The sequence below is a fragment of the Spirillospora sp. CA-108201 genome (assembly GCF_050936235.1).
In the GTDB taxonomy this organism is placed as follows: Bacteria; Actinomycetota; Actinomycetes; order Streptosporangiales; family Streptosporangiaceae; genus Spirillospora.
Window position 1 is genome coordinate 6,220,079 of the sequence record NZ_JBNJNE010000001.1, and the last position, 56,328, is coordinate 6,276,406.

General features: G+C 66.3%; 53 protein-coding genes, 1 tRNA gene and 1 pseudogene (2 of these 55 only partly in view). 30 read left to right on the forward strand and 25 right to left on the reverse strand.

All coding sequences use genetic code 11. The annotated features are described in order from the left end of the window. Both ACQEU6_RS30025 and ACQEU6_RS30030 read left to right on the forward strand, forming a co-directional pair. Positions 1–50: the final stretch of an alpha/beta hydrolase gene (locus ACQEU6_RS30025; protein ID WP_499336399.1), read on the forward strand. The gene continues 901 nt to the left of window position 1, outside the view; only the last 50 of its 951 coding nucleotides appear in the window; the start codon falls outside the window, past its left edge; its stop codon occupies positions 48–50. A gap of 16 nt (positions 51–66) precedes the next feature. Then, positions 67–822 carry an SDR family oxidoreductase gene (locus tag ACQEU6_RS30030; RefSeq protein ID WP_499336400.1) on the forward strand — a complete coding sequence of 252 codons (756 nt, stop codon included), beginning with the start codon at positions 67–69 and terminating at the stop codon, positions 820–822. Between the two features lie 313 nt (positions 823–1,135). On the opposite strand, the gene ACQEU6_RS30035 is transcribed toward ACQEU6_RS30030, so the two are convergent. Continuing rightward, a complete protein-coding gene (locus tag ACQEU6_RS30035; protein WP_499336401.1) occupies positions 1,136–2,017 on the reverse strand; it encodes a phosphorothioated DNA-binding restriction endonuclease in 882 nt (293 codons plus the stop codon). Between the two features lie 285 nt (positions 2,018–2,302). Between ACQEU6_RS30035 and ACQEU6_RS30040 the strand changes: the two genes are divergently transcribed. From ACQEU6_RS30040 to ACQEU6_RS30050, 3 genes are all read left to right on the forward strand, one after another. Continuing rightward, the gene (locus ACQEU6_RS30040) at positions 2,303–2,659 is read left to right on the forward strand and encodes a PLAT/LH2 domain-containing protein (RefSeq protein ID WP_499336402.1); all 357 of its coding nucleotides are present in this window, start codon (positions 2,303–2,305) and stop codon (positions 2,657–2,659) included. 438 nt (positions 2,660–3,097) lie between these two features. After that, positions 3,098–4,441 (forward strand): tyrosine-type recombinase/integrase, encoded by a 1,344-nt coding sequence (locus ACQEU6_RS30045; protein ID WP_499336403.1) that lies wholly within the window; start codon positions 3,098–3,100, stop codon positions 4,439–4,441. A gap of 509 nt (positions 4,442–4,950) precedes the next feature. Continuing rightward, positions 4,951–6,021, forward strand: coding sequence for a hypothetical protein (locus ACQEU6_RS30050; protein ID WP_499336404.1), 1,071 nt, complete (start codon positions 4,951–4,953; stop codon positions 6,019–6,021). A gap of 207 nt (positions 6,022–6,228) precedes the next feature. Here ACQEU6_RS30050 and ACQEU6_RS30055 read toward each other — a convergent pair whose 3' ends face one another. From ACQEU6_RS30055 to ACQEU6_RS30065, 3 genes are all read right to left on the reverse strand, one after another. Further along, complete coding sequence (locus ACQEU6_RS30055) at positions 6,229–6,414, reverse strand: hypothetical protein (protein ID WP_499336405.1); 186 nt, start codon at positions 6,412–6,414, stop codon at positions 6,229–6,231. A 460-nt stretch (positions 6,415–6,874) separates the two neighbouring features. Then, entirely contained in the window at positions 6,875–7,342 is a 468-nt protein-coding gene (locus tag ACQEU6_RS30060; RefSeq protein WP_499336406.1) for an NUDIX domain-containing protein, read from the reverse strand. 24 nt (positions 7,343–7,366) lie between these two features. Then, positions 7,367–8,593 carry a helix-turn-helix domain-containing protein gene (locus ACQEU6_RS30065; protein ID WP_499336407.1) on the reverse strand — a complete coding sequence of 409 codons (1,227 nt, stop codon included), beginning with the start codon at positions 8,591–8,593 and terminating at the stop codon, positions 7,367–7,369. Between the two features lie 114 nt (positions 8,594–8,707). Here ACQEU6_RS30065 and ACQEU6_RS30070 point away from each other — a divergent pair, with 114 nt between their 5' ends. The 5 genes from ACQEU6_RS30070 to ACQEU6_RS30090 all read left to right on the forward strand — a co-directional run bounded on the left by ACQEU6_RS30070 (position 8,708) and on the right by ACQEU6_RS30090 (position 11,928). Next, positions 8,708–9,841 (forward strand): radical SAM protein, encoded by a 1,134-nt coding sequence (locus tag ACQEU6_RS30070; protein WP_499336408.1) that lies wholly within the window; start codon positions 8,708–8,710, stop codon positions 9,839–9,841. After that, positions 9,838–9,969, forward strand: coding sequence for a hypothetical protein (locus ACQEU6_RS30075; RefSeq protein ID WP_268248267.1), 132 nt, complete (start codon positions 9,838–9,840; stop codon positions 9,967–9,969). Before ACQEU6_RS30070 ends, ACQEU6_RS30075 begins: the two co-directional genes overlap by 4 nt. 74 nt (positions 9,970–10,043) lie before the next feature. Next, complete coding sequence (locus ACQEU6_RS30080; protein WP_499336409.1) at positions 10,044–10,805, forward strand: hypothetical protein; 762 nt, start codon at positions 10,044–10,046, stop codon at positions 10,803–10,805. Between the two features lie 44 nt (positions 10,806–10,849). Next, positions 10,850–11,308 (forward strand): hypothetical protein, encoded by a 459-nt coding sequence (locus tag ACQEU6_RS30085; protein WP_499336410.1) that lies wholly within the window; start codon positions 10,850–10,852, stop codon positions 11,306–11,308. A 47-nt stretch (positions 11,309–11,355) separates the two neighbouring features. Then, positions 11,356–11,928 carry a DUF6879 family protein gene (locus ACQEU6_RS30090; RefSeq protein ID WP_499336411.1) on the forward strand — a complete coding sequence of 191 codons (573 nt, stop codon included), beginning with the start codon at positions 11,356–11,358 and terminating at the stop codon, positions 11,926–11,928. Between the two features lie 173 nt (positions 11,929–12,101). Here the strand turns inward: ACQEU6_RS30090 and ACQEU6_RS30095 are convergent, their stop codons facing one another. After that, positions 12,102–12,311 (reverse strand): DUF397 domain-containing protein, encoded by a 210-nt coding sequence (locus ACQEU6_RS30095; protein WP_499336412.1) that lies wholly within the window; start codon positions 12,309–12,311, stop codon positions 12,102–12,104. A gap of 13 nt (positions 12,312–12,324) precedes the next feature. Beyond that, positions 12,325–13,170 carry a helix-turn-helix domain-containing protein gene (locus ACQEU6_RS30100; RefSeq protein WP_499336413.1) on the reverse strand — a complete coding sequence of 282 codons (846 nt, stop codon included), beginning with the start codon at positions 13,168–13,170 and terminating at the stop codon, positions 12,325–12,327. Between the two features lie 437 nt (positions 13,171–13,607). On the opposite strand from ACQEU6_RS30100, the gene ACQEU6_RS30105 reads away from it, so the two are divergent. Beyond that, a complete protein-coding gene (locus ACQEU6_RS30105) occupies positions 13,608–13,979 on the forward strand; it encodes an ATP-binding protein (protein ID WP_499336414.1) in 372 nt (123 codons plus the stop codon). Between the two features lie 917 nt (positions 13,980–14,896). Here the strand turns inward: ACQEU6_RS30105 and ACQEU6_RS30110 are convergent. The 6 genes from ACQEU6_RS30110 to ACQEU6_RS30135 all read right to left on the reverse strand — a co-directional run bounded on the left by ACQEU6_RS30110 (position 14,897) and on the right by ACQEU6_RS30135 (position 23,688). Next, on the reverse strand, positions 14,897–16,192 hold the full coding sequence (locus ACQEU6_RS30110) for a DNA sulfur modification protein DndB (RefSeq protein ID WP_499336415.1): 1,296 nt from the start codon (positions 16,190–16,192) through the stop codon (positions 14,897–14,899). Between the two features lie 28 nt (positions 16,193–16,220). Beyond that, positions 16,221–16,829 carry a hypothetical protein gene (locus tag ACQEU6_RS30115; protein ID WP_499336416.1) on the reverse strand — a complete coding sequence of 203 codons (609 nt, stop codon included), beginning with the start codon at positions 16,827–16,829 and terminating at the stop codon, positions 16,221–16,223. Positions 16,830–16,970: 141 nt separating this feature from the next. Continuing rightward, positions 16,971–17,807: a phosphoadenosine phosphosulfate reductase family protein gene (locus ACQEU6_RS30120; RefSeq protein WP_499336417.1), complete on the reverse strand. Its 837-nt coding sequence runs from the start codon at positions 17,805–17,807 to the stop codon at positions 16,971–16,973. Beyond that, the gene (locus ACQEU6_RS30125; RefSeq protein WP_499336418.1) at positions 17,797–21,378 is read right to left on the reverse strand and encodes an ATP-binding protein; all 3,582 of its coding nucleotides are present in this window, start codon (positions 21,376–21,378) and stop codon (positions 17,797–17,799) included. The genes ACQEU6_RS30120 and ACQEU6_RS30125 overlap by 11 nt, the downstream gene beginning before the upstream one ends. After that, positions 21,375–22,472, reverse strand: coding sequence for a DUF4007 family protein (locus ACQEU6_RS30130; RefSeq protein WP_499336419.1), 1,098 nt, complete (start codon positions 22,470–22,472; stop codon positions 21,375–21,377). Before ACQEU6_RS30130 ends, ACQEU6_RS30125 begins: the two co-directional genes overlap by 4 nt. A gap of 46 nt (positions 22,473–22,518) precedes the next feature. Continuing rightward, entirely contained in the window at positions 22,519–23,688 is a 1,170-nt protein-coding gene (locus ACQEU6_RS30135) for a cysteine desulfurase family protein (RefSeq protein WP_499336420.1), read from the reverse strand. A gap of 866 nt (positions 23,689–24,554) precedes the next feature. On the opposite strand from ACQEU6_RS30135, the gene ACQEU6_RS30140 reads away from it, so the two are divergent. The 8 genes and pseudogenes from ACQEU6_RS30140 to ACQEU6_RS30175 all read left to right on the forward strand — a co-directional run. After that, on the forward strand, positions 24,555–26,111 hold the full coding sequence (locus tag ACQEU6_RS30140; protein WP_499336421.1) for a DEAD/DEAH box helicase: 1,557 nt from the start codon (positions 24,555–24,557) through the stop codon (positions 26,109–26,111). Further along, the gene (locus ACQEU6_RS30145) at positions 26,108–27,976 is read left to right on the forward strand and encodes an ATP-binding protein (RefSeq protein ID WP_499336422.1); all 1,869 of its coding nucleotides are present in this window, start codon (positions 26,108–26,110) and stop codon (positions 27,974–27,976) included. The genes ACQEU6_RS30140 and ACQEU6_RS30145 overlap by 4 nt, the downstream gene beginning before the upstream one ends. A 35-nt stretch (positions 27,977–28,011) precedes the next feature. Continuing rightward, on the forward strand, positions 28,012–28,887 hold the full coding sequence (locus ACQEU6_RS30150) for a phospholipase D family protein (RefSeq protein WP_499336423.1): 876 nt from the start codon (positions 28,012–28,014) through the stop codon (positions 28,885–28,887). Between the two features lie 1,192 nt (positions 28,888–30,079). Then, a complete protein-coding gene (locus ACQEU6_RS30155) occupies positions 30,080–30,682 on the forward strand; it encodes a MobC family plasmid mobilization relaxosome protein (RefSeq protein ID WP_499336424.1) in 603 nt (200 codons plus the stop codon). Further along, entirely contained in the window at positions 30,679–32,217 is a 1,539-nt protein-coding gene (locus tag ACQEU6_RS30160) for a relaxase/mobilization nuclease domain-containing protein (protein ID WP_499336425.1), read from the forward strand. The genes ACQEU6_RS30155 and ACQEU6_RS30160 overlap by 4 nt, the downstream gene beginning before the upstream one ends. A 156-nt stretch (positions 32,218–32,373) precedes the next feature. Next, the gene (locus ACQEU6_RS30165) at positions 32,374–32,940 is read left to right on the forward strand and encodes a hypothetical protein (protein ID WP_499336426.1); all 567 of its coding nucleotides are present in this window, start codon (positions 32,374–32,376) and stop codon (positions 32,938–32,940) included. 11 nt (positions 32,941–32,951) lie between these two features. Beyond that, the gene (locus tag ACQEU6_RS30170; protein WP_499336427.1) at positions 32,952–33,152 is read left to right on the forward strand and encodes a helix-turn-helix domain-containing protein; all 201 of its coding nucleotides are present in this window, start codon (positions 32,952–32,954) and stop codon (positions 33,150–33,152) included. A gap of 120 nt (positions 33,153–33,272) precedes the next feature. After that, a pseudogene (locus tag ACQEU6_RS30175) lies at positions 33,273–33,464 on the forward strand (hypothetical protein); the annotation flags it as partial. A gap of 52 nt (positions 33,465–33,516) precedes the next feature. Here the strand turns inward: ACQEU6_RS30175 and ACQEU6_RS30180 are convergent. From ACQEU6_RS30180 to ACQEU6_RS30195, 4 genes are all read right to left on the reverse strand, one after another. Beyond that, positions 33,517–35,214, reverse strand: a complete 1,698-nt coding sequence (locus ACQEU6_RS30180) for a Shedu anti-phage system protein SduA domain-containing protein (protein ID WP_499336428.1) — start codon at positions 35,212–35,214, stop codon at positions 33,517–33,519. A gap of 671 nt (positions 35,215–35,885) precedes the next feature. Continuing rightward, positions 35,886–35,959, reverse strand: a tRNA-Pro gene (locus tag ACQEU6_RS30185). 38 nt (positions 35,960–35,997) lie between these two features. Beyond that, positions 35,998–36,624 (reverse strand): class I SAM-dependent methyltransferase, encoded by a 627-nt coding sequence (locus ACQEU6_RS30190; protein WP_499336429.1) that lies wholly within the window; start codon positions 36,622–36,624, stop codon positions 35,998–36,000. Next, a complete protein-coding gene (locus ACQEU6_RS30195; protein ID WP_499336430.1) occupies positions 36,621–37,520 on the reverse strand; it encodes a metallophosphoesterase in 900 nt (299 codons plus the stop codon). Before ACQEU6_RS30195 ends, ACQEU6_RS30190 begins: the two co-directional genes overlap by 4 nt. A 94-nt stretch (positions 37,521–37,614) precedes the next feature. Between ACQEU6_RS30195 and ACQEU6_RS30200 the strand changes: the two genes are divergently transcribed. Further along, positions 37,615–38,067: a GatB/YqeY domain-containing protein gene (locus ACQEU6_RS30200; RefSeq protein ID WP_499336431.1), complete on the forward strand. Its 453-nt coding sequence runs from the start codon at positions 37,615–37,617 to the stop codon at positions 38,065–38,067. A gap of 34 nt (positions 38,068–38,101) precedes the next feature. Here the strand turns inward: ACQEU6_RS30200 and ACQEU6_RS30205 are convergent, their stop codons facing one another. Then, on the reverse strand, positions 38,102–40,399 hold the full coding sequence (locus ACQEU6_RS30205; RefSeq protein WP_499336432.1) for a penicillin-binding protein: 2,298 nt from the start codon (positions 40,397–40,399) through the stop codon (positions 38,102–38,104). A 327-nt stretch (positions 40,400–40,726) separates the two neighbouring features. Here ACQEU6_RS30205 and ACQEU6_RS30210 point away from each other — a divergent pair, with 327 nt between their 5' ends. Further along, entirely contained in the window at positions 40,727–41,056 is a 330-nt protein-coding gene (locus ACQEU6_RS30210; protein ID WP_499336433.1) for a WhiB family transcriptional regulator, read from the forward strand. Positions 41,057–41,497: 441 nt separating this feature from the next. Here ACQEU6_RS30210 and bagB read toward each other — a convergent pair whose 3' ends face one another. Both bagB and bagA read right to left on the reverse strand, forming a co-directional pair. Further along, a complete protein-coding gene (gene bagB / locus ACQEU6_RS30215) occupies positions 41,498–42,655 on the reverse strand; it encodes an ATPase BagB (protein ID WP_499336434.1) in 1,158 nt (385 codons plus the stop codon). 106 nt (positions 42,656–42,761) lie between these two features. Further along, positions 42,762–43,757, reverse strand: coding sequence for an ATPase BagA (bagA, locus tag ACQEU6_RS30220; RefSeq protein ID WP_499336435.1), 996 nt, complete (start codon positions 43,755–43,757; stop codon positions 42,762–42,764). Between the two features lie 236 nt (positions 43,758–43,993). On the opposite strand from bagA, the gene ACQEU6_RS30225 reads away from it, so the two are divergent. Continuing rightward, positions 43,994–45,022, forward strand: a complete 1,029-nt coding sequence (locus ACQEU6_RS30225) for a slipin family protein (RefSeq protein ID WP_499336436.1) — start codon at positions 43,994–43,996, stop codon at positions 45,020–45,022. A 25-nt stretch (positions 45,023–45,047) separates the two neighbouring features. On the opposite strand, the gene ACQEU6_RS30230 is transcribed toward ACQEU6_RS30225, so the two are convergent. Then, positions 45,048–46,286: an MFS transporter gene (locus tag ACQEU6_RS30230; protein WP_499336437.1), complete on the reverse strand. Its 1,239-nt coding sequence runs from the start codon at positions 46,284–46,286 to the stop codon at positions 45,048–45,050. Between the two features lie 81 nt (positions 46,287–46,367). Between ACQEU6_RS30230 and ACQEU6_RS30235 the strand changes: the two genes are divergently transcribed. Then, the gene (locus tag ACQEU6_RS30235; RefSeq protein WP_499336438.1) at positions 46,368–46,886 is read left to right on the forward strand and encodes a MarR family winged helix-turn-helix transcriptional regulator; all 519 of its coding nucleotides are present in this window, start codon (positions 46,368–46,370) and stop codon (positions 46,884–46,886) included. Positions 46,887–46,898: 12 nt separating this feature from the next. Here ACQEU6_RS30235 and ACQEU6_RS30240 read toward each other — a convergent pair whose 3' ends face one another. Beyond that, entirely contained in the window at positions 46,899–47,696 is a 798-nt protein-coding gene (locus ACQEU6_RS30240) for an NADP-dependent oxidoreductase (RefSeq protein WP_499336439.1), read from the reverse strand. A 123-nt stretch (positions 47,697–47,819) separates the two neighbouring features. Between ACQEU6_RS30240 and ACQEU6_RS30245 the strand changes: the two genes are divergently transcribed. The 5 genes from ACQEU6_RS30245 to ACQEU6_RS30265 are packed head-to-tail and all read left to right on the forward strand — an operon-like array spanning position 47,820 to position 50,573. After that, positions 47,820–48,059, forward strand: coding sequence for a winged helix-turn-helix transcriptional regulator (locus ACQEU6_RS30245; RefSeq protein WP_499336440.1), 240 nt, complete (start codon positions 47,820–47,822; stop codon positions 48,057–48,059). 5 nt (positions 48,060–48,064) lie between these two features. After that, on the forward strand, positions 48,065–48,220 hold the full coding sequence (gene sp36 / locus ACQEU6_RS30250) for a Sp36 family protein (protein ID WP_089310660.1): 156 nt from the start codon (positions 48,065–48,067) through the stop codon (positions 48,218–48,220). Positions 48,221–48,274: 54 nt separating this feature from the next. Then, the gene (locus tag ACQEU6_RS30255) at positions 48,275–48,736 is read left to right on the forward strand and encodes a RidA family protein (RefSeq protein ID WP_499336441.1); all 462 of its coding nucleotides are present in this window, start codon (positions 48,275–48,277) and stop codon (positions 48,734–48,736) included. Between the two features lie 30 nt (positions 48,737–48,766). Continuing rightward, a complete protein-coding gene (locus ACQEU6_RS30260) occupies positions 48,767–49,639 on the forward strand; it encodes an NUDIX hydrolase (RefSeq protein WP_499336442.1) in 873 nt (290 codons plus the stop codon). Between the two features lie 4 nt (positions 49,640–49,643). Next, on the forward strand, positions 49,644–50,573 hold the full coding sequence (locus ACQEU6_RS30265) for an MBL fold metallo-hydrolase (RefSeq protein ID WP_499336443.1): 930 nt from the start codon (positions 49,644–49,646) through the stop codon (positions 50,571–50,573). Positions 50,574–50,582: 9 nt separating this feature from the next. On the opposite strand, the gene ACQEU6_RS30270 is transcribed toward ACQEU6_RS30265, so the two are convergent. Next, positions 50,583–51,269, reverse strand: a complete 687-nt coding sequence (locus ACQEU6_RS30270) for a Crp/Fnr family transcriptional regulator (protein ID WP_067483689.1) — start codon at positions 51,267–51,269, stop codon at positions 50,583–50,585. A 231-nt stretch (positions 51,270–51,500) separates the two neighbouring features. Between ACQEU6_RS30270 and ACQEU6_RS30275 the strand changes: the two genes are divergently transcribed. Next, on the forward strand, positions 51,501–52,175 hold the full coding sequence (locus ACQEU6_RS30275; RefSeq protein WP_499336444.1) for a TetR/AcrR family transcriptional regulator: 675 nt from the start codon (positions 51,501–51,503) through the stop codon (positions 52,173–52,175). On the opposite strand, the gene ACQEU6_RS30280 is transcribed toward ACQEU6_RS30275, so the two are convergent. From ACQEU6_RS30280 to ACQEU6_RS30290, 3 genes are read right to left on the reverse strand one after another with little or no spacing between them, the layout of a single operon-like run. Continuing rightward, positions 52,162–53,514 carry an alpha/beta hydrolase gene (locus tag ACQEU6_RS30280; protein WP_499336445.1) on the reverse strand — a complete coding sequence of 451 codons (1,353 nt, stop codon included), beginning with the start codon at positions 53,512–53,514 and terminating at the stop codon, positions 52,162–52,164. The two genes, ACQEU6_RS30275 and ACQEU6_RS30280, sit on opposite strands and share 14 nt — an antisense overlap. 24 nt (positions 53,515–53,538) lie before the next feature. Next, on the reverse strand, positions 53,539–54,096 hold the full coding sequence (locus tag ACQEU6_RS30285) for a carboxymuconolactone decarboxylase family protein (RefSeq protein ID WP_499336446.1): 558 nt from the start codon (positions 54,094–54,096) through the stop codon (positions 53,539–53,541). Then, on the reverse strand, positions 54,093–54,974 hold the full coding sequence (locus tag ACQEU6_RS30290; protein ID WP_499336447.1) for an SDR family NAD(P)-dependent oxidoreductase: 882 nt from the start codon (positions 54,972–54,974) through the stop codon (positions 54,093–54,095). Before ACQEU6_RS30290 ends, ACQEU6_RS30285 begins: the two co-directional genes overlap by 4 nt. Positions 54,975–55,122: 148 nt before the next feature. Here ACQEU6_RS30290 and ACQEU6_RS30295 point away from each other — a divergent pair, with 148 nt between their 5' ends. Continuing rightward, positions 55,123–56,328 carry the 5' portion of an RNA polymerase sigma factor gene (locus ACQEU6_RS30295; protein WP_499336448.1) on the forward strand. Its footprint extends 12 nt past the window's final position, so 1,206 of the gene's 1,218 nt are visible here — the first part of the coding sequence; its start codon is at positions 55,123–55,125; the stop codon falls past the right edge of the window.

The window sequence follows — 56,328 nt, forward strand, 5'->3', positions numbered from 1 at the left end:
CCACCGCCCAAGCCGTCGCGGCCCTCAGAACCGCTCTGCACACCGTCTGACAGGAAAGGCAGTCCCATGAAGATCGTCGTCATCGGCGGCACCGGCCTGATCGGGTCGAAGCTGATCGCGAACCTCACCGCGCAGGGCCACGAGGCCGTCCCCGCGGCCCCGAACACCGGCGTCAACACCCTCACCGGCGAGGGCCTCGCCGACGTCCTCACCGGCGCCTCGGTCGTGATCGACGTGTCGAACTCCCCGTCCTTCGAGGACGACGCCGTCCTGCACTTCTTCGAGACCTCGACCGGCAACCTGCTCGCCGCCGAGGAGAGGGCCGGCGTCGGCCACCACGTCGCCCTGTCGATCGTGGGCGTCGAGCGCCCGCCGGAGCGCGGCTACTTCCGCGCGAAGATCGCCCAGGAGACCCTGATCGAGAAGTCGCCGATCCCCTACTCGATCGTCCACGCGACGCAGTTCTTCGAGTTCACGAAGGCCATCGCCGACGAGGGGACCACCGACGGCAAGGTCCACATGGCCCCCGTCTTCTACCAGCCCATCGCCGCCGACGACGTCGCGGACCAGGTCGCCCGCGTCGCGACCGCCTCCCCGCTGAACGGCCGGGTCGAGATCGCGGGCCCGGACCGCTACCGCATGGACGAGTTCTTCCGCGAGGCCCTGTCCATCCGGAACGACCCGCGCGAAGTCGTGGCCGACCCGGACGCCCACTACTACGGCGCTCCCCTGAAGGAAAACAGCCTCGTCCCCCTGGGCGAAGCTGTGTTGGGCAAGGTCCACTACAACACCTGGCCCGGCCGCACCCAAACCCCCAAGTAACCACTATTCAGGGCGTTGAACGCCGTCCCAGACAGCCGTTGCCCGGCCGCCCCGAACCTCGGGCGGCCGGGTCCACAACGGCCGTCGCCCCGGATCTCGCGCTCGCCGCCCAGCGGTGACTTCGAGCTCGACGAGACAGCCCTCCGCAACCTCCTGGGCGCCGTCGAGACCCTCGCAGACGTCACGAAAACCACCTCAAGGACTTCTGACAGCGGCGGGGGCTGCCTTTGGACAGCCCGAACGTGGATGGACGACGGGCGAGGCCCGAGTCACCGCGACGGCGGGAAACTGAAGACCGCCAAACCCCGAGATGTCATGCCGCCCGGGCGGGGGAGCGAAACACCTCACGGACATGCCAGGCGATGTGCTCGTCGTCCACGTCAGGGAAGGCCTTCTGCGGCGCAGTGACGGGACGTCCCGCCAGGTCGTGGACCTGAGCACGCGCGGCCACCCCGCGCCCGACATACCGCGCCGACACGATGACCCGCCGGTCGTCGGCTATGCCGAGTGCGCCCTTGTCGAAGAGCTTGTGATGCAGCGCGCACAGGCAGATGCCGTTGGTGACGTCGTCGGGACCGTCGAAAGCCCACCACCGGACGTGTGCGGCGTCCAGGCCGACCGCAGTCCCGTTCAACCAGCCGTCATAGCCGCAGAACGCGCACCGGTACTCGTAGGCGACCATGATCTGTTCACGAAAGGCGCGATCACGCCGCCGCGGGATCACCGCTCCGGCCGCCTCGACCGTCTCCAGATCGATCCCGGCGGCCGCACAGATGTCGTCGTGCAACGAGGGCTCGAAATTGACGTCCAGAATGGCACGGCACAACTGCGCCAACAGCCGCGGATCGCGACGAAGCGCGGCCGCCAACTCACCGCTCAGCCGACCACGTGCAGCCTGAGCGCGCAGGACACCGACATGAGGCCCAGGACTGGCACCGCCATCAACAGTCTGAACCTCCCACAACCCATCGCTGGTCAGGTAGTGAAAGGGATATGCGGGACTGGTCTTCCGCGGCGGCCCGAACTCCCGCAGCAGTTCGGCGAGGTGCGCCTCGACCTCGCTGTAGAACATCGGAGCATCGCCCCACCGCTGAAAATGCCCAAGCGCATACAGCAGCAGCAACGGCTTGTGCGGCGCCCGCTCCCCACCTCGCGACCACCGGCGGACCCCCGTAACCCGCTCAACCCAGTCCACCCCGGCACCCTACGGGACCTCCACCAGCAGCCACATGACCACGGTCTCCGCGAGCGCGGCACGGACCTGCGCCGGCCCGGCGGCCCTTCTAGCCGAAGAGGACGCAAGAAGCACCGGCTCACCGGGCATCAGCCGGGGACGACAACGACCCGATCGCGAGTCGTCAGTGTCCGTGCGGATACAAGAAGTCGCTCAGAGCTTCGTTTGTGATCGGTGAGTCGGAGGGCACATCGATTGCGCAGAGTATCCGCACGATCACAAACTCAAGATCTTAGGGAGCCCCCCATGGCCCGTTACGAGATCACGGTAGAGACCGGCAATGTGGAGAACGCCGGAACCGACGCCGACGTCCACATCACCCTCTACGGTTCAGTCGCCTCCGCCGGCCCCGTCAACCTCGACGACAGCAGGGACAACTTCGAGCAGGGCGCCCTCGACCACTTCACGCTGGATCTGACCGAGGTCGGACGGCTGGAGACCATCGTCATCGGCCATGACAATTCCGGGAACAAGCCCGGATGGTTCCTGAACCGGGTCACCGTCACCAAGGCCGGCGACACCGCGGAGTTCAGCGCCTACCGCTGGCTCGCCACCGACGAGAACGACGGCAGAACCGAGGTGCGCTTGACCCGCCAAAGATAACGGTCGGACCCGGTCACGCCCCGAAGCCCTGACCGTGATCCACAATCGCTCAGCCATGAGATAGCCGGCGGGAGAAGGGCCGCGCAATTCGGCCTCTTCTCCCGCCAGCATCATGACTGGTGCGAGAATCTAACAATGACCCTCCAACGCTTGCGATAGATGGCTGCGCCCCGGCAGTTCGCTTAGACGCCCTGGATCTCAACCCGCCAGAAGAATCGGATTCCGGAGAGATCTCTCGGCAGGTGAAATTTGAACCCACCGCATCTTCGTCCCGAACTCCAAATCATGGCCATTTGGGGGTCGTGCAGGTAAAGCGGATTCGCGTTAAAATCCCAGGTGGACGGCGGGTTCCGGTGTCAGGCGCTCACGGACGAGGATGACCGGTTCGCCACCGTCCACGGACAAATCACGGACGGATGATCATGGGGAGATCGCCTCGTGGGATACGCGAAGAAGCGCAAAGGCAACAATGGAAAGTACCGCTACACGGCCTGCTACGTCGACATCAAGGGCCGCCTACGGTCAGCCGGGACATACTCCAACAAAAGGGAAGCCGACAAGGCGTGGCAGCGAGCCGAGGTCGAGGTCTCCAGAGGCCGAACCGGCGATCCGGGCCGCGGAAAGCAGCGGTTCAAGGATTACGTCGAGCAAGTCTGGCTCCCGAACCACGAGGTCGAGGCCACCACCCGTGAGGGCTACACGTACGCGATCTACAAGCACATCATGCCGACGTTCGGCTCGATGCGGATGATCGACATCCTCCCCGAGCACGTCCGCGCGTGGATCACAGCCCTCAAGAACCAGGGCATGAAGCCCGTGACCATCCGCTACAACAAGATCATCCTGAGCGCCATCTTCACCACGGCGATGGACGACCAGGTCACCTTCCTCCACCCCTGCCGCGGCGTCCGCACACCCCCGGTCGTCCGCAAGCCCCTCGAGATCATCACCCCCGAGCAGTTCGACGACGTCTACAACGCCCTCCCCGAAGGCACCTTCCGCCTCCTGGCCGAAACCGAGATCGAAAGCGGCCTCCGCTGGGGCGAACTCAGCGAGCTGCGCGTGAAGGACATCAACCTCAGAACCCGCATCCTCACAGTCAGCCGCACGGTCGTCGAGCTGAACCCGAAGTTCCACCCGGAAGGCCGCCACTTCCTCGTCAAGGACTACCCGAAGGACAAGGAGTTCCGCCGCTTCAAGCTCAGCACCCAGATCGCCGAGAAGCTCGAAGAGCACATCAGGTCAGCGAACCTCGCACGAGAAGACCTGCTCTTCCAGATGCCGCCCCAGGACAAGCCACGAGCCCGCATCACCGAGATCCCAGACCCGGAGACACTCGGCCGCACGGAACCCAATGAGAAGGGCCGCACCTACAACCACGGAACCCTCAGCGGCTACACCGCCGGCCGCTGCCGCTGCGACTACTGCCGAGGCGCCTTCACCCTCTACCGAGCCGCCCGCCGCGCGAAAGGCAAGGACAACCCTCGCCCCCGCCGCGTCCGCGAAACCGACGGCCACATCCCCAACGACTGGTTCCGCCGCAGAATCTGGTACCCCGCCCTGGCCGCCGCCGGCCTCAACTTCAAGCCCACCATGCGCGACCTACGCCACGCCCATGCCTCTTGGCTCCTCAACGGCGGCGCCGACCTCCAGGTGGTCAAAGAACGCCTAGGCCACGCCTCCATAGCCACAACCGAGCGCTACCTACACACCCTCCCCGACGCCGACGAAACAGCCCTAGAAGCCCTCGCAAAGACTCGGAGTAGGTCAAGCACTCGATAGCCGCCACGGCTGTACGCCAGCGAAACTCGCGCTTTCAAAGCCACGGGTTATCGCTAGGCCTACGAGAAATGCCGCTCGCGTATGTTGATGACCCCTCAGGCCCGGTAATAGTGCGTCGCGTCGATCACGCACGCCGTGCATCAACGCACTGACATGCCGATGACCGTATGTCGATCTGAGCTACCTTTGAAAGTTGATGAGCGACCGCCGAGGAGTGTCTAGCCGACGCCTTGGCGGCGTTCGCATGGTGGGGAGGTCTAACTCGCTGTGTCTAGAATCCGGTCGGACATCTCCGCGGGAGTGCTGCCAGTGCGTTGTGCATCTTCAAAGAGTTCTCGTCCGAAGTCGACAATTAACCTTGCATGGGACCGCTTGCGCTTCATCTCCTTAGCACCAAGACACCCAATGCCACCGTCTTCGCGACGCCTTTGTGGTGCCCCAGGCGGTACCTACTCAGTGCCTTGACGTGTACCGAATGTGGCGGCGAGGATGGGAGACGGAGGGCGTAGATGACGGGGATCTGGCACGAGACTGAAAGCGGCCACCTGGTGGCGTTGGAGGCCGAGCCGTTCGAGCGAGAGCAAATCCTGCACGACAGCATCGAGCGGGGAGCGGCGATGCTTCCGCTTCCAGGCCAGCCGACATTGGTGATGCTCGGGCGGGAAGTACAGTTGGGCAATGGTTACGCCGATCTGATCGCGGTGGAGGCACAGACCGGGCGGCCAGTGGTGATCGAAGTGAAACTCGCCTCCAACGCCGACCGCAGGCAGGTCTTCACCCAGACGCTCGGCTATGCTTCCTACCTTTTCGGACTCTCCACCGAGGTGTTCGGTCAGCTCATGCAACCCCACCTGGCCAGACGCGGCTACGCTTCGATCGTCGAGGCGGTTGTTGCCGAGGTTGGTGACGGCTCGGTGGAAATCGAGTCTTTCAACGCCAATCTGGCGCAGGCGCTGGAGGAAGGGTGGTTCCGGTGTGTGGTGGTATTGGACACCGCCCCCGCCGACTTGATCGAACTCACCGGCTATCTACAGGCCGTCACCAACGACCGCCTAGACATCGACGTGGTGACCGTGACCGCCTACACCCTCCAAGGCAGCCGAGTTCTGGTGCCTCAACTCATCGAGCCCCAGCGCACAGCGGCGTCACCGGCCCCAGCGCCGAGCCGCCGTGAGGCCAGGCCGGCACCCGGGGCACAGGCTTTCACGGACAGCATCGACCAAGCTGATCCAGCGCATCATGAATTGCTGCGACGGTTGCTCGACTGGGCGCAGCACCTACAAGCCGAGGACTTGGCCACTCTCTACACCACCGTCGGAAAGGGGCGCTGGGTCCTCAATCCACGCCTCCCCGGCCAGAATCGAGGGCTGGTCACCATCTGGAACGACGGCGGCGCCTACCTCAGCCCGCAACGGTCGGTCTTCCAGGCTGAGGCTCCGCAGACACTGGCTCGTCTAGACCAACGCCTCCCGGGCGAGATTCGGCAGAACAACTATCTCACCAGCCCACTCGACCAGGGTGTTCTCGCGTTGCTCACCGACGCCTACCTCGAAGCCCGTAGAGAGGGAAGACAGACCTAACGACGCGTGGCAACATCCTCTTCTGCTGCTGGTCGTGCGCTGCTGATCGCGGTGCCCACACGGCGGGCGGCGTCAGGGTTCGGCCGGGATGTCGCTGAGGTCGAGCCGGTACCAGTCCGCGGACATGAGGATGCGCAGGTCGGGGCCGAGTCCGATGACGCGCGCGTCGCTGGGGAGTTCCTGCCTATCCGGGAGTACGCACCGGTATTACTCGGTGCCCCTCATCTGGTTGTCGGTCAGTTGGCCTGCGACCAGGCGGTCGTGGTCGACGCCGCCGGCGCCGTCCCAGCCGGTGAGTTCTCCATTGCGGATGATGGGGAAGCCCGTGTAGCAGCACGTCCAGGCCGTGTCGGCGTCGACGTTGAGCGCATAGCAGTCGCTGATCGCGCTCACGGGTTGTTCGCGTGGGAGGGGTAACGCCAGTCGACTTCCAGGTTCGGGGAGAAGCACGCGAGCCCGCAGGAGCCGTTCGGTGCCGGGGGGCGTCGGCTTCGCCCCAGTCGTAGTTGCCGTAGACGCCTTCGTCGAAGTAGCACACCCAGGCGTGGCCGGTGCTGGTGGTGAAGACGTGCTCGATGCCGTCCCCGAGCGTTTCGGCGGCTAGAGCAGTCCCGTCGGCAAAGTAGATGATCGCATTGAGAACCAAACCGTCCTGGTGATGAATGACCTGGTGAGGGGTGCGTCTTCGGCCTATCGACTGTGCCGTCCTGCCGTCGGGCCGTCGTGACCAACACGCTGCCGTCGCTGTGGACAGCAGCGTGGCAGCCGCGTGGATCAGACTTGCTTTCGGGCTCGACGCGACCTCATCTTGGACTCGGCCGCGCTGGTCACTATCGGGTCGGTCTTCTCTTGCTCAGATGCGTTCGCCGTGTTCGAGGTAGCGGGTGCTGCCGTCGCGGTGGGCGGTGTGGGCGTGGAGAAGACGGCGAGCGAGACGCGGGATGGTCAGGTCGTGGATCTGGGCGATGTCGTGGAAGTGGTAGCCGACCAGTTCGCTGGGTTCGAGGCGGATGGCATTGAGTTGGTCGGGGTTGAGGGTGCCGCCGTCGAAGAGGAAGAGGACCTTGTCGCCCTCGGCCGAGTTGGGGGCCCAGTCGGCGACCAGGAGGCGTCCGATCTCTGGGCGGATGCCTAGTTCTTCAGCGACTTCGCGCTTCGCGGCTTGGTAGGGGGTCTCGTCGCGCTCGACGTAGCCGCCAGGGATGTCGCGGTAGTCCTTGTAGGACGGGTCGACCAGCATGATGTGGTCTTGCGCGTTGAAGAACAGGACACCTGCCGCTGCTCGGGCGTGGGCGAAGGTTGCTGCCGGGTCATCGGTCACGGGTGTTGAGCGTAGGAGATCGGGCTAGATGATGCTCATTCGGCGAGCGAGATCAGCCAGGAGGCGGCTTCTCTTGCCGGTAGCAGTGCCGCGGAGCTGGTGGACGAGTTGGCGGCTCATGACGTGGGCGTGCACCTGTTCGGCAGCCCGGCGCTCAGCGGTGAGCAGTTCGCTGATGGCCTCATCGACCTTGTTACGGGCCCGGTAGGCGTTGACGACTTCAAGGCTGTGGCGGACCGAACGTTCGACAGGTAGGTGGGCGGTGATGATGCCTGGAATGAGGTCGAGCGCGGTGGGGACATCACCCAGCGCCATGGCTGCAGTGACGCGGTGGATCCGCACGTTTGTGGGGCCAAAAGCCGTCCACAGGTGGTTGGCGTCCGCGCCGAGCGCGTCGGCCATCTGCTCGGCACGTCTCAGGTAGTCCATGGCACCGGCGCGGTTGTGGGCCCGGGCAGCGGCGACGGCTCCGGGGAGTAGCAGGGTTCCGTGGATCGACAGCAGCGTAGGTGAGAGATCAGCATGTTGGTGCTGTAGGTATCGCGACGCGTGCTGGGCCATTGTCGCTGCCTCGTCGAAGCGGCCTTGGGAGTGCAGTGCGTGGATCACCGAGCGGAACAACGACCCAATGATCGTGGGGTCTGCGGTGCGTTCGGCCGCCGCCAGTCCGCGCTGAGCAGCGATCCAGGCGAGGTCGGCCTCACCGAGCTTGGTGAGCAGCATCGCGGCCGACTGGTTGGCAAGGGCGGCGAGCCGGTCGGCGCTCGGTCGCTGTTCCTCGCGGGCTTCCCGGGCGGCGAGGTGGGTCTGGGTGAGAAGTGTGGGCAGGCGGGCGAGCAGCTGTCCGTAGCGTGAATGCTGGTAAGCGGCCATCACTTCTGCCACATCGCGGCGAAGTACCTCCAGCCGGGGCGGTTCGGGCTCTGCTTCGATCGCTGCCAGCAGTGGGGACAGTTGCCGGTAGTCGGTGAGCGCAGAACGGACCGGGCTGACGTCCAAGTGGGACGGCTCACGACGCATCGACTCGGCAGGGTGTGGGTCGATGATGTCGAAGACGGAGATGCGCAGGGCATCGGCGAGTGCCCTGATGATCGAGAGTCTGTCCAAAGCTGCACGATCATTCTCGATCTTGCTGAGCCAGTCTTCCGTCCGTCCGACCAGGCCAGCCAAGACCTCTTGAGGCATGCCCCGCCGGACGCGGTGCCAGGCCACGCGCTGACCTGGCGATAGGTGCTGCAAGTGATCGGCCATCACAGCCCCCTGTCAGGCGACCCCGGAATTTCTTTCCGGGTCGCACCCCTCATGCGGTTTTAACGTCTTGGACGTCGCGCCGCAACGCGTCCGACGGGTTCGAGTCGAGGCGATATGTACGGGACGGGCCAGATGTATCAATTAATCGCAAGTCCATTCCTAGGCGGCTTCCTGGTGCTGAAGCCGGGGGAGACCCGAGGTATCAAGATTTCGCAGGCGGCCTACCGGTTACTGGCCGACGCCGAGGTGCTTCCTGATTGGCTAACGGCAGCCGCCCGAACCGCCTGGAGGATCGACCTTCGCGGGCAGCAGTCCGGCGATCACCTGCTCATCCGCTGCGAGTCGAACCACGGGTTCGGCAAGGCGACCTATGAGCTGAATCTTGGCTGCAACTACGACTGTGAGCACTGCTACCTCGGCCTCAAGACCTTCGATGGGCTGGGCTGGCCCGAGCGTGAGCGCATGCTGGAGGCAATCCGGGATGCCGGCGTCCTCTGGCTCCAGCTCACAGGTGGGGAGCCAATGGTGGATCGGCTGTTCGCCGCCGTCCACACCAAGGCCTACGAGCTGGGCATGATGGTGGAGATCTTGACCAACGGCTCCCGGCTGGCCAACCCCAAAATGCTCGACCTGCTGACGACCTACAGGCCGAGCAAGATGAGCCTGAGCGTCTATGGCGCTACAGCGCAGACCTACGACGGCCTCACCCGGAGGCCAGGCTCCTTCCGCAAGTTCATGCGCGGGCTGTCGGCGGCGCACGAGGCCGGCCTTCAACTGGATCTGAGCCTGATCATCACCAACCGCAATGCCCATGAACTCCACCTCATGCGCCAACTGGCCGAACGGTTCGGACTACGACATCGCGAGTACGCCAACATGTCCCCGACCATCCACGGCGGTGCTGAGAGCCTGCCCTCCCAGTCACCCCAGTTCCTGAGTAAGCGGGCACCCTTCACCGGCTGCGACGCCGGGTACACGTCGTTCCACGTCGACCCGTTCGGCCGGGCGAGCATCTGCAAGATCGGCCGTGACCCCAACATCGACCTGGTACGCGAGGGGCCACAAGGGCTCCAACGCCTGGGCGGCATCAGCGACAACCTGCTGCGCCGCCAGGGCGGATGCACAGGCTGCACGCTCCAGGGCACATGTGGGACGTGCATGCCGCTGGTGCAGCTCTACCGCAAAGCCAAAGCCCCGCTGGCCACCTACTGCCAGCACCAAGAGCCCCGAGAGGAGGTATCCCAGTGAGTATCACGATCGAGGTGCAGGACGGCCCCGCGACCGAGGAAGCCGTCGTCGAGATCGTCGAGGATGTCAATGACGCAGCCGAATACGCCATCGGCCTCGGCTGCGGCGACGACAACCCGTATCAATGACGACGCGTAGGGCACCGCAGCACGGCCCCTCGCCCATCCCCGCAGGCGAGGGGCCCCTCCAGTACGGTTCCGATGTGACCGAACGGCTCCCCTGGCACCAGACGCAGGCACTGATCGAGAAGCACACCGGGCTGGTGATCACTGCTCGCCCGGTCAGCGAGGGCTTCAACTCCGAGATCGCCGTGATCATCAACGACACCACGTTCGTCAAAGGGCTGCGCACCGATCACCCCCGCGCCTGGACCCAGGAACGTGAACGCCGGATCAACCCGCACATCCAGAACGTCTCGGCTCCGCTTCGATGGACGGAGATCACAGGTGGCTGGGACCTCAACGGGTTCGGCTTCATCGACGGCCGTCCCGCATCCTACGAGCCGTCCAGCCTCGACCTCGAACTCATCATCGCCATGATGGCTCACTGGCCACCCGCCCCTGACGGTGTCGAACTCAAGCGAGCTGAGCAACGCTGGTCGAGTTACAGCGACCACTCTGAGATGTTCGCCGGCGACTGGCTCTCGCACACCGACTGGTCACCCACCAACATCCTCATCGGCAGTGACAAGCGGGCATACATGCTCGATTGGGCCTGGCCCACCAGAGGGGCCCGCTGGATCGACCCTGCCTGCTGGATCGTCTGGCTCATCGCCTGCGGACACCATCCGGCGCAAGCACAGGCCTGGGCGTCCAAGATCCCGCTCTTCGTCGCCGCGCCCGTCGACGCGGTGACGGCATTCGCCAAAGCGCAGGCCGCGATGTGGGAAGACATCGGCGACCACGCACCCCACCCCGGGCTTGCCGCAGCAGCAACTCGCTGGGTCAAGCACCGAACCGCCTAACGCACCCCTCAACCCGGTGCGCCAAGAACGCTGGAAGGACACACATGGCCCTCCAGGTCCATCCCTCGACAACACTGATTCCTCCTCACCAGGAGGAAGCGGTCCTCATCGACAATGCCATGATCGACCTCGTCCGCGCCATCTGGGCGAGGCGCTGGCAAACCGCTGCCTGCTGCCAGGACACAGGTGAGGCGGTCGAAGCCGAACGCAACGCCGTAGAGCCTGTCGGCGAGCCGACGGGCAACGCTGGTTTCATCGAGTACTACCGCGGGTGGGCCTGGCTCAAGATGCCGCGCGGCGATGCGCTCGCCCTCCTCAGTGATCTGGCGACCGATGACCAGTTCCGCGAGTTCGTCACCACCCGATGGGCCCAGGGCTCCTGGCGACTCCACACGCCCGTCGTCTGGACAGGCGAGCGATTCACGACAGCCGCCTTCGTCCAGGTCTACTTCCCGTCAAATCAGATCATCGCGCTGACGAAGGCGCTCATCCCGGACGAATGATGCATCAACCGCCTGCGTGGGCGCTGGACGGCAGTGAGCGGCTCACCTTGGAGGGCTTCCTGGAGTCGCTCGGTGAAGCCTGGGCACGCACCGAGCAGCGCTTCCTCAAGTTGGAGTGCTGGCAGTCATACCTTGAGGCCGACGGCGTCCGATCGCAGGAGGCGTTCCAAGCGGGCGACGTCGCGCTGGCCCGCCACCTCCTGGAGGAGGAGGCAATGGAGGACGAGCCTCTTCGCGACGAGGTGAGGTCGCGGAACCTGAAGTTCACTCGGGTGCGGCTTCTCTCCTACCCTCTCACCGACTACCTGCACTACGAGATGATCAACTATGAGGTGCGGAGCCGGCTGGCAGAGCGCATCGAGTTCTTCGTGCCGCCGTCTCCCGTGTCCAGTTACTTCGACTTCCTCTGTTCGACTCCCACACCGCCCTCATCCACGACTACGGGCCCGGGCCCATCGGCTACCAGACCGGCGGCTGGCTCACCCACGCCCCAAAGACACTGCACGCCTTGGCGGAGATCGTCACCGACTTGCGCATCCACGGCGAGCAGGCGTGGCCGCTGGACGGAATCCCGGATCGACCCCGCGCTTAACTTGGCGGTGCCAAGCCAGACGGCATGAGGCTCCCGTCCCATGAGTCATGCGGTCTTCGCGGGCTCCGCGTCGCCGTCGAGCTCCCCGAGTCCCGGCTGATGCTGTAGCGAGGGCCCCATAAAGGACGGCCCCGATACCTTCGGCGGCCTCTCGCGATGCCTTCGATACGCGTCTCTTGGCGCGCAGCCAGCTGCTCAGCCTCAGAGGTTGTAATGACCTCGACGAATCTCCTCGACTAGCTGCGAGAAAGCCGAACGCGTCATCGTCAAGTTGTCGCCGGCAGGGCGCTTGGAGTCGCGCACGGCGACGAAGGCCGCCGTGGCGGCCAGTTCAACGCACTCGTTGCCCGTAGCGGTGCTCTTGGAAGCCTTGCGCCACTTGACAGTCGAAGGGCCTGTGGAGGGGGTCATGAGGTCAGGGTATCTACAGCTCTTCGGCGATCGCGGTGATGAACGCTGCGCTCTGGCCCTCGTTGAGAGAAGCGTCCCAGACGGCTTCGAAGGCGGCGTTGCATCGAACCACGTGGTCAGCACCTTCGATATAGACGTTGCCGTAGATGCCCTCGGAGTAGCCGATGTCGGGGTCCATCGGGTCGGAGTAGCCGAGGATGACGAAAGAACCTTCGACGCCAGCACGAGCACCGACCGCGTACGGCAGAGCGCGAAGGTCCACGTTCGGTCGCTGGGCTACACGGGTGAGCTCGATGAGCTGGTCACGCATCACCTTGGGGCCACCGATGAGTTGCCGGAGCGCCGATTCGGCGAGAACAGCCTTGAGCATGGGCGCGTCTGGTCGGCTGAGCAATGTCCTGCGCGCCATGCGAGCGTGGAGCCGCTTGTTCACCTCGTCCGGGGCGTTCGGAACGCCGGCGGAGATGATGGCCCGTGCGTAGTCCTCCGTCTGAAGCAGGCCAGGGACGAGCTGTACGTGGTAGGTGCGAATCTCTGATGCTTCATCCTCCAAACTGACGTATCCACCGGTGAACACCCCGGAGTAGGCAGTCCACCATCCGCGGCGTCCCGCGTCCCGCGCCAGCTGGACGAGGGCGGCGTGCACCCCGTCTTCGGCCCCATAGAGGTCGAGGATGCGCCCCACATCCGCCGCTGTGGCCCTGGTCTTTCCGGCCTCGATCCGGCCGATCTTGAACCGATTCCAGCCCAAGGCTGCCGCCGCTTGGTCGAGCGTCATCTCGGCGCGTTCGCGGTGGGCTCTGAGTTCGCGGGCCAGCCTGCGACCGCGAGCGGTCAGGCTGTGGGGTACCGGTGCCATGACTTCAGTGTGCCGGAAATCGGTCGCTCTGTGCACTGTTTTGACCACACAAAGCTAAAAAGATCATGCACAGTGCATTGACGGTCAGCTCAGAGCGTGGTCAGATGCTGGTAAGTGAGCAGCAAGAACGCGAACTCGAGCGGAACACCGCACGCAAAAGACAGCCGCGCGGCCAGCCTACGGATTGGAGCCCCTGGCCGGCCGCGCGGCCTTCATCCCCCGTGACGGGAGACCAGATGAGAATAGCCCCGAGCGGAATCACGCCCTCCTATCCCCAGAGCCGAACTGGCTCCTTGCATGCCGTCGGGACGCGTCCCGACGAGGCACCCACGATGGCCGACGCAGACACAGTCAGAGCCATACGCGACACCGCAGCTTCTCGGAGTAGCGCCCATGAGCTAAGCGGACGACGCACGCCACCACAAGGGATCGACCAGTTGTGGTGCATCGATGCCTCCGGCCGTGAAGAGGCCATTCCACTGGTACGCCGCTGGGTTCGTTTGCTGCTCGCCGACCAACCCGAACTGGCCGGGGCATTCGAGCTGATCGTCAGCGAGTACGGCACCAACGCGCTCTGGCACTCGGCCAGTGGCGTGCCCGGCGGCCGGATCAGGGTGGAACTCCTCATCAGCAGCCGACGAACCCTCCTCACGGTGGTGGACGACGGCCCCACCTCCGCCCGAAAGGACAAGGAAGTCGATCCTGCCGAGCACGGACGCGGCTTGCTTCTGGCTGACGCGTACGCCGACGAGACCGGCCAGGCTGACCGCGCCGACGGCCACGCCGCCTGGGCCCTGATCAACCACTGAGACCAGGACGCGCGCTTCACCCCCTGGTGCGCGTCCTTCGCCGACCGTCCTGGTCGGCAGTCGTGCGGCCGGTGGATTGTCCCCCCGGAATCCACCGGCCGCACGACACCCCATCCATGCGTCGCTGGCCACCCAGCACTTGACGAGCGCGCTCGTCGTGTTCGCCTTGGAGGTGACGTTGTGTCTTTCTCTGAGTCCGCCGCCGGTACTGGCAGCAGCCCTGGCCCGGCTGCCGCTCCGTGGGACCATGGCCCGGCACTAGAATTGGATCTTGACCAGGTGGTGGAAGCTCTGCGGCGCCGCTACCCCGGCCTGTGTATCTATTGGGGCGAGTACACCGGTTCCCTCTGGGCCTTACTACCTGATCACTTGGTCGAGACGAAGAGCGCCAGTAATCTCGCTCGACGCATCGACACGCTCCTGGAGCGCCCCACGCGCCGGAGCATAAGAAGCCCCCATATCCAGCGCGATGTACCATCCACTCGGGCACCCGACGGCATCTGGGACACGTCGGAGGCGAAGGCGCCCACCGCAGGAGGGCAAATCTGGGTTGCCAATCCGATGCCGCGCCGACTGCATAGCAGCCTCCTTCGCTGGCTCCATGTTTCTTGGCGCCGAATCTTGGCTCTTGCTAATGGAGAGAGTAGCCGCATGGGGCATCGACGTAGGCCGCGGCGCTGGTTGGCAGGACCAGCGCTCAAAACTCCGCGATACGAACCCTCTTATATCGATGGGCTAGAAGCCGGCGTCTGACCCGCGCGTCTCAATCGGCAGGCGCCCGACACTATGATCTGAACCCATTGCCATCGACGATTCACGCCAAGTTGATCGAATGTCTGCAATCGCACTAATTCGCGCTGCCGGTCTAACGCTGGAGATGCGCCTTGTCCAGTTCTTTCTGGAAAGGTACCTCAAGTCTAGAGAGTTTCAACAGGCACGAGTTTGCTTAGTTCATCCGCGCTGACCGGGTACTTTGTTTTCATAAGATCCGAATATGAGCGGAGCGCCCTGGCGATCTGAGCCTTGGATCGAGGGGCTAGATGCACCGTCAGGAGATCGTACAGCAGCTGGGTGTAGTCCTTTCCGCTCGCCATCTTTCCTTGTTGGCGACCTTCCGGAGTGTCTATCCACATCGCACAAAATGGCGCTTCTGACATCTTCCAGGTAAGGCTCGCCAGGCGCTTCATCAACTCCTCCCAGGTCATCGTCTCCTGTTCGAGGATGTGTCGTACCACTCGAGCCACCTGCACCTGCACCGCTGGACGCATGAACGGATGACCCGCCCCCTCCCGCCCCTTGGGGGCTCGTACGTCTTTGGGGGACTGCGCTGCCAAGTAGCGGCGCTGTAGATCCCCACAGGCCTCCAGCAGACTCTGAATTCGACCAGAGAGAACTTCGTAACTCTGGTCGAGGAGCTCATCATCAGCTCGCTGGTTCGACGCGTTCAACGTGCAGGGGAGGTCAAAGCCGATCTCCTTGACGATGTCATAAACGACACCGATAGCGCTCCAAGCTGGGCTGGATGAAGGGATTGACCGGCCTGCCAGGACAAGCTCACCTTCATCACCGACTTTGCTAAACACCAGTACCGTCTTGTCGCGGCTGATAAATTCGTGCTCATCGAGTAGCTGTCGGGTGAGGATAGCGAAGCTGTCATCCTCGTCGAGGGCGATGTTCTCCTGCAGATTGGTGCTCTTGGCGTTGCGATTTATGTTGGTGAACAGTCTCCGTGTGCGGCGCCGCCCTTGGGGAGTGTTGAAATGGGGCACTACGATGACGTTGATGTCTTCACTGCCCAGGTCGGGGTTTCGTTTGACGGCGTCCTTGATTGCCTTAAGGCGGTGCTGCCCATCCAACGCGAAGAACTGCTGGGTGCCATCAAAGGTGAGCACGCCGAAGTTGCGATCCAGGCCAGAGAGAATAGCTTCATTCTCTGCGTCCATTGCGACTTCGAGGTAGTTCGGGTTGCCGCCCCATACCGCGACAATGATGGCGCCGAGAAAGCGGTTTTCGTTTGTGAGTAGGTATTCAGTGATCTGAGCCGTGCGTGTACCGACGCCTCGTTGAATCATGGTTCCTAGGTCCTGATTTCCTCCCAATTCATGGGCGAAGCTGATCTCGCGAGCGACTTGCGCGTAGCTCATAAGGCAGGAAAAGTAGGTCCAGTTTCCAACCTGAGCCTTGAATGCGGGTACGAAAGTCTTGGAGGTCATCTAAAATCCTCTCGTGTAGCTGTTGCGATTAGCTGGCATCCCACAGCACGGGTTGGGGATTGGTCTTCAGTCGAGCACGCAATCTAGGGCGGCTATGACTATTTAGTGGTGGGTTGTAGAGAGTGATAAGTCTCTCTTCAAGGTTCCTAATCACGGAACGATCTTCGACCGTTGCAAACCAAAATTCGAGAGGTCGAAGAGCGAGGTAGTAAGTAAGACGATCGGACCTTGCGGTCGGCGGCCCCTCTGTCCAGAGGCGCTCGGGATTGCCGCGCAGGTGCTTCTTATAGTCCTTGAACCTGTTACGGAGCGTATTACCGCGCTGGCCTGCGCCGCCGGCCTGGCCGATGTATAGGACCTGATAAAAGCTCGTCTGCGACTCGTCGGCCATCCTCAATCGGATCGCCGGGCGCCACACGAACATGTAGAGCCCCGCCTCGTGAGGGAGGGAATCGGTGAGGCTCTCGACCGCCATGGCGCGTTCCCATGGGGAGGCAAGCTCGGTCAGGTCGTCCTGTAAGACCTTGTGTGCCGGGATATCAAGCATCATGGCTATGCCGAGCTGAAGGTTCAGAGCAGGGCTTGCCTCGGCACGATGTCGGATGACAGAGCGTTCGTGCGCGTTGGTTGATGCCATACCTCAGGGCACTCCGGCGACGGTGGCGGTAGTGGTGCCATCTTTACACGAAGTGCTGAGTCTTGATGCGAAAAGTCCACATTAGGCCTTGCTGGTGCTAGCTGATCACCAGCAAGGCCCGGCAACGGCGTGGAGCCGCGGTTAGAGATGGCAGACTGAGCAGCCGGCTTCGTCGTCGTCGGTATCGAGTGCTTCCGAGAGGACTTCCAAAAGCGGACGGTTCGGCTTGATCCGCTTGGCGGCGCGGGCCATGGCCGCCTCGTGCCTGGACTGGATCTCCTGACGGCGGTCGATCAGTTCATGCAACGACTCGCCCTGGGACCAGGTGTACTTGCGTCCCTGCATGGCGGTCTCCTGATAGCGGACCTTCTCTTCATAGGCCACTGCCCTGTCGAACAGCTCGGGGTGACGCTCCTTGAGGCCTACCCACTCGTGTTTGCGCTGGAAGAAGCAGAAGTAGCAGCCGGATCGGGTGCGCCATTCGTAGTAGGCGGGCAGCCCGACACCTGCCTCGTCGAGGATGCGCATGACACCGTCTTTGTCGATCCCGTCATCCCGGAACGGGAAGATGGCCTGGATGTTGGGCTTGGTGCTGACGTAGCCGAGCCGGTTCTCATCTGCACGGATAGCGACGTAGGAGATGACCTCGTCGTCGCCAACCCATTCTTCCAGGGGCTTGATCTTCAGGTTCTTGGTGCACCAGCGCATCTGGGGCGAGGGGAGCGTGCCTTGGTAGACCTCCATCCAGTGGTCGAAGTCACGGTCGGCGTTGAGCCGAACGATGGGCTTGCCCAGAGCCGCTTCCAGACGGTTGAGGTACTCGTAGGTCTCCGGCAGCTCCGCACCGGTATCACAGAAGAAGTACTCCATGTCAGGGGCTCGGTCGCGCATGTAGATGGCGAGTGCGGAGGAGTCCTTTCCACCAGAGATGCCCAACACGTGCCGGACCTGTCGTTTGGTGCCGGTGTTACCCGTCATGGTCACTGGCTCCTCTCTTGCCGCGAGGGGTTGTCGGCTCGGCTATCCGCTCGGTGAGGGCGGCGAGCAGGATGCGCGCGCCGTCCTCACCGAGTGAGCTTTCAGCTTCTCGCAAGACTCGGACAGTCAGGGCGTCTACATCCTTTCTGACTATCGCTGGAATGTAGAGGAGGGTGCGGCGCTCTTCGCCATCGCTGCTGGTCAGTGTCAGGAGGCGTGTCTCCAGCGCACCTTCTTGGGGTCCGACGGACGAGCGGTTCTGATGCAGGTGGCTCACGCGGTCGAGGGCAGAGGCCATCTCCTGGACACGCTGCGGAAACATGGCAACATCCTTGTCAGACCAGTCTCCCAGTGCAGAGTTGGCCAGCCGTACGAGCAGCGGGTCGAGCCAGTCCTCGTCCGGCAAAGTCTCGTTGAGTGCGATGGCCACGAAGCCCCGGAGTTCCGTGCCTAGGGCGACGTCTGTGAACCCGCGCAAGCGGGCGGCGAGACCCTCACGCAACTCCGGCAACGTTGCGGGGAGGCGGAACTCGGCAGCTAGGGTCTGAATGACCTCGTCGCGAAGTGCACGGTCGATGCCGGAGATCTCGTCGACCGCAGTGGCCAGCCTGTCGGCGTACCCCTTATTGCCCCTCGTGCTCCGTTTCGCGTCAGCGGCGATCGGTTCCAGACCGAGAGCTTCGGGAAGAGTGACGAAGAGCAAGTCGTCAGGGTCGCGGGCTTCCTGGAGGGCGGAGCGCACGGCAAGAGCGTCAGGACTGAGTCGCCGCGTCCGTCGTGCGTACGGCGAAAGTGTCATGACCCGTTCGAGCAAGTTCCGGACGACGGCGAGCAGGGCCGGATTACGCAAGGCCTGGGACGGCGGGGTTTCCACGCCGAGAACCAGGGACAGGTCCTTGAGGACTGTCCGCCGCAGGCCTTGCCCACCTGGAGTGAACTTCACAGCAAAACGATGCGGTGCCTTGATCATCCGCTCTACAACGTCGGAGGACAGGCGAGGGAGGTAAGAACCCTCTTCAAAGAGAGCAACGTCCTCGTTGCGCACGATGAGCGCTGTGACAACCAGGAGTGGGACCGTACCGGCCTTGACGCCGTAGGGCGGGATCATCACGGCGCGGAAAATCTGGTCCAGGCCTGTGCGGGCCCGGGCACCGGCGAGAGCATCCTCCAAAGCGTTCCACACAGGTTGGGCGTGTCGATGCTCAGCCCCTGGGCGGGAGAACCCGTACTCGAGGAGGGAGGTCGGTGACTCGCCCTGCGGAAGATCCCTTTTCTCCCGGTGCAGACCCATGTACGCCAGTGCCCCGCTGTACATGGCTCGCTCGGCGGGGTACTTCTGGATGTCCAGATGTTTATGACGTGATTTGAGTAGCATCGCCGTGAGTAGTTCCCGGCGCGCTTTTGCTGCCTGGCTCGTTAGCTCGTGGCGACCGAGCATTTCGTTACGGATATGCGGTGAAGCGTGGAAGACACGGTCACATGCGATCGAGGCAAGCCCGCTCAAACTACGACTTTCGATCACCTCGCCGTCTTCTTGAGAGACCGAGGCACCGGAATGCCAGAGATACCAGGTAGCGCGTTGGGTCTGAGGATAGAACGCCGTGTCGAGAAGTCCCATCAGTTCCGCTTTGGCCGCGGTGGCGCGTTCTCTGATCTCCTGCCGTGCCACAGGATCCAGGAGCTTGTCCAGCAGGAGCTCTTGGAGGGCGACGAAGTAGGACGCGACACGAAGTACCAGGTCGGGCTCCTGGGTAACGCCGAGGACCACGGGGAGAGTGGTCTCGACCGTTGGACGATTCTCAAGCATCCCGAGGTGGAAAATCAGGAGCCCGTCGGCGTGATCGCTGAGCTCGTCGGGGCCGATGAGCATTTCGGTGTCCGGGCCCGTGACACGAACGAATAGTGCGCGGAGCATACCCGTTACCTGACTGTGCCTTCCGGCGGCTACGGCAAGGGGCAGGTGCTCTCCCAGCTTACTGATTACTGCGGGTGCGTCGAGGTGGCTAGTGACCTCCTCGAGACGCGCGTCAATGTCGACATCGCTGCCCCGCCAGATCCGGAATTCTCCGTTGAAGCGCCGGTGCACCACAAGGCCTCGATCGACCAGGCTCTGCAGCTGAGTCTCGAGCTCACTGAAAGCATGGGCGTCAGGTTCTTCGCTAGGCTCGTGGAGGGCGAAGTGAACCAATCCGGCGGTCGCCCGCAGCGCACCGTCGGAGTCGATTAGGTTCAGTATGCCGATAGTGCGTAGGAGTTCCTGGTCGGCTGGAGACAGCCCGTTGGCTTCGTTGATACGGGAGTCGATCTCGATCCAACGGCTTGCGTTGGTGGAGGCGAGAAGGGACGTGCGGCCTGCGGCGATAAAGAAGTCGTACAGTTGCGCGATCTTGATGGTGGCCGCGCGGTCCGGCTTCTCATGCGAATGCATGGCCAGCGAACGGCGGACAGTGTGAGGCTCATCGCTGTTGAGGAAGTTGGTGAGACTGCGGTCGTGCTGGCCGATCTGGGCGGCGAGGTATGGAGCGGCGACAACTGTGAGGGGATGCAGAGGGTACAGGTCCTCAAAGTGGTTCGCGGTGAGGTCGACGATAGTGTTGAGACCCTGCTCTCGCCAAGCCGTTGCGGCCGCCCTAGCCTGGTTGCGGATCAGTGCGCTGTTGGGCTGAGAGACGTCGCCATGGCTGATTCGCTGTCGCATGAGCTCCACAGCGTCGCCGAGGTGGGGGACAAACGTGATGTCCTCGAACCGGCCCTGGATCTTCGCCCACTCGCGGGTCTGCAGCTCACTGGATCTCACTGCATAGTCCATGAAGGACATGTGCTGCAGAGTCATCATGAACAGTCGCAGGCCTCGCCGGCCCGCGCTCATCTCTGCCAGTTCCTGCAGTAGGAACAGATCGTCCCTGGCTGAGGCGAACTCGCTGTGCCCAGCTAGATGCTCAAGGGTCTTGCCGAATTCGTCAATCACCAGCAAGACGGGTTGCTGCTCACACAGGGTGTTGACCGCGTGCAGGATGTGCTTGGGCGTAGCGCCGGCCTCGGCGCACACAGCCAGAGCCTCATGGACGTCTTCGGGCACGTGCTGACCCCAGCGCCTTCGGGCAGCAGTGTGCAACGCCCGTGACAAGGTGGCAACGAGTGGCTCCCTACGTGCGGTCGCCACGGCCCCCAAGAAACCAGCCTCGCCTGCCAGCGCGTCCCGGTGAGACTTCAGACGCTGGGCGAGATTGTTGCTCGTCCCATCCAGAACCGTCTCAGCCTGGGCACGGCGGTGGACATCGCCGCCGAGAAGCGCATCGATAATGTTGGCGAGGGTGGACTTGCCCGAGCCGTAAGGACCCGTGAAGGACCACGACCGGGTACGGCCTAGGTCGCCTAGGGCACTTGTGAGTCGCTCTAGTGCGTCAATGGCGCGAGCCCCGATGTAAGGAGAGTGAAGTTCATCCTCAACGTCGCGCTCCAGATTGGTCGACCGCATCCGGGACCCGACGAGCGCGATCCCTTGGGGAAACTGCGGCTCTCCTGGAGGGTTGGAGGGGGCTTCGTGCTGTGCAGGGGCCGCGCTGGTCACGCGTTCTCCTCAACGTTGATGGACAGTTGCGGGTCCTGCGCCCTGCGACCGAGCTCGCGTTGCTCTGCATCGGCGAGTTGCGGGTATTTCTGGTTCCACTCGCCACGTGTCGGGAAGCCTGGAGTTCTGCGGACATGGTCGTACTGCTCGTCTAGAATGTCCCAGGCCATGGTAGAAGGATCGGCCGAGTACGACAGGCGGCGCTGTCCCACGGCTTCAGTTATCTGTAGCTCTGGATGGTCGCCAGCAACCTGTTCCAGTGCAGCTGCGATGACTGGTTCCCGTATCCGGAACGCACGGCCAGGGGAACCTGCCTCGTTCGCCAGACGCGCCAGGGAGACCGATGTACCCCCGCTGTGCATGGCCGCGGCATAGTCCAAACAGGCGTACGTGATGACTCTTGCCGGGAGCGACGTGCGGGCGCCGGAAGTGAATTGCCACTCCGGGCTGCCTCGTTGCCCGACTTGTTCCAGCAACCCCAACTCTCGGAACGGACAGGCAAGCAGGTCCTCAAGGGCGCCAGGGGCCCCCGCCTTGCGTTGGGCGGGAACATACATCTTGGATAGACAGTCGACATCCTTGGCGATCGAGGATTCAACCGGCGCCTCGGGGAACGAAAGATTCACGTGGCGTACGATGAGCTGGGTCAAATCTGGTGCGGTGAACCGGGATGACGGCGCAAGGTGGAACGCCACGTACCACGAAGGGGCCCAGCATTTTGCTCCAGGACGAGAACTGAGCAGCCACCAGTGCAGCAGCCAAAGGCTTCCTGGTTCTTCGAGATAAGGGTCGGCTCCGTCCTCGTCAAGTAGCCAACGCGCTTCCCACGTTGGATAGGCGTACATCGCGCGAGACGCCGACTCCTCGCGACTTCGGGCCTCGCGGGTCAGCTTGAATGCCCGCGACCAGTACCTCATGGCGTTCACCATGTTCTTGCCGACCCCCAGCATCACAGGGGCGTCTTCGGCGAGGAACACCTCGGGATTGTCCTTCACTTGCATATATGCTTTATGAAGCCATCCAAAGCGCGGCGCGAAAGTCTCGTGCCGTGCGAACTGAAAGAGGGCTACGTCGGCGAGCCGATTGTCTGACATGCAAAGAATCTCCGCGTCCGTTCGGGGTTATTCAGGCAGTGGTGGGTCAAACTGGCCCAGAAAGAGCAGACCGCACCTTGCGTACCGCACGAGTCGTAGAGGACACGGCTTGAGCTACATCACGGCTGGTACTGCCGGGACCCAAGGAAAATCTCACAGTCGACTCGGCCTGCTCCCTGGTGCGTCCCATCGCCAACAGCACGTGACTAGGCCCCGGTGCACCAGACGAGCAGGCACTCCCCTCAGAGGCCGCGACGTCGGGCATGGTGGCCAGCACGGCATCAGCGGGCGTCCCTGTAAAGGTGATGCTCGTAACGCTCGGAAGCCGGCGGGCAGTGGCCCCATTGATTCGGCAGTCGTCAATCTGCTCGACAAGGGCGGTCTCCAATGCATCACGCAGCTTCGCGACGTGTGCACTCTCAACAGCCATGCCTTGGCGTGCCGCTTCGGCGGCTGCTCCAGCACCCGCGATCCCAGGAACGTTCAAGGTCCCGGCCCGCCAGCCGCGCTCTTGCCCCCCGCCGTAGATAAGCGGACGGTAGGGCAAAGGAACGCTGCGCCGGACAAAAAGGGCACCCACCCCTTGCGGTCCGCCGAACTTATGGGCTGACAGCGACAACAGGTCGACTTCGAGGGCTGCAAGGTCGATTGGCAGGCGGCCGACCATCTGTGTCGCATCGGTATGCACGAACGCCCCAGCCGCGTGGGCCGCCTTCACTATCGGTACCAGGTCGTTAAGGACGCCCGTCTCATTATTGGCAGCCATCAGCGATACGACCGCTACTCCACCTTTGGCCAGAGTGTTAAGATAAGCCTCTAAGTCCAGAACGCCCTCGCTGTCGACCGGCACCAGACGCAGCGCGTCGGACTCCTGATTAGTGAGGCTCTTAGCCGTCTCCAGCACGGCTGGGTGCTCAACCGTGCTCGTAATGAGGGCACCTCCTGCGCTGCACGCTGCGCGCAGTGCAAGATTGTTCGCCTCAGTGGCCCCTGAGGTAAAGATGATCTCACCGGGTGAGCAGTTGAGCAGGTCAGCAAGCTGACGCCGCGCGCCCGCTACGCGTTCGGCTGCGCCGTGCCCTGCACGGTGCGCGCTTGAAGCGTTGCCTCCCACTCGCATCGCGTCAAGTACCGCCTGCATCGCCTGAGGGCGGATGGGGGCAGTAGCGTTGTAGTCCAGGTACGCCAGAAGCGGGTTGCCTACCGAGTCAACCATGTCTCCACCTCCGCTAGACGCCCGCCTCCTGCAAAGCTGGTGATGATTCCGCAGCTCGGGATCGCTTCCACCAGCTCTCATGCGTGATCCTAGCCTGCCCAACCAACTCCGGTGCAGATTCCACAAGTTTGCCCACTTCAGGCGAAGGGTGCGGCTTGCATCAGGGATGTGGAGCCGATTAGCTCACCGCCCCACGGGTGAATGACGCAGGCTAGCTCTGACCGTCCAAACGTGGATCCCGCGCGGTGGCGTGCATCTGGCCAGCAAGGAAGCGGGGGTCGAGCCTGATCCGCGTCGCATGGGGGCCCCGGCCATGCATCCTCGAGGAACGAACGGGTCCATCACCGTGGTGCGCTGCAACGATGCCTGCTGCCGGTCCGATAGTTCGCAGTGCGGGTCGGCTGTGGAATCGGACTTCCTGCGAGGTCGTTCTGGATACTGGAGTCACGGACCCTTATGTGCAGCGAGTAAAGCGTCGGTTTCATCAAACTGCAACTCGGGGGCGACAAGGGGGTGGCGACTCCGGTTCGAGGATGTCGTCCTCGTGTATCGACAGAGCACTACAGGTTTCATCTTGGATCTATGTGCCCGGATACCCGGTTCTGGCGAGCTTTGGCCACATCCTGCCGTGTCATCTGACGAGCGGATTGTCACGTCCTGCTGCGGACTGTCACTGTAAGGGTTAAAGTCGGACCACGTGCCCGGTCGCCGTTGTCTGGCGAGCCTGGGGAGTGAGGGCGAGGAGCAGGATTGCAAGTTGCTTCGGTGAGTGAGGCGCGTGGCCCACGAGCAGGGCTGACGCAGCGGTGAGCGACTCCCCAGGCCTATCCTTTCGAGCCCTCCTTGATACGGCCCCCCTGACTTACGTGCGACGGCAGCTCGGCGAGCATGCATGCGAACTGCTGGACCTGTTGCATGGCGAATACCGCGAAGATGTACTTCGCGGCGTCGCGGCGTCATCCGTATCCGTGGACCGTCTGATCGGAGACGCCAGTGAACGCGCGCAGCTGTTGGATCTTCTCCCTCAACCCAAGCGGGCGGAGCTCGCCGAACGGCTTGGCAGTGACGGCTCTGCCGAGCCTACGTCCTACCTTGCATCGCTGGGATGGACGCCAGATCAGCGTCGCACGCTCCTGGGCTTCCTCGGCCTGATCGTCGACCGGGCTCCTGAGCCTCCCGTATCGTTCCGGCGGTCCAGCACTGCGACCTATCCGCTGTTCCCACATCAGCGACTCGCTGCCAGCAAGGTCCGGCGCCTGTTGTACAGCGGTGAGCGCAAAACCGTGCTACATCTCCCAACGGGTGTAGGCAAGACCCGTACCGCAATGAACGTTATCTGTGATCACTTGCGGCATTCCGAGCCTTGCGTTGTGGTCTGGCTGGCTCGAGGACGGGAACTGCTGGAACAGGCCGCCCTGGAGTTTGAGCGCGCATGGAATGCCCTTGGTAACCGCCAGGTCAACGTGCGACGTATGTGGGGTGAGGCGCCGGCCGACATAGACGGGCTAACCGATGGGCTCGTGGTCCTTGGCCTCGACAAGGCGACGGCTGCAGCCAAGGACGATCCAACGTTCCTGGATCGCCTCGCCCTCCATACCAGTCTAACTGTGTTCGATGAGGCTCACCAGGTCGTCGCCCCTACTTACCGCAGGACGGTCGATGCTCTCACGCTCCGCAGCGACTCAAGCCTGCTAGGACTGACGGCGACACCGGGCCGGACTTGGAAGGACATTTCTGAAGACGAGCGCCTAGCTGACTATTTTGCTCGCCAGAAGGTAATGCTGGAGATTGACGGCTACGACAACCCCGTCACTGCTCTGATTGAACAAGAATACTTGGCTCGCCCCGTATTTCGAACTGTCGCTGCAGACTCGGGTATAAAGCTCGGCGCTCGGGATAAGAGAATTCTTGCGACCTCTTTCGATCTTCCCGATCACCTTATTGCGCGGCTTAGTGAAAATGCGCAATGGAATCTGCAGGTTGTACGCACAATATTGGACTTGAGTGAACAACATCGCCGGGTCCTGGTCTTCGCCGCTTCCGTATCGCACAGTAAGTTGATTGTTGCGGTCCTTTCGATGTTCGGCCTTAATGCAGACCAGATCAGTGCCGAATCATCCGTACGCCACCGCGATCACGTGATCAAGAGGTTTAAATCTCCGGGGGCGCAGCCGATGGTTCTCTCCAACTACGGCGTGCTGACAACAGGCTTCGACGCTCCGGCAGCAAGCGCTGCCGTCATCGCGCGACCTACGCGCTCACTGGTTCTTTACAGCCAGATGGTCGGCCGCGTCATCCGGGGTCCCAAGGCCAGCGGCACGCCCACGTGCGAAGTCGTTACGGTCGTAGATCCAGTATTGCCCGGCTTTGGAGATGTGGCTGAGGCATTCACGAACTGGGAGGATGTGTGGGGAGAACGATGAAGTCCAGGTACTCGATCGTCACCTCTGACCTGACAGTTAAGGCCTTGCAGGACAGTGGATATAAATCGACGGCCCACGCTATCGCAGAATTGATCGATAATGGGATAGAGGCCGACGCTGACCTCGTAGAGCTGTTCGTCGTCGAGTCCCCCGATAGGTCTTCTCAGCGCACCCGCCATCGTGTGGAAAAGATCGCCGTTCTCGACAACGGCACTGGCATGGACCATGAGACGCTGCGCCAATCGCTCCGCTTCGGAGCTGGGACCCGGCAAGAGCGTAAAGGTATTGGACGCTTTGGAGTGGGGTTGCCTAACTCCAGTATTTCCCAATGTGACCGTGTCGATGTCTGGTCATGGCAAGCTGGGCCCGAAAATGCGCTTCACACCTACCTCGACCTAGCAGAGCTTCGCAAGGGGCTGGAAGAGGTTCCCGAAGCAAAGCCAGAGGCACTTCCAGCCGAATGGCAAGAACTCGCCGAAGGGCTGGGGACGTCTGGGACCCTCGTCCAGTGGACTCGGCTGGAGAGAGTTCAATGGCGCGGTGCCGATGCCACTCTGACCAACACCGAGCGGCTTATTGGACGCATTTATCGGCGCAAGATCACCCAGGGCACCAGAATTAGACTGGTCCCAGTGCGTGGCTGGGCGGAGTTGCCGGGTGTGCGTGACACCAAGCCCAACGATCCCCTGCATTTGACCGCACCGAGCTCAACTCCTCCGCCATTCGATACAAAGGCGATGTTCCGCTCTTTCGGTGCTGGCAACACCGGCGAGGTAGGTGCGGAACGGTTCATGGTTAAGGGCGCCGATGGCAAAGAGCATCCTGTGCTCGTCCGCGCGTCAGTGGCCGTGGATGCCGCCCGGCGTCCCGACATCGAAGGTCAAGAGTGGCCTTCTGAGATATCTCCCAGCCTCAAGCCCGGTGACACGCCCTGGGGCAAGCACGCAAACAAGAATCTCGGCATTTCACTTATCCGCGCTGATCGCGAACTCGACCTTGATACTGGATGGACGAACTCCTACGACCCGGTAGAGCGGTGGTGGGGTGTCGAGATCGACTTCCCCCCTGCTCTCGACGAGGTCTTTGGCGTAACGAACAACAAGCAGTCGGCGACCATGTTCTCGGCGCTTGCCAACTTCAGGTGGCGTGAAGAAGCTGCTGGACTCTCGTGGGAGGAGTTTCGTGCGGAGCTTCGCGATGAGGGAGATCCACGGCTTCCCCTTATCGAGATCGTCTACTACATTCGCGAGAAGTTGCTTGGCCGGCTGCGTTCCCACCTTGAGGATCAGACCCGTGGCACGGGCACCAGTCGCAAGCGCCACGAACAAGCAGAGAATCAAGCGGAGGAGGCCGTCAAGCGGCGCCGGGCGGAGACCAAGGCGAGCCTCACTGACAGCCTCGCTGAGACGGCCACCCGCGAAGAAATCAAGCAGCAGCAACTCGAGAGCTTGGTCGAGACGCACAAGTACAGCAAGGCTGACGCTGAGCGAATCATCGAGGAGACGTTCTCCCGAGGGAAGCACACCCGCCTTCTGGCCAGCCGTAATCCGGACTCTCCGGCCTTCTTTAATATCGAGTTTATCCCCGGGCTGCTTCAGGTCGCGCTCAACATGGACCACCCGGTCTACAATGATCTCATCGCAGTCCTCGATAAGGACTTCGACGACGCGAGCCGGGAAGAGCTTATCGACCGGCTCGTGGCTGCTGCTAACGCCTTCAAGCTGTTGCTCCTGTCCTGGGCGCGATTCGAGGATGAACAGCCCGAGAGACCACGTGCACGTGCCAAACAGATGCGACAGGACTGGGGAAGGATTGCCTCCGAGTTCCTCAGTGCAGACAGTGAGGATGATGAGGGCGACGAATAGTGGTGCGGGACCATATTTGGCAGCAGATTAGGCTCTTGCTTGCTGGCGCATCTGAGCGGGTCATCCTCGTTGCCCCGTTCATTAAGAAAGACGTGTTCGAGGCTGCCCTGGAGGCCGTTCCATCCAGTGTTGAAGACGTCAGGTGCGTCACCCGCTGGTCAGTGGCCGAGGTCGCGGCCGGAGTTTCGGACCCCGAGATCGCTGAGATCGCTGCGGCTGACGGGCGATCGCGCATCGATCTATGTCATAACCTGCACGCTAAGTTGTACATCGCTGACAACCACTGCCTCGTGGGCTCCGCCAACCTCACCGCCAAGGCCGTTGGCCGCAACCCGGCTGCCAACGTCGAGCTCCTCTTAAGGGTGGGCACTGAACACCCTGAAGTGCAGCGGACACTCGACCTGATCGCAACCTCGTGTGTGAGAGCGTCCGTAAGCCTCGCCCAGCAGATCCGAGCGCAAGCCGACCTGATGCGGAGAGATGAAGACGCTCCGCAGGTCTTGGTCGCTGGCCAGGCCAGTATCCCTCAAGAGTGGCTCCCGGAGACGCGCAACCCCGAACGGCTCTATAACGTGTACCGCGGACTGCACCGAAACATTGGCAGGGACGTGCTCGCTGGAGTAGTCCGCGATCTGGCGCACCTAGACATTTCGCCGGGCCTTCCCGAGCCTGCCTTTGCGGAAGCCGTCCTCGCTGGCCTGAGATCTATATCCCTGACGAGACAATTGTTCGAGATAGGCAGGCTGAATCTTGAGGAAGTGAAAGCGGAGCTGGTGGACGAAAGATCTATGTCCAGTGAACAAGCGCAGCGTGCTGTGGAGACTCTGGCTCAGTGGTTGAACTATTTTCATAACGTACATCTGGTGCCAGTCGGTGCATGGGAAATCCGCGAGGGAAGAGAGATTTATTAGGCGGCTCTTCTCTGTGTATGGACCTGCTGGTTACCCAGCTTCTGTCCCTCCATCCTGGCCGCGCTGCCGACTAGAACGAGGGCTGTCGGCTGATTCATGCTGGCCTGGCACTCGGGTGACTAGTTGGCGGCGGACCTGGGCGCCTGGATCTGCTTCGAGGACGACTCCGGCCAGGGGCTGAGGCCGCCTCTAGCAGGCTGCGCATCAACTACCGCAGCACCCAGGAGATCCTGACCTGGTCGTCCGCATCATGACCGGCGAGAAGATCGACGACTTGGACGAGGGCTCGGACACCCTCGACGGCTACACGTCGAGGCTCCGCGGCCGGAACCCGTTTCTGTCGCCGGCATCGAGCCAGGCCGTCGAACTGGACCGCTTGGTCGGCAAGGTCCGCTCCTGGCTGGACGCAGGAGTCGACCCGTCGGACATCGCGGTGGCAACCCGCTTCCACGATCTCGGCGCGCGGGCGGAGCAGCGACTCCTGGACGACGACATTCCCGCCGTTGCCCTCAAGGACGGCCCTGACGCGTCCGAACCAGGCGTAAGGGTCGCCACGATGCACGCGATGAAGGGCCTGGAGTTCCGCTGTGTCGCCCTCATCGGGGTCACGAGCGCGCCCACCCGCTCGACGCCGCCGTCACCGCGGCCGACCTCGACCGCATCCAGCACGAGATCGACATGCTCAGCGAACGCTCCCTGCTGTTCGTCGCCTGCACCCGCGCTCGCGAGGACCTCTACATCTCCTGGCACGGCAGCCCCAGCCCGCTCCTCCCGCTGTAACCACCTCAGCCGATCGGCGACCTGCGGGTTGAGAGCTGGGGACGCATCGTCCACACTCCCGTCCGCCGCCCATCCGTTGGGGCGGACGGTCGCCGTCCGTGTGGACGGAAGGGGCCGGCTTGTGGACGGACCGTCCGCCGCGCGGCGGACGAGGCGGCGACGACCACCAGGACCACATCGAGGCCCACGAGGAAAGGGCCGCACGGTCCAGCCGTCGCTGCTTCGTCGAAGGGGAGACGCCCGGCTTGGGGCCCGACGCGACCCCGCTATTGAGCCGCTCGGAGCCGTTGGTTTCTTGCTGGGTCTTCTGTGTCGATGCCCAACTGCCGAGTGTCACCAACCGATCCGCCATCGCGACGGATAGCATATCTGCTGCCACTCTAAAAATAGGATTGCTTGGCACTCTCCGTCAGTGATTGGAACTGGTGGATCTCCCGCAGTCAAGAGTGGTAGCGACTGGCAGGAGGTAAGGCAAGCCCTACTTGGAGGCTGCAAGGTAGGACCGTGTCGCGACACGTCGTGGATTCATGGAATCCACCGCGCCACACTTTTGCGGCGAGGGACCGGGCGCGGTCCTGGACGGTTGATCGGAGGTGCAGTCACGAGCGACGAACAACCCAACCAGCCCCGCAAGCTGCAGCGACGTTCGCAGCTCGGCGGAGGCCGCCGACGGGACCGGGAGATGAGGTTCCGAGTTAGCGACCAGGAGTACGACGAAATCTGCTCGGCAGCCCAGCGAGCAGGAACCGCCTACGGAACATTCATCGTCCACACCGTACAGGCAGCAACTCGCCAACACGGATTAGGGCAGCAACCGACTGCGGAACTCTGCGAAGAACTGCGTGGCATTGCGCGGCAGTTGAACCGCATCGGCGTGAACATCAATCAGCTGGCGCGCATGGCGAACACGACAGGCCAGGTGCCTTACGAACTGCCCACTGCGTTGGCGTATCTCGAGAACGTCCTCCGGAGAGTGGACGCCATGTCCGTTGAGATCGGTCGGCTCCTGCGATGATCGGTAAAGTCACCCGCGGTCAGAGCCTCGCAAGGTTGCTCTCTTACCTGTATGGCCCTGGCCGCCGCAACGAACACGTAGATCCCCACATCGTCGCAGGCTTCCGGCTACCTATGGTCCTCGAACCTGGCCTCGACGCCAGAGGCGATCGGGACTTCCGTCACCTGGCCGGTCTCCTGACCTCTCCGTTCGACACCCTTCGACACACACCGCTGCCCCTGCCGGTCTGGCAGTGCTCGATCCGAGCTGCTCCTTCAGACCGAACCTTGTCGGACGATGAATGGGCCGACATCGCCGAAGAGGTGATGCACCAGACCGGATTCGCCCCACAGGGTGACGACCAGGCATGTCGCTGGATCGCGGTACGGCACGCCGACGACCACATCCACCTTGTCGCGGTCCTTGCGCGTGAGGACGGCCGCAACCCCAATGTCCACCGCGACTACTTCCAGGTCGCCAACGCCTGTCACATCGCAGAGAAACGCTACGGCCTCACCCGAACCGCACCCGCGGACCGCACCGCAGCACCACGCCCGACCCGAGCCGAGACAGAACTCACCCATCGCAAGAACTGGTCGGAGCCGCCCCGCACAACCCTCCGCCGGCACGTAGCCACCGCAGCCGCCGGAGCGGAGGACGAAGACGACTTCTTCACCGCCCTCGAACATGCTGGAGTACTGGTCAAGACCCGTGAGAGCCCCCGCACACCGGGAGAGATCACCGGCTACGCAGTCGCACTTCCGCACCACACCAACCAAGAAGGACAACCGGTCTGGTTCTCCGGAGGAAGACTCGCCGCCAACCTCACGCTCCCAAAGCTCCGCCACCGCTGGACAGCCCCTCAAGGAAGCAAACGCTTCGAACGGCCCAGCTTCAACAGAGGGGAATTGACTCACCAGGAACGATCCGCGGCCTACCAGGAGGCCGCCCGAGCCGCCGCAACAGCCACCTGGCAGATGCGCCACATCCAAGACCCGGCAGTCCGCGCCGACCTGGCCGCCGCAGCCGCCGACGTCCTCAACGTCACCGCGGCCATCACCGGAAACCGAGGACTCGCGGCCGCCGCCGACTTCTACGACCGCGCAGCTCGCGAACCTTACGGATACCAACCACCGTCCACTCCCTACGGAGCAAACCTACGCACCGTCGCCCGAGGCCTTGCCCTCTCCGAGATCAACGCACGACGCGGCCAGCGCCCGAGCCCGGTCGGCATCCTGCTTCACCTCATCGTGCAACTTGCTGCCTTTGTCGAGACGATCGCGGAGTTCCGACAGCAACAACGCCGTCTCGCCCAGGCCGCAGCCGCCCGAAGGGCCGCCTCTCAGCTCACCAGCCTCGGCCGCTCAACTCCGCGGCCCAACACCCCGACATTGCCAAGCCCGCAGCCGAACCTCAGGGCCGGGCAGGACGCCGCACGGCTCGCAGCCACATGCTTTCCGATACCTCTTGGCCACCAGATGAGCGACAACCAGCAGCCATCCGCCAGATCCGCGGCTCCGGAGCCCGGCTTGCGCCGGCGCCGTCCATCGCGGTAGCCCGGCTGCACGACCCTGACGCCACGCCGAGCAGGGTCGTGGCGTCAGGATCAACACCCGCGCATACTTACGTAGCGTAAACATTCCGCTGCAGAGAGAAAGGTGGAGTCATGACCGACCACAGCCCCCGCATGGGAACCACAAGGACACGCCCACATGACCGACTGCACGCCGGCTCTCTCAGCCGCAAGTAACGACGACGAATCCGTCCAACTCGCAGCCAACCTGTACGAACAAGTTCGGCAGCTCAACTACGCCACCGCCGGCCCTCCGAGCCTTACTCAGCCGTCTACCGCGTACGCGATCCTCGGCAACCTCAGCGCGGCCGTCTACGGTCTAGATCAGGCCCTCGACCAGATCAACCGCTTCTTCCTACGCGAGCTCCAGGCTGGCCGACTCGGCCACGACCGGGGCGGAGACCTCATCGGCGTCCTGAGCCGCCACGGCCAAGCTCTGGCGGAAGCCAGAAGGCACAGCCAAGCGCTCTCCACGGCTCTCTGCGAAGCCCAATCCACCGTCAGTGCCGTCCACTCCTGCTCTGCTCAAGGACGAGAACCGGACGGAACATCTCACGTTAAGGCAGACGAGCGGGACGCCGGCGTAGCAGCGGCGGCCGAAGACTTCCCGAGTCTGATCAGCGATCCACCACTCATCGAACCGCCTCCCACGAGCGAACGGCCCGGTCCGATCCGCACTCGTCGCACGAACACAACGGAGGCCTGAGCGTGGAACCGATGAGCCGCGAGGAACTCGCCGCCCTCCCCACCACAACAACGATCGAAACCGCCGCCCGCGCCCTCGGCCTCGGCCGAACCCGCGCCTACCAACTGGCGCGCGAGAACCGCTTCCCCTGCAAGGTCATCCGCATAGGCACCACTTACCGAGTGGTCACCGTTGACCTCCAGCGACTTATTTCGAGCCATGGGAATCTCTGACTTGGACATGCCACCTCTTTTCCACTGTCCCTCCAGCATCAACGCAGCGTGACTACCTAAGTTCGCCTGAGGCCTTCTACCCCAGCGCGCCGAGGTAGAAGGCCTCTGTGACTCGGTTGCACCTCGCCCTCACGACTCAAAGTGCTCTACCTGGTCATCCGGCAACCGCTGAAGAATCGGCCGGAAGTCACCGACAAAAATCCCCGCTGGAAGACCGCGCTGAACGCCCTGCCGCTGCACTACGGTGACCGCATCACCGTGAATTTAAAGCTGATTACTGCCTCACCTACAGTCTTTCAGACACTCCCCTGAAGATCTCCACTTGTTGGGTAGGAATATTGCCCGGATGTGGGGCACTGGCAAGCTACTTCTGGGCAGGAGAAGAAACCGTATCGAGGGTGGCCTCTGCCTTTGCCAATAGGTGGTCGTATGTAATAATCGACACACCGTGGAGCCTGGAATTCAGTCCATGCAAAGCGCGCTGCTGTGCCGGTTCCCATTCGTCCGATCGGCCAATTACTACAGTTGCCCTCGGATGGTATGCCGCCAGATCAGGATGATCCGGTACGAGAAGACTTGCTTGCTCATGCAGCTTATCTAGGTACCTATGGCATTGGCCGATTGCTTGACTAACTTGCTGAGACCAGTACCAGCTCTTGTGCGTGCTGTCGAAAAGAAGAACCTTCTTGTCGGGCCGTTTAAGCTCGATGATGTCACGCAGGCGATTTAGCGTTGAAGACATCAGGATATCGACTGTGTCTCCGACAGATATACGCCGTAGCTCATCCCTGAACGCATAAGAATTGCCAAAGGCCCAGGAGTGTTGCTCGCACCATTCTTGATACTGAGCTTCTTGATTGACTCCAGAGCTGAGAAGGCTCTTGAGCTCTGCAACTGCCCGTCTGAGCTCCTGAATCCTCAGGGCAGCGGAGAACGTGCCCCGCACGTTGCTAGAAATATCGATCGAGGAAAATTGTCGAATAACTTCCGGGTGGTCCAAGGCTGCGGCGATCTGCTGAGCAACCTCTGAACTGTCGCGCCCTTCGTAGCTTGAGCTTATCGCATCAACTCGCAGATCGATTTCGCGTTTAGCGTCAAACAAAGCATCGCGATCTTGCTGGAAGCTTAGGCCGCTGATCTGGCGAAGCCGAAACAGCGGTATTTTTACCTCCCGCGTCTCTCTGTTCCTGAGCAGCCCGGTTGTTGTTCGAGTGTCGCTAAGCCACTCCTCAACGGGCTTAGTTTCATCGATTACGAATTCGCCGATGTAGACACATTTTTGGGCTCGGGCTTCGAATACTCGAATAGGATAGCCTCGCCAATGGTGACTTAGAATACTCAAATTCTCCGACGTAACTCGAATCCAGGGCTCAGGATGCCCGGGACATATAAGGAGGTCGCCTTCCCATGCATATCCCTTTCTTCCGTCTTTAAGGGAAGTGGAAATAAAGGCGAATACATTTGGAGTTCTTGCGCTCGCCCCGACTCTGTTGTTCGTGCTGCCGCCGTAGATGGAAGTGAGCTTCCTCCTGTCTACGAGCCCGCCTTCTGGGATTGCCCAGGTTGCTGGCCATTCGGGAGAAACGTCTTCTTCGTGGGTGGCCGCTATCAGATCGCTCCACTGTCGATCCGAAAAGTCCACTTCAACTGTCTTAAACGTTGATATGGGGTTCGGGGGCTTGTGGGCCATGGTCGCCAGATCTGCAAATCCCATCTCTGTGAGTCGCTCGGGTGTGACCGGCCTGCTGAAGCAGTAATGGTCGAGTGACAGATGAGCTTCCTTGATGACCTCGGGAGGTCTAATGACGCGACGCGATTCGCCTTTAAAGTTCCTGACGGGTCCAAATGGGCGCCGTTCTTTTTCGACGAGACTGGTCACTTTGCCGATCGCTACAATGCCGCTCGCTCTGCCGCGTCGCCACAGAAGAGCTTGATCCCCAACCTCAACCGACTTGGGTGATAGGAGGATTCGGCTATCCCAGCTTCCAATTCGAGCTTCCTCGTAGCTCGCCCTGTCGAGCTTCGAAGGCGTCTCTGGTGCGACAATCAGCCATCGCTTCATTGGCTTCTCCTTGAGAAATCTAATGGATGTTTACCGAGCACATATCATGCAAGACGGGTACGACATCGGGGGCTGGGTGCCGTGCATCATCCTCTGTGGGTGAGTGATCGCCACTGTAGTGGTGACCCCATTGCGGTCGGGAGGTGTCTAGAACTTCGGCGATACGCGGAGGTGGGCTGCGTCTAGCCAGTGCTTGGGACGTTCGTCTCCATGTGGGAGAAAATGGTGAGCGAGAACTGTATGGCTTGGCCGGTTCGCGCTGCGTTCAGCCGTGAGCCACGCAGGCAGGCCGTACGACCACATGCGGAGGCCCGGCTTCAAGGGCGACCCGGGAGGCAGAGGTAGGAACTCTGGAGGTTTGATGCGCCTCGAGGGACTCGTCCGCGGCCAAGGTGAGGTGGCCACGTGTGTCGGCCAGATCGACCACGGATGCTCCACTGGCGGCACCTTGAGTGTGTGGCGGCGTGGGTGCCCGTAGGCCTGGATTTGAATGGTGGGGGATCGAGGCGATTGTCTCTCGGTGCTGGTGCTGGTGCTGGTGCTGGTGCTGGTGCTGGTGCGGGGCGGACGGTGTCCGTGGGTGGTGGCTGGGTTCGCGGACGGATGGCGGACAAAAGATCTTGAGGCCGGTCTCCGTTTTGGAGAACCGGCCTCTGACCTGCACCTTTGTGTCGGGGTGGCGGGATTTGAACCCACGACCTCTTCGTCCCGAACGAAGCGCGCTGCCAAGCTGCGCTACACCCCGGTGGTGGCTGCCCGGGAGTCGTACGTTCCTCCCGGCGCCTAGTCCACCTTAGCGGATGCGGGGGAGTGGTGCGTCCCTGATTTCTGGGCTGTGAAGGCGGTCACGGCGCCGGAGGTGGTGAGGGTGATGTTCGTCAGGGGGGTCGCCTCCAGCCAGGTTCGGAGGTCTGTTCTGGTGCCCGGGTCGCCGAAGGCGCCCTGGCGGCGGAACAGGTTGATCAGGGCGTCTCGGCCCGCCTGCTTCACGAGGGCTGTGCCTTGGAGGGTGCCGCCTGGACGTAGGACTCGGGTTAGTTCGTGGAGGGCTGCCTGGGGGTCTTCGAGGCAGTGCAGGCCGTTGTAGGTGAGGCAGACGTCGAAGGTGTCGGTGGGGAAGGGGAGGTTGTAGATGTCTGCCTGGACGAGGGTCGTCGTCTTGCGGCGGGCTCTCTTGAGCATGGTCGGGGAGAGGTCGGCTGCCACGTGGCGGGGGTTTTCGCGTACGGCCAGGCCGCCGCCGCAGGGGATGTCCAGGGTCAGGGCTGAGGGGTCCTGGGCGGCGATGAGTGTGTGGAGGTGGCCGACGTCGTAGTTCCAGAGGACGCGGGCTCCCAGGCGGGAGAGGGGGCGGTTCTGGACGGCGAAGTCGTACAGGGTGGCGAGGAGCGGGGCGGTCTTCCAGTTCACCGTCGGGGGACGAGGGTGAGCAGGGATGCCTCCGGCGGGCAGCAGAAGCGCATGGGGGCCTTCGGGGATGTGCCGAGGCCCGCGGAGACGTGAAGCCAGGAGCCGCGGTGCTGGTGGAGGCCCTTGACCCGGGGGCGGTCGAGGCCGCAGTTGGTGGCCAGGGCGCCGTAGAAGGGGACGCAGACCTGGCCGCCGTGGGTGTGGCCGGCCAGGAGGAGGTCGTAGCCGTCGGCGGTGAAGCGGTCGAGGTTGCGGGGTTCCGGGGAGTGCATGATGCCGAGGTGGACGTCGGCCTGGGGGTCGACGGGGCCGGCGATCTTGTCGTAGCGGTCCCGGTTGATGTGGGAGTCGTCGATGCCGCCGAACTCGACGTCCAGTTCGCCGACCTTGAGGCGGCCGATGCGGTTGTTGAGGTCGAGCCAGCCGGCGGCCTGGAGGGAGGAGCCGAGCTCGCGGTAGGGGAGGTCGGGCTCGCGGCGGCGGCGGCCGTAGTCGGACTTGCTCGTGCGCCAGATGTAGCGGAGCGGGTTCTTCAGGACCGGGGAGTACAGGTCGTTGGAGCCGTAGACGAAGACGCCGGGGCGGTCGAGGAGGGGGCCGAGGGCGTCCAGGAAGGGGCCGATCGCGTCGCGGTGGGAGAGGGTGTCGCCGGTGTTGACGACGAGGTCGGGCTCCAGGGCGTCGAGCGAGCGGACCCAGTGGATCAGGCGGGACCGGCCGGGCGTGAGGTGCGCGTCGGAGATGTGCAGGATCTTCACCGGGGGGCGGCCGGGCGGCAGCACCGGCACGTCGAAGCGGCGGAGGCGGAACCAGTTCCGCTCGATCAGCGAGGCGTACCCGAAGGTCGCGGCGCCCGCGCCCAGCACTCCCAGCGGCACTGCGTGGATCTTTCGCACGGCTCTCCCTTCCCAGGGTTCCATGCTTTCAGACATGGGCGCCGCTCGGTAATCCTGATGAGGCGGAAGGCCGCGGACGGGCATGATGTTGGGCATGACCCTGAAGGAGAAGCTGGAGACCGATCTGTCGTCCGCGATGAAGGCGCGCGACGAGCTCCGCACGCGCACGCTGCGCATGGCGCTCACGGCGGTGAGGAACGAGGAGGTCGCCGGCAAGCAGTCGCGCACGCTCTCCGACGACGACGTCGTGAAGGTGCTGACGCGGGAGGCGAAGAAGCGGCGGGAGGCCGCGACGGCGTTCGGCGACGCGGGGCGCGAGGCGCAGGCGCAGGCGGAGCGGGACGAGGGCGAGGTGCTGGAGGGGTACCTGCCCGCGCAGCTGTCCGACGAGGAGCTGACGGCGCTGGTGGCGGACGCGATCGCCGGGACGGGCGCGTCGGGGCCGCGCGCGATGGGGCAGGTCATGAAGTCGGTGAATCCGAAGGTGGCCGGGCGCGCGGAGGGCGGGCGCGTCGCGGCCGAGGTGAAGCGGCAGCTCGCGGAATGAGGAAGGGCCCGGCATGGCGCCGGGCCCTTTCGCGTCAGTCGTGCGGGGGGCCTCCGCCGCGCTTCTTGCCGGCGCTCACGTAGAGGATGACGGTCGTGCCGGGCGGGACGGAGGTGCCCGCGTCGGGAGAGGTCGACACGACCGTGCCCTTCGGCTGGTCGGACTCGACGGAGCCGGACGCGACCTGGACCTTCAGGTCGGCGCCCCTGAGCTTGGCGGTGGCGGCCGCGACCGTGAGGCCCTTCACCTGCGGGACGTTCGTGGTGTCGCCGAAGTCGCGGGTCGGGGTCTGGAAGCCGGGCGCGGGCTTGCCCGAGAGGGCGTTGCGCATGGACTGCTGCCACATGCCGCCGGGGATGTCCGCGCCGTAGACGCCGTAGACCTTGTACTGCCAGGGGCCGCGGAAGTCCCAGTAGGCGGTGGCGGCGGCGAGGTTCGGGGTGAACCCGGCGAACACGGCGCAGGTGAACTCTTCACAGGTTCCGGTCTTGCCGGCGGCGGGACGTCCGATGCTGCGCCCGGCGGCGGTGCCCTTGGTGAGGACGCCCTGCAGGATCGAGTTCACCTTGTCGGCGACGTCCTGGTCGAGGGCCTGGTGGCAGTCCTGCTTGGGCAGCTTGAGCTTCTTGCCCTCGGGGTCGACGACCTCGGTCACCGAGAGGGGCGCGCAGTACTTGCCGCGGGCGGCGAAGCCGGCGTAGGCGGCGGCGAGGTGCACCATGTCGATGTCGTTGACGCCGAGGACCTGCGACGCGATCGGCATCAGGGGGTCGCCGGTGGCCTGCTTCATCCCGAACTTCTCGGCCATCTTGACGGCGTTGCAGACGCCGACGCGCTTCTCCAGGACGGCGTAGAAGGTGTTGACCGAGTGCCAGGTGCCGGTCTTCAGGTTGAAGTTGCCCTTCTCGCTGTCGCCCGCGTTCGACAGCGTCCAGGGGCCGCCGCCGACCATGGCGTTCTTCACCTTCTTGCCGTCGAACATCCCGGTGTAGCGGCACGGCTGGAACCCGCTGATCGTGGTGGTCTGCGGCGAGTTGATGGTGGTGCTGACCGGGATGCCCTGGTCGATGGCGGCGGCGAGGGTGAAGACCTTGAACGTCGAGCCCGCGGAGACGCCGCTGCCGCCGCCGTGCGCGGAGTCGGCCGGGAGGTTGATGGTCGTCCGGCCCTTGCCGGGGCCGTACCGCTTGCTCAGCCCGATGGCCCGGACCTTGCCGGTGCCGGGCTCGACCATGGCCTCGGCGCCGACGCGGTTGCCGCCGGGGGCGACGGTTCCGCGCAGGGCCCGGTCGACGGCGCGCTGGTCGGCCATGTCGAGCGTGGTGCGGATGGTGTAGCCGCCGCGGTTCAGCTTGTTGACGACGGTCTGCTGCTGCTTCGGCTGGAGCTGCCAGTACTTGCCGTCCGACAGGATGTTGAGCATGTCGTACTTCACGTACTCGCAGAAGTACGGCGCCTTGCTGGTCTCGCAGCCGCCGACCGGGTCGGTGCGGTTCAGCTGGATGGGCTTGGCGGCCTCTGTGTCGGCCTGTGCCTTGGTGATGTGGCCGAGCTGCGCCATCCGGTAGAGGACGACGTCGCGGCGCTTGCGGGCGTCCTTGGGGTTGCGGATGGGGTCGTACGCGGTGGGGTTCTGGGTGATGCCCGCGAGCAGGGCGGCCTGGCCGAGCTCCAGCTTGGACGCGGGGATGCTGAAGTACCTCTTGGACGCGGCCTGGACGCCGTACGCCCCGGCGCTGAAGTAGGCGACGTTCATGTAGCCCTCAAGGATCTGGTCCTTGGTGAGGCGTTGCTCGACGTCCAGCGCGTAGCGGAGCTCGCGCAGCTTGCGTCCGACGGTGGGCGCGGTGACCTCGCGGTACTCCTCCTCGGACTTGGCGCTGTCGACCAGGAGGTTCTTGACGTACTGCTGGGTGAGGGTGGAGCCGCCCTGCGTCTGCTCGGACTCGACGTTGGACGCCATCGCGCGGATGGTGCCCTTGAGGTCGAGCGCGCCGTGCTCGTAGAAGCGCGAGTCCTCGATGTCGACCATCGCCTGCCGCATGATGGGGGCGACCTGGTCGAGCCGGACGGACTCGCGGTACTTGTCGAAGAACGTGGCGACCGGTTTGCCGTTCCCGTCGTACATCACCGTCTTCTCGGACGGCGGTGTCGTCTTGAGCTGGCTGTCCATGTCGTCGAAGTTGTTGGCGGCGTCGCGGGCCGTCAGCCCGGCGCTGCCGACGGCGGGCAGCGCGATGAGCGCGACGATGAGGCCCGCCACCACCCCGGCACCTAGCAACCTGAACAGCGTGGACGCGGCCTGGGTCCGATCGTTCTTCGCAACGCGCACGGGCTCTAGGGTACGCGGGACGAGCAGTGCATTAGGGACAGGTCCCCCGGGGTTCGTGCTTTCCGGACCGGTTGATCAGGGTTCTACGTCCGTTATGCCCTCATCGTGACAACCTGCGTAGTGTCTGGCGCGTCAACTACAGGTAACTAGTCCGTTCCGGCGGTATGGCCCCGGTGGGCTATATCGAGAATGGGCCCAACGGGGGCTGTTGAAACGTCCCTCGCTTCCGTAAGTTCTTCCCCACGGCTTTCGTTTGGCGGCCTGACGTCCGCGCCCGTCCGGCCAAGGAGCGCAAATCGACACAGACCCTAGGGGAGTGGGGCCAAGATGTGGATCACGGATTGGACCGCCCGCGCCGCCTGCCGTAACGCGGATCCGGACGCTCTGTTCGTGCAGGGTGCGGCGCAGAATCGAGCCAAGCTCATCTGCCGCGGCTGCCCGGTGCGCACGGAGTGTCTCGCTGACGCTCTCGACAACCGGATCGAGTTCGGCGTGTGGGGCGGGATGACCGAGCGGGAGCGCCGGGCTCTACTGCGGCGGCGGCCGGATGTGCGCTCGTGGCGCGACCTGCTGGAGACCGCGAAGGAAGAGTACGAGCGGTCGGCGGAGGTCGACGAGGACGATCTCGTCGTCAGCGAGGAGCTCGTCGCCAGCTGAGCTCGACGGGTCCCCGAGACCCGTTCGGCAGCGGTTCGCGGACCGGCACGGTCCAATAAAGCGTGGCCGGCAGGCCCGTACCACCATTTGGGTACGGGTCTGTCGGCACATGCATGAATGCCTGTTTTCGCTGATCAGAGTGCGATGCGGGTGAACATCCGGGTACGGCGTCCAAGTCCGGCCTGCGTGCAGTTTCCGGTGGTCGCCGATCCGGCAGAGCGCGTTTCTCCCAGATCGGCACGTGGCGCGGGCCGGGCTGAGAGCAGGCCGAACCGCCGCCGTTCCGGATCGACCGCCAGGAACCGCACCGAGACGTGGCGCCGATCGGTTCAGGGCACCCACCGACGAGGCCGGTGAAGCTCCTCGGGCTCGGCGCGCGACCCGAACGCCGCGCTTGCCCGCGACGACGCCTACGGAAGGCGCGCGTCGGGGCTCTGGGCGTCAGGCGGCGGCGGGGGACGCGGTGGGGGCGGCGAGGTCTTCGCCCACCTGGCGCAGGCCGTCGAGGTCGTGGACGTCCTCCGCCTGCGCCGGGACGGCCGTGACCGGCACGGTCGGGTGCGTGGACGCGAAGTGGTCGCGCAGGCGTTCCTCGCGTGCGGCGAGCTGCATGCGGCCGGTGTGCAGGCGCAGCAGGGCCGCGGTCAGCGCGTGCTCGCCGCGCTCCTCCAGGGTCTCGGCCGCCGCCTGGCTGCGAGCCGCCGACAGCGTGTCGGCGGGGGACTCGTGGACGCGGTTGACCACGAGGCCGGCGAGCGGCATCCGCTCCTCGGCGAGGCGCTCGACGAAGTAGGACGCCTCGCGCAGGGCGTCGGGCTCGGGAGCGGCGACGACGAGGAACGCGGTGCCCGGGGTCTGCAGGAGCTTGAACGTCTTCTCGGCGCGCTCGCGGAACCCGCCGAACACGGTGTCGAAGGCGGCGACGAACGTCTGCACGTCGCGCAGCAGCTGGACGCCGAGGACCTTGTTCATGACGCCGGTGAACACGCCGAACCCCGCGCTGATCACCTTGACTCCGAGGCGGCCGCCGGTCTTGGCCGGGGCGGCGAGGATCTTCATGAAGCGGCCGTCGAGGAAGCGGCCCATCCGCTCGGGCGCGTCCAGGAAGTCCAGCGCGTTCCGGGACGGCGGGGTGTCCACGATGATCAGGTCCCAGGCGCCGGAGCGGTGCAGCTGCCCGAGCTTCTCCATCGCCATGTACTCCTGCGTGCCCGACAGGCTGGAGGACAGCGACTGGTAGAAGGGGTTGGCGAGGATCTGCTTGGCCCGGTCGGGGTCGGCGTGCGCCTCGACGATCTCGTCGAAGGTCCGCTTCATGTCGAGCATCATGGCGTGCAGCTCGCCGTCGCCGTCGATCTCGATCCGGCGGGGGTTGTTGTCCAGCTCCGACAGGCCCATCGACTGCGCGAGGCGGCGCGCCGGGTCGACGGTGAGCACGACGACGTCGCGGCCCCGTTCGGCGGCGCGGACGCCGAGGGCGGCGGCCGTGGTGGTCTTGCCGACCCCGCCCGACCCGCAGCACACGATGATCTTCGTGCGCAGGTCGTCGAGCAGCCCGTCGACGTCGAGCACCGGTGGGGTCCTGCTGGTCTGGCTCATCGGTTCACCTCTGCCGGTCGGTCCCCGCCCGAGCGGGGGGTCAGCCTCACCCAGGAGACGCCGCGGTGGGGGCGGTGGGCGGTGGAGAGGACGTGGGAGGGCGCGGTCATGCGGCGCCCTGGTCGCGGAGGGCGGCGGCCAGGTCGTAGAGGCCCGCCAGGTCCATCCCGTCGGAGAGGAACGGAAGGGTGTAGCAAGGCCGGTCGACGGAGTCCAGGCGCTCCTTCTCGCGGCGCTGGAGCGCGGTGCGGCGGGCGTGGTCGGCGGCCTCCCGGGCGAGGGCGGCGGCGATCGGCTCGGCGTCGTGCTCCAGGCCGGCGGCCTTCACGCCGCGGACGATCTCGTCGGTGTCGAGGGCCCCGGCGGCGGCCACGGCGAGGTCGTCCTCGGCGAGGACGGGCTGGTGCTCCATGTTGACGATCACGCCGCCGATCGGGAGCCCGACCGCGGTGAGGTCGCGGATGCCGTCCATCGTCTCCTGGACGGGCATCTCCTCCAGGAGCGTGACGAAGTGGACGGCGGTCTCGGGGCTGCGGACGACCTTCATCACGGTGTCGGCGTGGTTGCGGATGGGGCCGACCTTGGCGAGGCCGGAGACCTCGTCGTTGACGTTCAGGAACTTCGTGATGCGGCCGGTGGGCGGGGCGTCCATCACGACGGCGTCGTAGATGAAGGAGCCGTCCTTCTTCTTGCGGCGCACCGACTCGGACGTCTTGCCGGTGAGGATGACGTCGCGCAGGCCGGGGGCGATGGTGGTGACGAAGTCGACGATGCCGAGCTTGGTCATCGCCTTCCCGGCGCGCTTGAGGTTGTAGAACATCTCGAGGTACTCGATGAGCGCCTCTTCGGTGTCGACGGCGAGCGCGTGGACGTCCCCGCCGTCCGGGGCGACGGCGACGCGGCGCTCCTCGTACGGCAGGGGCGGGCAGTCGAAGAGCTGGGCGATGCCCTGGCGGCCCTCGACCTCGACGAGCAGCACCTTGCGGCCGCCGGCGGCCAGGGCCAGGGCGAGGGCGGCGGCGACGGTCGTCTTGCCCGTGCCGCCCTTGCCGGTGACGACATGGAGGCGTACGCCGTCCCAGTCGGTGTCTCTCGCGCTCACCCGATCGACCATATCGTTCACTCGTCAAACACTTGAGGGGGCGGTCGCCCTCATGCAAGTGATCCCTGACACGGTTCCCCCGCCCTTTCGCTGTCATTCGGCCTGCCCGCGCGGTTAGCTTGAAAACGTGAGCCGTGCTATGGACGGTTCCGTCCGGACCCTGACCGGTCCGGACGCCGCCGGAGCTCCGGGGGCGCCTCCCGGGGCCCGGGCCCTCATGCGAAAGAGGTGCCGTGATGGAAGCGGTGGCCCTGATCATCCTGCTCGTCATCGTCGTCGTCGGCCTGATCGCGCTGTCGTCGTCGATCCGGATCGTGCAGCAGTTCGAGCACGGGATCGTGTTCAGGTTCGGGCAGGTCCAGCGGAACGGGCAACTGCGGCCCGGCGCGGTGCGCGCACCGGGCCTGACGGTGATCATGCCGATCGCCGAGCGCATGCAGAAGGTCAGCCGACAGACGATCACGATGGGGGTGCCCGGCCAGGACGGGATCACCCAGGACAACGTGAGCGTCCGCGTCGACGCGGTCGTCTACTTCCGGGTGATCGACCCGGTGAAGGCGATCGTCAACGTGCACAACTACGGGTACGCGGTCTCGCAGGTGGCGCAGACGTCGCTGCGGTCGGTGATCGGGCAGGCCGACATGCAGGAGCTGCTCGGCGAGCGCGAGAAGATCAACATGCGGCTGCGGGCGATCATCGACGAGATCACCGAGGGGCCGTGGGGCATCATGATCGAGCGGGTCGAGATCAAGGACGTGTCGCTGCCGGAGGGCATGAAGCGGTCGATGGCCCGGCAGGCGGAGGCGGAGCGGGAGCGCCGCGCCCGCATCATCACCGCGGACGGCGAGTTCCAGGCGTCCAAGCGCCTCGCCGCCGCCGCGGAGATCATGTCGCAGGACCCGGCGGCGCTCCAGTTGCGCCTGCTGCAGACGGTCGTGGAGGTCTCCGCCGAGAAGAACAGCACGCTGGTCATGCCGCTGCCGGTGGAGATCCTGCGGTTCTTCGAGCGCGCCGCGGGCGGTGCGGCGGGACGCTCCGAGGACGGCGGCGGCGAGGTCCGTCCCGACCTCGGCGAGCGGCTCGCGAAGGCCGAGGAGGAGCTGGCCAAGGCGGCCGAGGACTCGCCGTCGCTGGAGTCGGCGGAGGACGTCCCTCCGGTCATCGGGCTGGACGAGCCCAAGCGCCGCGGGTCCGAGGTGGCCGCGCCGCAGGACGATCAGCGGCGCGGCATCGGCGGCGGCACGCCCGAGGCTCCGAAGGAGTAGCGGCCGCCCCGCTGGGCCGCCGCCCTCACCGAGCCTGGGGCCGAGGTGAGGCGGGCACGGCGTCCGGCGCGGCCCCGGGCATGGTCAGGCGCCGGACGCCCGGCACCGCCGCCGTGCCCAGGCAGGCCGCGCCGACCAGGACCGCCGCCGTCCACAGCGGGACGGCGGCGCCCCAGGCGGAGGCGGCCCACGGCGCGAGCGCGTAGCCGAGGGGCGCCGCGGCGAGCGACAGCAGCCAGTCGTAGGACGTCACCCTGGCCAGCGCCTGCGGCGGGATGGTCATCTGCACGACGGTCTCCCAGGTGGGGTTGAGGACGCCGAGCCCGGTGAGCGCCAGCCCGTACGCCGCGACGAGCAGCGGCGCGGGCGCGGCCGCGGCGAACAGGGCCAGGGGCAGCGCGAGCGCGGCCAGGCCCATGTTCGCGGCGAGGACGGGACGGCGCGGGCGGACGCGGGCGGCCAGCAGCGCTCCGGCGACGAGCCCGGCGGCGCCCACCTGGATGGTCGCGATCCACACCCCCTCGCCGCCGAGCCGCTCGACGGAGAGGGCGGGGCCGAGGGTGAGCAGGACGGCGGACGTGCCGTTCCAGACGCCGTGCGCGATCAGGCTCGTCCAGTACCAGTCGCGCGAGCGGACCTCCGACCAGCCCTCCACCAGGTCGGCCCGCAGCGAGCGCCGCGGGATCGGGACGTGCCGGACGCGCGCCAGGGCGAGGAGTGCCGCGCTCGCGGCGAACGACGCCGAGTCCAGCAGGAACGTCCAGCCGGGGCCGACGGTCAGCACGAGGGCGCCGGCGAGGGCGGGTCCGGCGAGGCGGGTGGCGCCGTTGGCGACGCCCATCAGGGAGTTGGCCTTCTGGAGCCCGGACGGTTCGACGGTGCCGGCGATCATGGGCGAGACCGTCGGCGTCTGGAAGGCCGAGGCCGCGCCGCCGACCGCCTGGGCGGCGGCGAGGTGCCACAGCCGCGGCTCGCCGCCCAGGAGCTCCAGCGCCGCGAACAGTTGCGCCGCGGCGCCCGCGAGGTCGGTCGTGAGGGCGACGCCGCGCGCGTCGAGGCGGTCGGCGAGCACGCCGCCGAGGGGCAGCAGGAGCAGGCGCGGCACCATCGCGCAGCCGAGCGCGAGGGCGAGCGCGGACGTGGAGCCCGTCGCCCGCAGCACGGCGAGCGCCAGCGCGGCGGGGACGGCGGCGTCCCCGGTCAGGGAGAGGACGCGGGCGGCGAAGAGCAGCCGGAAGTCCCGGCCGCGCAGGGGATGGGCCATGCCGGACAATGTAGTTCGGTGGCGAACTAAGCGGCAACGAATTATTCTTCGGCGAATCTGGGGACCGACTACGATCCCCGCATGGGCGACAGGGACCGGACCGACGAGCACGTGGAGCGGTGGGCGCCGATCGTGCCCGACCTCGACCCCGACACCGAGGGCGCCGTGACCCGGATGATCTTCTTCGTGAAGCACATCCGGCGGATCCGCGAGGAGCTCCTCGCCGCCTCCGGCCTCCAGCGGCACGAGTTCGACACGCTGCACGCGCTCGCCGGCCGGCACGGCACCGCCGCGCCCTCCCGGCTCGCCGCCGACCTCGCCATGCCCCCGAACTCGATCACCGGGCGGCTGGACGCGCTGGAGCGCCGCGGCTTCGTCCGCCGGTCCCCGTCCGCCACCGACCGCCGCCGGGTCGTCGTCGAGCTCACCCCCGCCGGCCGCACGGCCTGGCGCGACGCGATGGACGGCCTCGGCGTCGAGGAGACCCGCCTGCTCGGCGCCCTCGACCCCACCGAACGCCGCACCCTCTCCGACCTCCTCCGCCGCATCATGCTCCGCGCCGAAAACCCCACCGCCCCACCAGAACCCCCCACGGCGTGAAACCGCCTGGCTTCAGGGGCTGAGGACCAGGCGTCCGCGTAGACCTCCCGTTTCCAGCTGGGCGTGGGCTTTGGGCGCCTCTGCGAGGGGGAGGGTGTCGGCGACGCGTGGGGTGAGGTGGCCCTTGTCCGCGAGGGTGGCGAGCTCGGCCAGCTGTGCGGCGTCCGCGTGTATCCACACGTTGTGGACGGCGGTGCCGCGCAGCGGGAGCGGTGTGGCCGGGCCGCCGTTCACCGCCGCGAACGTCCCGCCGTTCCGGACGGCGTCGAGGGCGGCGACCGAGAGGAGGGCGGCGTCGAGGGCGCCGTCCACACCGCCCGGGACGAGCGCGCGGACGGCGTCCCCCAGGTGCGCTCCGCGTGGGACGAACATCTCCGCTCCGAAGCCGCGCACCAGGGCCTCATCGGATGCGGAGGCCGTGGCGACGACGCGCAGGCCGCGGTGGGCGGCCAGCTCAACCGCGTAGCCGCCGACCGCGCCCGCGGCTCCCGTGACGAGCAGCGCGGCTCCCGAGGGCAGGTCGAGGAGGTCGAGGGCCTGCCAGGCGGTCAGTCCGTTCAGCGGGATCGTCGCCGCCTCGACGGCCGGGACCGAGCGCGGCGCGGGCGCGACGGCGTCCGCGTCCAGGACGATCGCCTCCGCGTAGGCGCCCAGCGGCACGTCGAGCCGGTCCTTCAGGCCGATCACCTCGTCGCCCGCGGCGAACCGGGTGACGCCCTCGCCGACCGCGTCGACGGCGCCGGCGACGTCCCAACCGGCGAGCTCCAACGCGCCGGGCCCGCCGGGTTTCCTCACGATGATCGAGCGCATGGCGGAGACTCCCGGGGTGTAGTGGGTCACCGCGCGGGAGAACCCCGCACCAGGCCACTTTCGCCGGAACGGCCGCGGGCCGGAAGAAGTTACTTCGAGGTGCGTTCGGCACCCGGAGGTGAGATGCTCACGCAGACGCTCCGCTCCCTGGAGCGGGACGGGTTCGTGGCCCGGAGCGTGACCCCGTCCGTGCCCGTCCAGGTCGAGTACACCCTGACGCTGCTGGGCGAACGGATCATGCCCCTGCTCGCCTCCATCCGGGCGTGGGCCGACCGGCACATCGGCGAGATCCACGCGGCGCGCGGGCGGTACGGCGAGGGGGCCGGTCAGGCGGCCGGGACGGACGGCCGATCGCTAGGGTGAGGGCCATGAAGAAGTGGGAGTACGCGACCGTTCCGCTGCTGGTGCACGCGACCAAGCAGATCCTCGACAACTGGGGCCAGGACGGGTGGGAGCTCGTCACCGTCCTGCCGGGGCCGAACCCGGAGAACCTCGTCGCCTACTTCAAGCGCGAAGTCGAGTAGCGGCGGGCCCGCACCAGCCCCGTCGTAACGGACCCCAACGAGGAGGAATGGGCGATGAGCACGCCTGAAGAGCGGATCCGCGAGCTCGGCATCGAGCTGCCGGAGGTCGTCCCGCCGGTCGCGTCCTACGTGCCGACGGCGCGGACGGGGTCGCTCGTCTACACCGCCGGCCAGATCCCGCTGGTCAAGGGCGAGCTGGGCGCCACCGGGAAGGTGGGCGCCGAGGTCAGCGCGGAGGAGGCGGAGCGCCAGGCGCGGATCTGCGCGCTGAACGCGATCGCGGCGCTGAAGGCGGAGGTCGGCGAGCTGTCGCGGATCGTGCGGATCGTGAAGGTCGTCGGGTTCGTCGCCAGCGCGCCGGACTTCCACGGCCAGCCGCAGGTGGTCAACGGGGCGAGCGACCTGCTGGCCGAGGTCTTCGGGGACGCGGGGAAGCACGCCCGCAGCGCCGTCGGCGTCGCCGTCCTGCCGCGGGACGTGCCGGTCGAGGTGGAGCTGATCGCCGAGGTGGCGTGAGGCGCCGGGCTTGACGGAACGCCATTCGGTATGTCCGAATGGCTCGCCATGGGGATCACCAACGGACTCAAGCTGCCCGAGTCGTTCCGGGTGCAGGTCGAGGACATCCTGGAAGGCCGGACCGAGCCGGTGGCCGCGAAGGACGCGGCGACCGTCGTGGTGCTGCGCGACCACGACGAGCACGGCCTCCAGGCGTTCATGCTGCGCCGCGTCCGGTCGATGGCGTTCGCGCCCGGCGCCTACGTGTTCCCCGGCGGCTCGGTCGACCCGCGCGACGGGGAGGCGGCGCTGGCGTGGTCAGGGCCGTCCCCCGCCGAGTGGGGCGAGGCGTTCGGCGCGGACGAGACGCTGGCCCGCGAGCTGGTCTGCGCGGCGGTCCGGGAGACGTTCGAGGAGACGCTCGTGCTGCTCGCCGGCCCGACCGGGGACACGGTCGTGGACGACACGCGCGGCGACGACTGGGAGGCCGACCGGCAGGCGCTGCTGGACCGCTCCCGGTCGTTCGGCGGGTTCCTCGACCGCCGCGGGCTCGTGCTGCGCTCGGACCTGCTGCGCCCGTGGGCGCACTGGATCACCCCGAAGATCGAGCGCAGGCGCTACGACACCCGGTTCTTCGTCGCCGCGATGCCGGCGGGGCAGCGGGCCGGGGACGTCAGCACCGAGGCCGACCAGGTCGCCTGGGTCAGCCCGGCGGAGGCGGCCGAGAAGGCCGCGCGCGGCGAGTGGACGATGCTGCCGCCGACCATCGCGACGCTGGCGGAGCTCGCCGGGTTCGCGACGGTGGCCGACGTGCTGGCGGCGCGCAGGGAGATCGTCGTGCACGAGCCGGTCGCCGAGATCATCGACGGCGACGCCTACCTCGTCCTGCCCGAGGGCGTCGCGCGCCACTACCCGGGGGGCTGAGGGCGTGCCGCGCCGGGTGCCGCTGAGCCAGGCCGTCCTGTGGCGGCTGGCGGGCACCTCCGCGCTGCGGCGGCTGGAGCGTCTCGGCTGGAACCCGGCCCGCCACCCCGATCGGGCCTCGGGCAGGATGGGAGACATGACGGAGATCGACGGGATGGGTACCGAACGGGCGATCTGCGTGCTCGCCCCGAACCCGTCCGCCATGACCCTGGACGGCACCAACACCTGGATCATCGCCGAGCCCGGTGCCGCCGAGGCCGTCGTCGTCGACCCCGGGCCGAAGGACGGCGTGCACCTGCGGCGCGTCCTGGAGACGGTGGAGGCGCAGGGGCGGCGGGTCGGTCTCGTCCTGCTCACCCACGGGCACCCCGACCACTCGGCGGGCGCCGCGAAGTTCGCGAAGCTGGCGGGCGGCGGGGTCCGGGTGCGGGCTCTGGACCCCCGGCACCGGCTCGGCGACGAGGGCCTCGCGGAGGGCGACGTCGTCACCACGGGCGGCCTGGAGTTGCGGATCATGGAGACGCCGGGGCACAGCGACGACTCGCTGACGTTCTGGCTTCCGGCCGACGGCGCCGTCCTCACGGGCGACACCGTCCTCGGGTACGGGACGACCGTGCTGGAGGGGAGGCTCGGCGACTACCTCGGCTCGCTCGACCGGCTCCGCCGGTTCTCCGCCGACACGGGAGCCGCGACGATCCTCCCCGGTCACGGGCCCAAACTGGACGACCCGCTCGCCGTCCTCGACCACTACATCGACCACCGCCGCGAGCGCCTCGCCCAGGTCGAGGCCGCCGTCGCCGCGGGCGCCCGGACGGCCCGGGAGGTCGTCGAGCGCGTCTACGCCGACGTGGACAGGTCCCTGTGGCCCGCGGCCGAGTGGTCGGTCCAGTCCCAGCTCGACTACCTCGCCGAGCGCGGGGCCGGGACCGGCTGACCCCGCCTCCTACTTCGAGCGCTTGCGGAGGCGCTCGATGTCGAGGATCACGACGGCGCGGGCCTCGATGCGCAGCCAGTTGCGCTGCGCGAAGTCGGCGAGGGCCTTGTTGACCGTCTCGCGGGACGCGCCGACGAGCTGCGCCAGTTCCTCCTGGGTGAGGTCGTGGTGGACGTGCAGGCCCGCCTCCGACGGCTGGCCGAAGCGCTCTGCGAGGTCGAGCAGCGCCTTGGCGACGCGCCCGGGCACGTCGGTGAAGACCAGGTCGGCCATCACGTCGTTGGTCTTGCGGAGCCGCTGCGCGAGCGCGCGGAGCAGCTGCACGGCGACCTCGGGGTGGCCGGTGAGCCAGGGCCGCAGGTCGTCGTGGCCGAGCCCGGCGAGGCGGCACTCGGTGACCGCGATGGCGCTCGCGGTGCGGGGGCGGGGGTCGAACAGCGACAGCTCGCCGAACATCTCGCTCGGGCCGAGCACGCTCAGCAGGTTCTCGCGCCCGTCCGGCGCCGTCCGGGTCAGCTTGATCTTTCCTTCGAGGACGACGTAGAGCCGGTCCCCGGTCTCGCCCTCGTTGAACAGCGTCTGTCCGCGGGCGAGACGCACCTCGGTCACATTGGCGCGCAGCGCCTTGGCACCCTGCTCGTCGAGAGCCTCGAAGAGCGGGGCCCTGCTCAGAACGTCCACGTCGCGATCGGTCACGCTATTCCTCCTCGAACACCTACTTGCCTAGTGTGACGTACGTCCCACCGCGTACGTGAGGGCAGGGTCACGGCGCGCCGAAACGCGGGACCAGGGGTGATCCGTCCCGGGGGGCGGCCGCGGTCCCGTTCGTTCAGTGTACGGACCACCGGGTGAATGCCGTCACACCGGTCTCATCGCCCGTTACGGGATGGCCCGGGCAGGGTAGCGCCCGTGCCCTAACCTGAGCGGATGGAGACGTCCGAGCCCGGACCCGCACCGCGCCGCCTCCCCAGGGGGCGCCACGCGCTGTCCCGCGCGGAGGTCGAGCGGGTGCACCGCGACCGCCTGTGCGGCGCCATGGCTCAGGCGATGGCGGAGAAAGGGTACGTCGGCACGTCGGTGGAGGACGTCCTGAAGCGTGCCAGGGTGTCCCGGCAGAGTTTCTACGCGCTGTTCTCGTCCAAGCTCGACTGCTTCATGGCAGCTTTCGACCAGGCGGGCCTGCTGCTGTTCCTCCAGTTGCAGGAGGCGATGCAGGGCGAGGGCGACGCGGACGAGCGGGGAACCGCGCAGGGCGGGAGCGGCGCGGCCGAACGGTTCGAGCGCGTCTTCACCGCTTACCTGGAGGCGCTGGCGTCCGAACCCGAGTACGCGCGGCTCTTTCTCGTGGAGGTGTTCGCGGCGGGCCCGGAGGCCGTCCGGCGGCGGACGCGCGTCCAGCGCGACCTGGCGAGGACCCTCGCGGACCTCATGGGCGTGACGGGCGACGCCGGCCGGTTCGCGTGCGAGGTCATCGTGGCGGCGGTGAGCTCGATGGTGACTCCGGCCGTGGCGGCGGGCGACCTGGAGGCGCTGCGCGCGATCAGGGAACCGGTCATCGGGCACGTGCGGCTCCTGCTGCGCTCGGGCGTCATGGACGGCTGACGCTCACCACGGTGGGCGCGTCGCCGCGCGCGGGCGGGAGCGTGAGCCTGAGCCGCCCGGACGGCCCGGCGGCGGTCCTGATGACCTCGTGCGTCCTCCCGCGCGTCACGCGGATCACGACGCGGGCGCCGGGACGGTAGGACGCGGGGGTCGTGACGGTGGCGGTCCCGGCGGCGCGCAGGGCGAATCCCGTCGCCGAGGCGCCGGTGAGCGCGCTGAACCGCCGGGCCTCCGGCCGCTCGACCGAGATCGTCCAGCCCCACTGCGACCAGGTCCGGTCGGCCGACCGGTAGGAGATCTTCGCGGGCGGGCGCGGCGGGGCGGCGAACGTCCGCATCAGCGGGCCGATGTGCTGCCGCAGGTCGCGGGCCCAGTACGGGAAGGTGTGGGTGCCGAGCACGTGGTCGTCGTAGCGGCTGGGGATCCCCAGCGCTTCCAGCCGCCGGTGGAAGCTGACGGTCGAGGCGTGCGTGAGGGCCTCGATGCCCATCGCGGCCGGGTCCGGGACGGGCGGGTCGAGCGGCCCCGGGACGCCGGTGGCGGTGTGGAGCGCGAGCCGCATCCCGCGCAAGTTCGGGGCGAGGGTCGCAGGGTCGTGGCCGCGCCAGTTGGTCGCGTCCGCCAGCCGGGAGCCGAAGATCGCGTCGGGGTGCACGCCGTCGCCGAAGGCCGCGACATAGGAGATGACGCCGGTCGCGCCGACGGAGACGACCGGGTCGTGGGCGATGTCGGGCGCCCCTGAGAAAGAAGCGGCCGACACGAACAGCTCGGGGTGGCGGGCGGCGTAGCTCATCGCCCCGAAGCCGCCCTGCGACAGGCCCGCGACGGCCCGGCCCTCCCGCCGGGGGACGGTGCGCAGGTTCCGGTCGATCCAGGGGATGAGCTGGGTGACGTGGAAGGTCTCCCACCTGGAGGGCCCGAGTGCGGTGCGCGGGTCGGCCCAGTCGGTGTACCAGCCGCCGCCGTTGCCGTCGAAGCCCCCGTCCGGCATGACGGTGATCAGCGGCCGTCCGGCGGTGGTGCGCTCGGCGTCGCCGCGGTCGACCCAGTCGGACGCGCGTCCGGACGTCCCGTGGAACAGGTACAGGACGGGGAAGCGGGCCCCGGGACGCCGGTCGTAGCCGGTCGGGAGGAGGACGCGGACGTCCACGGCCCGTCCGAGCGCGGCCGTGCTGACGCGCAGCGCGTACTGGCGGTCGTCGACGCGCCGCACGCCCACGACGTGGATGCCGCCGGAGTCGGTGAAGCGGACCGCCGGCCCGGCCGCGTGGGCGGGGGCGGCGAGTCCCGTGGAGGTCGCGGCGACGGCCAGAGTGATCGCGAGGGTTCGGGGGCTCATGGGGGACCTCCTCGGACGTGCCGGTCAGCGGCCCCCGGCGGGGCGGCGGGGCCGGTCGGGCTGGACGCGCAGCGTCGTGATCACGGTCGCCAGCATCTCGTAGTGGGCGGCGAGCATGGTCAGTTCGACGCACTCGCCCTCGGTGAGGTGGGCGCGCAGCCGCGTCCAGGTCGCGTCGTCCAGGTCCTGCTCGGCGTGGAGGCGGTCGGCGGCGGTGAGGATCGCGCGCTCGCGCGGCGTCCACCCGTCGGCGTCCGGGCCCGCCTTGAGACGTTCCACGTCCGGCTCGCGCACGCCCGCGCGGCGCGCGAGCCGGACGTGGTGACCGAACTCGTAGCGGCAGTCGCGCAGGTGCGCGACGCGCAGGATCACCAGTTCGGTGTCGCGGCGCGGCAGGGTGCCGCCGGGCATGAGCCGCCCGGCGAACCACAGCCAGCCGCGGAACAGCCCGCGGCGCCGCGCCAGGGTCAGGAACAGGTTCGGCGGCCCGGTCCCCGCGGCCCGGCCCGCGGCGCGGCAGGCGAGCCAGTTGACCACCCCCACCTCGCGGATGCCGCCGGGAGTGGCGCGGGGCGCCGTCACCGCCCGCTGTCGGGCTGGGGCGTCGTCAGCTCCACCCGCTCGTTCCTGGCGATCTCCAGGATGTCGCGCAGCCCGCGCTGGACGAGGTGGTCGGCGACCGGCTGCACGGCCATCCGGACCGGCAGGACGGCGCCCACCCACCAGGGGGCGACGATCCGCCTGGAGCGGCGGGCGATCCCGCGCTCCAGCGCGTCGATGCCCACCTTCAGCGGCGCGACGCCGAGGGCCAGGCCGGTCCGGGGCGACGCGTCCATCAGGGCGGACGCGGCCTCGGTGCCGAACCCGCGGCGCGTCATGTCGGTGTCGAGCTCGGCGAAGTACGCGACCCCGGCCTTCGCGCCCCACGGGCGCAGTTCGGCCCGCAGCGAGTTGCCCAGCGCCTCCACCGCGGCCTTGGACGCGCTGTAGGCGCCCAGCAGGGGGGCGTTGACGGCCGCGGCCAGGGACGAAACGGCCAGCGCGTAACCGCGTTCGTGGCTGAGGTGGGGCCCGGCCGCGCGGAGCGTGTTGTAGACGCCCAGCACGTTCACCCGCACGCTCTGCTCCATGACGGACGGGTCGCCGCCTATGACCGGCATCTGCGCGGCCACGCCGGCGTTGGCGACGACGACGTCCAGGCCGCCCAGTTCTTGGACGGCGCTGCCGACGACGTCCTCGACCGTGCCGCGGTCGGTCACGTCGCACGTCCACCAGGGCGCCGTCCCGCACCCGGCGGCGACCTCCGAGAGGAGGTCGGGCTCAAGTCCGGCGAGCGCCACGCGCGCGCCGCGTTCGTGCAGCCGGGCGGCGAGCGCCGCTCCGATCCCCCGCGCGGCGCCGGTGATCAGCACGCGCCGGCCGGCGAGGGTCGCCGTCCACCGGGACGAGTCCAGGATCATGCGGCGACCCTAACACTGGGGAACAGTCTTGTCTTTTTAAGATTGCCTACAAATCCCCGTAATTCGGGCGTTCGTCGGCTGTCTACTCCTTCGGTGAGCAAGCGACCTCCGAAGGTTGTGGTGAGATGCGGGCCTTGGGTTGGATGGCGTGGTGGTAGCGGGCGTGGGGACGCGGCCGGACGCCGACCTTCTGGCGGCCGCCGCGGAGGGCGACGAGGCGGCCTCGGACGAGCTGTTCCGCCGGCACCACACGGCGGTCCTGCGGTACGCGCGCGGGCTGGTGCGCGACCAGCACCTCGCCGAGGACCTGACGAGCGAGGCGTTCACCCGCACGTTCGCGGCGATGCGCCAGGGCGGAGGGCCCCGCGACGCGTGCAGGCCCTACCTGTACACCGTCGTGCGGAACACGGCCACCGACTGGGCGCGCGGCGCCCGCCGCACCGTCGTGACCGACGAGGTCGCCGACTGGGCGCGCGGCGCCCGCCGCACCGTCGTGACCGACGAGGTCGCCGACTGGGCGTCGGACTCCGACGCCGAAGCGCCGGACGTCGACGAACTGGACGCGCTCGTCCGCGCCTTCCGGTCGCTGCCCGAACGGTGGCAGACCGTCCTCTGGTACACGCTCATCGAGGACGAGCCCGTCGGGCAGGTCGCGGAGCTGCTCGGCATGGAGAAGGGCGCGGTCTCCCAGCTCGCGTTCCGGGCGCGCGAGGGGCTCCGGCAGGCGTTCCTCGTCGCGGGCTCCGGAGGACGCCCCGAGTGCGCCGAGTTCACCGCCCAGCTCGCCGCGAGCGTCCGCCGCCCCGGCCGCCGGCGCAGCCGTGCCCTGCGCCGGCATCTGGAGTCCTGCGAGGAGTGCGGGCGGGCCTCCAAGGAGACGGCCGACCTCAACGGGCGGCTGCGGCGCGCGCTGCCGGTCGGGGCCGCCCTGCTGGGGGCGCCGTCGGCGTCGCTCGGCCCGCTCGGCCCCTCGCCCCGGCGGCGTCCCTGCCCGGCTGGACCCTTCCGGCCGCGGTGGCCGGCGGCGTCGCCACCGGCATCGCGATCATCCTGTTCACCACGGTCGGCGGCGGGCCAGGCGAGGACCCGCGCTCCGCACCGCCTCCCGCGGCGCCCACCCCCGCGAGCTCGGCCCCGGCGGACGTCGCCGAGCCCGACCACACCGTCGGCACCCGAACCCCCGGAGCCGGCGGCCGGAGCCCGAGAGGCGGCGGTGGCGACGGGCCTGGCGCAGGCCCCTTCCGCGTGCGCAACACGACGTTGCAATCGTGCCTGGCACCCAGCGGCACGTCGGTCGTGCAGCGCTCCTGCACCGACTCGGCGACGGGCTGGAGGCGCGGGAACACCTCCGGCG

Bases quoted from the DNA above. Each gene is read 5' to 3' on its own strand.
- ACQEU6_RS30030 (WP_499336400.1), top strand. From the start codon at position 67: ATGAAGATCGTCGTCATCGGCGGCACCGGCCTGATCGGGTCGAAGCTG.
- ACQEU6_RS30040 (WP_499336402.1), top strand. From the start codon at position 2,303: ATGGCCCGTTACGAGATCACGGTAGAGACCGGCAATGTGGAGAACGCC.
- ACQEU6_RS30050 (WP_499336404.1), top strand. From the start codon at position 4,951: ATGACGGGGATCTGGCACGAGACTGAAAGCGGCCACCTGGTGGCGTTG.
- ACQEU6_RS30065 (WP_499336407.1), bottom strand. From the start codon at position 8,593: ATGGCCGATCACTTGCAGCACCTATCGCCAGGTCAGCGCGTGGCCTGG.
- ACQEU6_RS30070 (WP_499336408.1), top strand. From the start codon at position 8,708: ATGTACGGGACGGGCCAGATGTATCAATTAATCGCAAGTCCATTCCTA.
- ACQEU6_RS30085 (WP_499336410.1), top strand. From the start codon at position 10,850: ATGGCCCTCCAGGTCCATCCCTCGACAACACTGATTCCTCCTCACCAG.
- ACQEU6_RS30095 (WP_499336412.1), bottom strand. From the start codon at position 12,311: ATGACCCCCTCCACAGGCCCTTCGACTGTCAAGTGGCGCAAGGCTTCC.
- ACQEU6_RS30100 (WP_499336413.1), bottom strand. From the start codon at position 13,170: ATGGCACCGGTACCCCACAGCCTGACCGCTCGCGGTCGCAGGCTGGCC.
- ACQEU6_RS30110 (WP_499336415.1), bottom strand. From the start codon at position 16,192: ATGACCTCCAAGACTTTCGTACCCGCATTCAAGGCTCAGGTTGGAAAC.
- ACQEU6_RS30115 (WP_499336416.1), bottom strand. From the start codon at position 16,829: ATGGCATCAACCAACGCGCACGAACGCTCTGTCATCCGACATCGTGCC.
- ACQEU6_RS30120 (WP_499336417.1), bottom strand. From the start codon at position 17,807: ATGACGGGTAACACCGGCACCAAACGACAGGTCCGGCACGTGTTGGGC.
- ACQEU6_RS30130 (WP_499336419.1), bottom strand. From the start codon at position 22,472: ATGTCAGACAATCGGCTCGCCGACGTAGCCCTCTTTCAGTTCGCACGG.
- ACQEU6_RS30135 (WP_499336420.1), bottom strand. From the start codon at position 23,688: ATGGTTGACTCGGTAGGCAACCCGCTTCTGGCGTACCTGGACTACAAC.
- ACQEU6_RS30145 (WP_499336422.1), top strand. From the start codon at position 26,108: ATGAAGTCCAGGTACTCGATCGTCACCTCTGACCTGACAGTTAAGGCC.
- ACQEU6_RS30160 (WP_499336425.1), top strand. From the start codon at position 30,679: ATGATCGGTAAAGTCACCCGCGGTCAGAGCCTCGCAAGGTTGCTCTCT.
- ACQEU6_RS30165 (WP_499336426.1), top strand. From the start codon at position 32,374: ATGACCGACTGCACGCCGGCTCTCTCAGCCGCAAGTAACGACGACGAA.
- ACQEU6_RS30170 (WP_499336427.1), top strand. From the start codon at position 32,952: ATGAGCCGCGAGGAACTCGCCGCCCTCCCCACCACAACAACGATCGAA.
- ACQEU6_RS30180 (WP_499336428.1), bottom strand. From the start codon at position 35,214: ATGAAGCGATGGCTGATTGTCGCACCAGAGACGCCTTCGAAGCTCGAC.
- ACQEU6_RS30200 (WP_499336431.1), top strand. From the start codon at position 37,615: ATGACCCTGAAGGAGAAGCTGGAGACCGATCTGTCGTCCGCGATGAAG.
- ACQEU6_RS30210 (WP_499336433.1), top strand. From the start codon at position 40,727: ATGTGGATCACGGATTGGACCGCCCGCGCCGCCTGCCGTAACGCGGAT.
- bagB (WP_499336434.1), bottom strand. From the start codon at position 42,655: ATGAGCCAGACCAGCAGGACCCCACCGGTGCTCGACGTCGACGGGCTG.
- ACQEU6_RS30225 (WP_499336436.1), top strand. From the start codon at position 43,994: ATGGAAGCGGTGGCCCTGATCATCCTGCTCGTCATCGTCGTCGTCGGC.
- ACQEU6_RS30230 (WP_499336437.1), bottom strand. From the start codon at position 46,286: ATGGCCCATCCCCTGCGCGGCCGGGACTTCCGGCTGCTCTTCGCCGCC.
- ACQEU6_RS30235 (WP_499336438.1), top strand. From the start codon at position 46,368: ATGGGCGACAGGGACCGGACCGACGAGCACGTGGAGCGGTGGGCGCCG.
- ACQEU6_RS30240 (WP_499336439.1), bottom strand. From the start codon at position 47,696: ATGCGCTCGATCATCGTGAGGAAACCCGGCGGGCCCGGCGCGTTGGAG.
- ACQEU6_RS30245 (WP_499336440.1), top strand. From the start codon at position 47,820: ATGCTCACGCAGACGCTCCGCTCCCTGGAGCGGGACGGGTTCGTGGCC.
- sp36 (WP_089310660.1), top strand. From the start codon at position 48,065: ATGAAGAAGTGGGAGTACGCGACCGTTCCGCTGCTGGTGCACGCGACC.
- ACQEU6_RS30255 (WP_499336441.1), top strand. From the start codon at position 48,275: ATGAGCACGCCTGAAGAGCGGATCCGCGAGCTCGGCATCGAGCTGCCG.
- ACQEU6_RS30260 (WP_499336442.1), top strand. From the start codon at position 48,767: ATGTCCGAATGGCTCGCCATGGGGATCACCAACGGACTCAAGCTGCCC.
- ACQEU6_RS30275 (WP_499336444.1), top strand. From the start codon at position 51,501: ATGGAGACGTCCGAGCCCGGACCCGCACCGCGCCGCCTCCCCAGGGGG.
- ACQEU6_RS30280 (WP_499336445.1), bottom strand. From the start codon at position 53,514: ATGAGCCCCCGAACCCTCGCGATCACTCTGGCCGTCGCCGCGACCTCC.
- ACQEU6_RS30290 (WP_499336447.1), bottom strand. From the start codon at position 54,974: ATGATCCTGGACTCGTCCCGGTGGACGGCGACCCTCGCCGGCCGGCGC.